This window comes from Pokkaliibacter plantistimulans (assembly GCF_003194385.1).
GTDB classification, from domain to species: Bacteria; Pseudomonadota; Gammaproteobacteria; order Pseudomonadales; family Balneatricaceae; genus Pokkaliibacter; species Pokkaliibacter plantistimulans.
Genome location: NZ_LAPT01000104.1, coordinates 1 through 46,735, shown reverse-complemented (window position 1 = coordinate 46,735; position 46,735 = coordinate 1). Strand labels below are relative to the sequence as shown.

At 58.0% G+C, this 46,735-nt stretch carries 41 protein-coding genes and 1 pseudogene; 16 read left to right on the top strand and 26 right to left on the bottom strand.

Annotation, left to right across the window (positions count from 1 at the left end):
• A pseudogene (locus WH50_RS19970) lies at nucleotides 1-210 on the bottom strand (hypothetical protein); the annotation flags it as partial.
• 321 nt (nucleotides 211-531) lie between these two features.
• On the opposite strand from WH50_RS19970, the gene WH50_RS19965 reads away from it, so the two are divergent.
• Together WH50_RS19965 and WH50_RS19960 are read left to right on the top strand one after the other, a co-directional pair.
• Nucleotides 532-1,569: a serine/threonine protein kinase gene (locus WH50_RS19965; protein ID WP_110189032.1), complete on the top strand. Its 1,038-nt coding sequence runs from the start codon at nucleotides 532-534 to the stop codon at nucleotides 1,567-1,569.
• Nucleotides 1,566-2,114, top strand: coding sequence for a GNAT family N-acetyltransferase (locus WH50_RS19960; RefSeq protein WP_165838495.1), 549 nt, complete (start codon nucleotides 1,566-1,568; stop codon nucleotides 2,112-2,114). The genes WH50_RS19965 and WH50_RS19960 overlap by 4 nt, the downstream gene beginning before the upstream one ends.
• A gap of 128 nt (nucleotides 2,115-2,242) precedes the next feature.
• On the opposite strand, the gene WH50_RS19955 is transcribed toward WH50_RS19960, so the two are convergent.
• Nucleotides 2,243-2,674, bottom strand: a complete 432-nt coding sequence (locus WH50_RS19955) for a potassium channel family protein (protein WP_243410189.1) — start codon at nucleotides 2,672-2,674, stop codon at nucleotides 2,243-2,245.
• 311 nt (nucleotides 2,675-2,985) lie between these two features.
• Here WH50_RS19955 and WH50_RS19945 point away from each other — a divergent pair, with 311 nt between their 5' ends.
• The 3 genes from WH50_RS19945 to WH50_RS19935 all read left to right on the top strand — a co-directional run bounded on the left by WH50_RS19945 (nucleotide 2,986) and on the right by WH50_RS19935 (nucleotide 5,706).
• Entirely contained in the window at nucleotides 2,986-3,759 is a 774-nt protein-coding gene (locus WH50_RS19945) for a ferredoxin--NADP reductase (RefSeq protein WP_104156110.1), read from the top strand.
• 280 nt (nucleotides 3,760-4,039) lie between these two features.
• Nucleotides 4,040-5,002 (top strand): YihY/virulence factor BrkB family protein, encoded by a 963-nt coding sequence (locus WH50_RS19940; RefSeq protein WP_110189029.1) that lies wholly within the window; start codon nucleotides 4,040-4,042, stop codon nucleotides 5,000-5,002.
• Between the two features lie 38 nt (nucleotides 5,003-5,040).
• Nucleotides 5,041-5,706: a glutathione S-transferase family protein gene (locus WH50_RS19935; RefSeq protein WP_110189028.1), complete on the top strand. Its 666-nt coding sequence runs from the start codon at nucleotides 5,041-5,043 to the stop codon at nucleotides 5,704-5,706.
• 11 nt (nucleotides 5,707-5,717) lie between these two features.
• Here the strand turns inward: WH50_RS19935 and WH50_RS19930 are convergent, their stop codons facing one another.
• Entirely contained in the window at nucleotides 5,718-6,611 is an 894-nt protein-coding gene (locus tag WH50_RS19930) for a LysR family transcriptional regulator (RefSeq protein ID WP_165838494.1), read from the bottom strand.
• A 144-nt stretch (nucleotides 6,612-6,755) separates the two neighbouring features.
• On the opposite strand from WH50_RS19930, the gene WH50_RS19925 reads away from it, so the two are divergent.
• Complete coding sequence (locus WH50_RS19925) at nucleotides 6,756-8,021, top strand: D-amino acid dehydrogenase (RefSeq protein WP_110189036.1); 1,266 nt, start codon at nucleotides 6,756-6,758, stop codon at nucleotides 8,019-8,021.
• Nucleotides 8,022-8,047: 26 nt separating this feature from the next.
• On the opposite strand, the gene WH50_RS19920 is transcribed toward WH50_RS19925, so the two are convergent.
• The 6 genes from WH50_RS19920 to exbB form a co-directional block, all read right to left on the bottom strand.
• A complete protein-coding gene (locus WH50_RS19920) occupies nucleotides 8,048-8,968 on the bottom strand; it encodes a DMT family transporter (RefSeq protein ID WP_110189026.1) in 921 nt (306 codons plus the stop codon).
• An 89-nt stretch (nucleotides 8,969-9,057) separates the two neighbouring features.
• Nucleotides 9,058-9,897: an AraC family transcriptional regulator gene (locus WH50_RS19915; RefSeq protein WP_165838493.1), complete on the bottom strand. Its 840-nt coding sequence runs from the start codon at nucleotides 9,895-9,897 to the stop codon at nucleotides 9,058-9,060.
• Nucleotides 9,898-10,252: 355 nt separating this feature from the next.
• The gene (gene leuA, locus WH50_RS19910) at nucleotides 10,253-11,911 is read right to left on the bottom strand and encodes a 2-isopropylmalate synthase (RefSeq protein WP_110189024.1); all 1,659 of its coding nucleotides are present in this window, start codon (nucleotides 11,909-11,911) and stop codon (nucleotides 10,253-10,255) included.
• Between the two features lie 501 nt (nucleotides 11,912-12,412).
• Complete coding sequence (locus WH50_RS19905) at nucleotides 12,413-13,270, bottom strand: energy transducer TonB (protein ID WP_104152048.1); 858 nt, start codon at nucleotides 13,268-13,270, stop codon at nucleotides 12,413-12,415.
• Entirely contained in the window at nucleotides 13,267-13,695 is a 429-nt protein-coding gene (gene exbD / locus WH50_RS19900; RefSeq protein WP_104152047.1) for a TonB system transport protein ExbD, read from the bottom strand. The genes WH50_RS19905 and exbD overlap by 4 nt, the downstream gene beginning before the upstream one ends.
• 2 nt (nucleotides 13,696-13,697) lie before the next feature.
• The gene (exbB, locus tag WH50_RS19895) at nucleotides 13,698-14,717 is read right to left on the bottom strand and encodes a tonB-system energizer ExbB (protein WP_207780406.1); all 1,020 of its coding nucleotides are present in this window, start codon (nucleotides 14,715-14,717) and stop codon (nucleotides 13,698-13,700) included.
• Between the two features lie 256 nt (nucleotides 14,718-14,973).
• Between exbB and WH50_RS19890 the strand changes: the two genes are divergently transcribed.
• Both WH50_RS19890 and WH50_RS19885 read left to right on the top strand, forming a co-directional pair.
• A complete protein-coding gene (locus tag WH50_RS19890; RefSeq protein WP_104152046.1) occupies nucleotides 14,974-15,447 on the top strand; it encodes an Lrp/AsnC family transcriptional regulator in 474 nt (157 codons plus the stop codon).
• Nucleotides 15,448-15,452: 5 nt separating this feature from the next.
• On the top strand, nucleotides 15,453-16,007 hold the full coding sequence (locus WH50_RS19885) for a GNAT family N-acetyltransferase (RefSeq protein ID WP_110189023.1): 555 nt from the start codon (nucleotides 15,453-15,455) through the stop codon (nucleotides 16,005-16,007).
• A 15-nt stretch (nucleotides 16,008-16,022) separates the two neighbouring features.
• Here WH50_RS19885 and WH50_RS19880 read toward each other — a convergent pair whose 3' ends face one another.
• Nucleotides 16,023-17,231, bottom strand: a complete 1,209-nt coding sequence (locus tag WH50_RS19880; RefSeq protein ID WP_104152044.1) for an MFS transporter — start codon at nucleotides 17,229-17,231, stop codon at nucleotides 16,023-16,025.
• Nucleotides 17,232-17,415: 184 nt separating this feature from the next.
• Between WH50_RS19880 and WH50_RS19875 the strand changes: the two genes are divergently transcribed.
• On the top strand, nucleotides 17,416-18,291 hold the full coding sequence (locus tag WH50_RS19875) for a LysR family transcriptional regulator (RefSeq protein ID WP_104152043.1): 876 nt from the start codon (nucleotides 17,416-17,418) through the stop codon (nucleotides 18,289-18,291).
• Between the two features lie 129 nt (nucleotides 18,292-18,420).
• On the opposite strand, the gene trhO is transcribed toward WH50_RS19875, so the two are convergent.
• The gene (gene trhO / locus WH50_RS19870; protein ID WP_110189022.1) at nucleotides 18,421-19,419 is read right to left on the bottom strand and encodes an oxygen-dependent tRNA uridine(34) hydroxylase TrhO; all 999 of its coding nucleotides are present in this window, start codon (nucleotides 19,417-19,419) and stop codon (nucleotides 18,421-18,423) included.
• A 509-nt stretch (nucleotides 19,420-19,928) separates the two neighbouring features.
• Here trhO and WH50_RS19865 point away from each other — a divergent pair.
• Nucleotides 19,929-20,408, top strand: coding sequence for a GNAT family N-acetyltransferase (locus tag WH50_RS19865; protein WP_110189021.1), 480 nt, complete (start codon nucleotides 19,929-19,931; stop codon nucleotides 20,406-20,408).
• A gap of 52 nt (nucleotides 20,409-20,460) precedes the next feature.
• Here the strand turns inward: WH50_RS19865 and WH50_RS19860 are convergent, their stop codons facing one another.
• The 14 genes from WH50_RS19860 to WH50_RS19795 form a co-directional block, all read right to left on the bottom strand.
• On the bottom strand, nucleotides 20,461-21,216 hold the full coding sequence (locus tag WH50_RS19860; protein ID WP_110189020.1) for a polysaccharide deacetylase family protein: 756 nt from the start codon (nucleotides 21,214-21,216) through the stop codon (nucleotides 20,461-20,463).
• Nucleotides 21,209-22,354, bottom strand: coding sequence for a glycosyltransferase family protein (locus WH50_RS19855; RefSeq protein WP_110189019.1), 1,146 nt, complete (start codon nucleotides 22,352-22,354; stop codon nucleotides 21,209-21,211). The genes WH50_RS19860 and WH50_RS19855 overlap by 8 nt, the downstream gene beginning before the upstream one ends.
• 67 nt (nucleotides 22,355-22,421) lie before the next feature.
• A complete protein-coding gene (locus WH50_RS19850) occupies nucleotides 22,422-23,609 on the bottom strand; it encodes a glycosyltransferase family protein (protein WP_207780405.1) in 1,188 nt (395 codons plus the stop codon).
• A 185-nt stretch (nucleotides 23,610-23,794) separates the two neighbouring features.
• A complete protein-coding gene (locus WH50_RS19845; RefSeq protein WP_110189018.1) occupies nucleotides 23,795-25,045 on the bottom strand; it encodes an adenylate/guanylate cyclase domain-containing protein in 1,251 nt (416 codons plus the stop codon).
• 268 nt (nucleotides 25,046-25,313) lie between these two features.
• Nucleotides 25,314-25,973 (bottom strand): HD domain-containing protein, encoded by a 660-nt coding sequence (locus WH50_RS19840; RefSeq protein ID WP_110189017.1) that lies wholly within the window; start codon nucleotides 25,971-25,973, stop codon nucleotides 25,314-25,316.
• Between the two features lie 7 nt (nucleotides 25,974-25,980).
• Nucleotides 25,981-26,442 carry a cyclic nucleotide-binding domain-containing protein gene (locus WH50_RS19835; RefSeq protein ID WP_110189016.1) on the bottom strand — a complete coding sequence of 154 codons (462 nt, stop codon included), beginning with the start codon at nucleotides 26,440-26,442 and terminating at the stop codon, nucleotides 25,981-25,983.
• Between the two features lie 537 nt (nucleotides 26,443-26,979).
• Entirely contained in the window at nucleotides 26,980-30,135 is a 3,156-nt protein-coding gene (locus WH50_RS19830; protein ID WP_110189015.1) for an EAL domain-containing protein, read from the bottom strand.
• A 48-nt stretch (nucleotides 30,136-30,183) separates the two neighbouring features.
• Nucleotides 30,184-31,230, bottom strand: coding sequence for a chemotaxis-specific protein-glutamate methyltransferase CheB (gene cheB / locus WH50_RS19825; protein WP_243410188.1), 1,047 nt, complete (start codon nucleotides 31,228-31,230; stop codon nucleotides 30,184-30,186).
• 6 nt (nucleotides 31,231-31,236) lie between these two features.
• Nucleotides 31,237-33,702: a hybrid sensor histidine kinase/response regulator gene (locus tag WH50_RS19820; protein ID WP_110189014.1), complete on the bottom strand. Its 2,466-nt coding sequence runs from the start codon at nucleotides 33,700-33,702 to the stop codon at nucleotides 31,237-31,239.
• A 10-nt stretch (nucleotides 33,703-33,712) separates the two neighbouring features.
• On the bottom strand, nucleotides 33,713-35,590 hold the full coding sequence (locus WH50_RS19815; protein WP_207780404.1) for a HAMP domain-containing methyl-accepting chemotaxis protein: 1,878 nt from the start codon (nucleotides 35,588-35,590) through the stop codon (nucleotides 33,713-33,715).
• Between the two features lie 41 nt (nucleotides 35,591-35,631).
• The gene (locus tag WH50_RS19810) at nucleotides 35,632-37,386 is read right to left on the bottom strand and encodes a methyl-accepting chemotaxis protein (protein WP_165838492.1); all 1,755 of its coding nucleotides are present in this window, start codon (nucleotides 37,384-37,386) and stop codon (nucleotides 35,632-35,634) included.
• Nucleotides 37,387-37,396: 10 nt separating this feature from the next.
• Nucleotides 37,397-37,984, bottom strand: coding sequence for a chemotaxis protein CheW (locus tag WH50_RS19805; protein WP_110189011.1), 588 nt, complete (start codon nucleotides 37,982-37,984; stop codon nucleotides 37,397-37,399).
• Nucleotides 37,981-39,552: a CheR family methyltransferase gene (locus tag WH50_RS19800; protein WP_110189010.1), complete on the bottom strand. Its 1,572-nt coding sequence runs from the start codon at nucleotides 39,550-39,552 to the stop codon at nucleotides 37,981-37,983. Before WH50_RS19800 ends, WH50_RS19805 begins: the two co-directional genes overlap by 4 nt.
• Nucleotides 39,533-40,006: a chemotaxis protein CheW gene (locus tag WH50_RS19795; protein WP_110189009.1), complete on the bottom strand. Its 474-nt coding sequence runs from the start codon at nucleotides 40,004-40,006 to the stop codon at nucleotides 39,533-39,535. The genes WH50_RS19800 and WH50_RS19795 overlap by 20 nt, the downstream gene beginning before the upstream one ends.
• A 721-nt stretch (nucleotides 40,007-40,727) precedes the next feature.
• On the opposite strand from WH50_RS19795, the gene WH50_RS19790 reads away from it, so the two are divergent.
• From WH50_RS19790 to WH50_RS19765, 6 genes are all read left to right on the top strand, one after another.
• Nucleotides 40,728-41,813 carry a response regulator gene (locus tag WH50_RS19790; RefSeq protein WP_133251381.1) on the top strand — a complete coding sequence of 362 codons (1,086 nt, stop codon included), beginning with the start codon at nucleotides 40,728-40,730 and terminating at the stop codon, nucleotides 41,811-41,813.
• A 26-nt stretch (nucleotides 41,814-41,839) separates the two neighbouring features.
• A complete protein-coding gene (locus WH50_RS19785; protein ID WP_110189007.1) occupies nucleotides 41,840-42,508 on the top strand; it encodes a sensor histidine kinase in 669 nt (222 codons plus the stop codon).
• Nucleotides 42,509-42,677: 169 nt separating this feature from the next.
• Nucleotides 42,678-43,259, top strand: a complete 582-nt coding sequence (locus tag WH50_RS19780; RefSeq protein ID WP_110189006.1) for an ABC transporter ATP-binding protein — start codon at nucleotides 42,678-42,680, stop codon at nucleotides 43,257-43,259.
• The gene (locus tag WH50_RS19775; RefSeq protein ID WP_110189005.1) at nucleotides 43,256-44,053 is read left to right on the top strand and encodes an ABC transporter permease; all 798 of its coding nucleotides are present in this window, start codon (nucleotides 43,256-43,258) and stop codon (nucleotides 44,051-44,053) included. The genes WH50_RS19780 and WH50_RS19775 overlap by 4 nt, the downstream gene beginning before the upstream one ends.
• Before the next feature lie 64 nt (nucleotides 44,054-44,117).
• Complete coding sequence (gene tviB / locus WH50_RS19770) at nucleotides 44,118-45,395, top strand: Vi polysaccharide biosynthesis UDP-N-acetylglucosamine C-6 dehydrogenase TviB (protein WP_110189004.1); 1,278 nt, start codon at nucleotides 44,118-44,120, stop codon at nucleotides 45,393-45,395.
• A gap of 117 nt (nucleotides 45,396-45,512) precedes the next feature.
• Nucleotides 45,513-45,875, top strand: a complete 363-nt coding sequence (locus WH50_RS19765) for a hypothetical protein (protein WP_133251380.1) — start codon at nucleotides 45,513-45,515, stop codon at nucleotides 45,873-45,875.
• A gap of 64 nt (nucleotides 45,876-45,939) precedes the next feature.
• Here the strand turns inward: WH50_RS19765 and gstA are convergent, their stop codons facing one another.
• A complete protein-coding gene (gene gstA / locus WH50_RS19760; RefSeq protein WP_110189002.1) occupies nucleotides 45,940-46,554 on the bottom strand; it encodes a glutathione transferase GstA in 615 nt (204 codons plus the stop codon).
• Between the last annotated feature and the right edge of the window lie 181 nt (nucleotides 46,555-46,735).

The following is a 46,735-nucleotide window of genomic DNA, read 5'->3' as shown; positions in this document are numbered from 1 at the left end:
AGCGATGCCCTGCAGGCTGTCGATCACCCGCTGCCCCTGTTCACCATCCACTTCTGCCAGTTTGTGCCAGCCCGCCTGATAGCGCGGGTCGTTATATGCTGGATTGCTGTTCGCTGGACTGCTGTTCGCTGGATCGATGTTTGCTGGATCGATGTTTGCTGGATCGATGTTTGCTGAGTTGTTGCTGGGCTGGGTCGGTATCTTGTTCATTGCTCGTTCCTGTCGATAGCGGCAGGCAGCACCTCTGCTCTGCCAGTATTCGCAGCCTAAGACTTAGAGTTAACTCGAGGTCAAGCGCTGAAAAGAGGCTCAGTTACGTTTCGGCATGGGACGCCTTTGGACTTCACTCCGCCCTGCACCTACAATCATCGGCCTGACTAACATGACATTGGCTTTAACAGGCCGGAGCACACGTCATCAGCGCAGCGCAGGCAGCGTATTCTCAGCTCAAGACCCTCTGGGCAGAGATGCTGTCTGCCATGCGAACCTGACCGTTTGCTCCACCTGTTAGCGCTGTAGGCCGGATTACCTATGACCTCCACTGCCCATCCCTATGAAGCCCTGACGCCGGAACTGGTGTTGGACGCGGTTGAAAGCACCGGCCTGCTCAGCGATGCCCGCCTGTTTACCCTCAACTCCTACGAGAACCGTGTCTATCAGGTTGGCATCGAAGAACATCAGCCTCTGATTGCCAAGTTCTATCGCCCGGCCCGCTGGGACGATGCCGCCATCCTTGAGGAACACACCTTCTGTCAGGCACTGCAGGAGCAGGATCTGTCAGTGGTCGCGCCAGCTACCCGGGCGGAACTGGAACAGCGCTACAGCGCGCTGCCTCAGCCGGGCGACGCCGGTCAGACACTGTTTGAGCATCAGGGCTTTCGCTTCTCACTGTTTCGCCGTCAGGGCGGACAGGCGCCGGAGCTGGACAACCCTGATCATCTGTTCCAGCTGGGGATGACCATCGGCCGTATTCATGCTGTGGGTGCCGCCCAGCCCTATGTGGCACGGCCAGCACTGAGCGTGCAGCGCTTTGGCCACGACAGCCGCAGCTTCCTGCTGCAAAGCCCGCTGCTGCCGCGTCACCTGCGTGACCGCTATGACGCTATTTCGGCGCAGCTGCTGGAATTAATCGAGCAGCGTTTTGTCCAAATCGGAAAGGTGGAATGGATTCGGGTACACGGCGACTGCCACCCCGGCAACGTGCTCTGGCGTGATGAACGCCCGCACTTCGTTGACTTTGACGACAGCGTGATGGCCCCGGCGGTACAGGATATCTGGATGCTGCTCAGTGGTGATCACCAGCAGCAATCCCTGCAGCTGATCGAGCTGCTGGAAGGTTATGAGACCTTCCACGATTTCGACCGACGCCAGCTGCATCTGATCGATGCCCTGCGCAGCCTGAGGCTGATGCACTACAGTGCCTGGCTGGCGCGTCGCTGGGATGACCCCGCCTTCCCCATGCACTTCCCCTGGCTGGCACGGGAAGACTACTGGCAGGATCACCTCAACACCCTGCATCTGCAGATTCTGGAGATGCAAAATTCCCGCAATGAATGGTTATTACAATGACAAATCTCGTATATCGACAAGCGCATTCAGAAGACGCGGAAGCCATTGCCAAACTGCATACCCTGAGCTGGCAAACCAGCCTGCGCGGTATTCTGCCCGATGCCTTTCTTGATCAGCAGGTGCCCAATATCCACAAGAGTCGCTGGCTGGAGGTGCTGGCTGGCCGCCCGGCCGATTATCAGGGCAAGGATGATTTTCTCTGTCTCGCCGAAGAGCACGGTGAGCTGATCGGTTTTGTCTACTGTCGCAAGCCGGAAGAGCCCAGCTGGGGCACCCTGCTGGACAACATGCATGTGCAGCCGGAGCTGAAAGGCCGCGGTCTGGGCCGCCAGCTGGCACAGCGTGGTGCACGCTGGAGTCTGGAAGAAGCGGGCAGCAAGAGCATGCACCTGTGGGTATTTGAAGCCAACAAGACCGCCGTGAATGCCTATCTGCGCTGGGGCGGTGAGCGGGTTGAGCGTGAGCTGGAGGAAGTCGCCGGCAATATTCACGCCTGGGTCTATCGTTTCTACTGGGAAGACGTCACCCATAACCTGCTGGCATAACACCAGCCCAACGCCTTACCCCTGACCTGCCGCAGCATGCTGGCAGGTCAGCTGCTGAGCTGTTTCCCGCTGCTTCCCGCTTTTTCTGTTTACCCTGCTCTCTTGCTGCTTTTCTGCTCTTCTTTCATTCACAGCCGCGTTTTCCAGTAGCGCTCCATTTCCAGAAACAGAAAAGACGCGCTCCAGGTCACCAGCAACAAGCCGGTCAGTGACTCGATACCGGTCAGGTAACGCAGATGTCCGGCAGGCTCGATATCACCAAATCCCACGGTGCTGAACACAGTGAAGGAAAAGTAGGCGCAGTCCATCAGTGAACCATCAAAGCTGCCAGTCAGCTGCCCCCAGCCGTCGGTGTGATGCATAAAGAAGTAGGCGATGGCGAAAATCCACACTTCCACCGCATGGGCCACCAGCGCACCCATCACCCCCAGCACGATGCGAGATCGGTGCAACATTCGCATTTTTGGTAACAGCGTGGTCAGTCGATAGAGGAATTCGTAGTGCACGCCGACCGCCAGCGAGACCACCACAGAATTGACCAGAAACACCTCAAACATCATAGATGTACTCTCAAACCCGGCTAATCATTTGATTTATAAGAGCAAGCCTAGACGGCGTTGCGTTTGTCTGCGAGATCGTCAGCACAATGGATGCTCTTGTTTTTATAACCGCTGGCGCTATGAACTGCTGGAATCAGTTCAGCTGATCAACTTTAGAAAAACTATCTATTTTCCATATAAAGGGCCCAGGCATAGAGTGAAGCCCATCTTCTTTGAGCGCGCCTCTTCGCATCAGGAACGACGTCACACTGCAGCAGTCTGCGATGACGTTCTCACCGGGACCCGCGCTCCGACACTTCTCTGAGGTCGCCATGTCAAACCTGAATGTAGAACGCGTGCTCAGCGTCCACCACTGGACCGACAATCTTTTCAGCTTCAAGACCACACGTGACAGCGGTTTTCGCTTCAAGAACGGCCATTTCACCATGATCGGTCTGGAAGTCGAAGGTAAGCCTCTGCTGCGAGCCTACAGTATTGCCAGTGCCAACTATGAGGAAGAGCTGGAGTTCTTCAGCATCAAGGTACCCGATGGCCCGCTGACCTCACGACTGCAGAACATTCAGGTCGGTGATGAAGTCTTTATCGGTCGTAAAACCACCGGCACCCTGATCAACGATCACCTGCTGCCCGGCCGCAATCTGTATCTGCTCAGCACCGGCACCGGTCTGGCGCCGTTCATGAGCATCATCAAGGACCCGGAAGTGTACGACGCCTATGACAAGGTGATCCTCACTCACGGCTGCCGGACCGTGGCCGAACTGGCCTATACCCGATACATCACCGAAGAGCTGCCCGGCAATGAATTCTTCGGCGACATGGTGCGGGAAAAACTGATCTATTACCCCACCGTCACCCGTGAACCGTTCCGCAATCAGGGTCGCCTGACCGACCTGCTGACCTCCGGCAAGCTCACGGCCGATATTGGCCTGCCCGATATCAACCCCGAGCATGACCGCTTTATGCTGTGTGGCAGCCCGAGCATGCTGAAAGAATTCTGCACCATTCTTGATGAGCGCGGCTTTGTCGAGTCACGCCACGGCGATCAGGGCCACTACGTGATCGAGCGCGCCTTCGTCGAGCGCTGAGTTTTCCTCTTTACCCTTCCCTTCGGTCTGGGGCGGCTGACGCCCGGCCCCAGATGTTTTTCTCTCCTGTATACCCGCCTGTCTCCGCACGGCAACGCCCTGCCGGATTTGCCTTCCCCCCCATCCGGACATATAGACTAGAGCCTGGCTGCAATCTTCTGACGACAGATATTCACCCGTTCAGGCCAGCATAGTGCGCCTGTGATCTGCCGCAGATAACCGCGTTACCTCTATTCACTGCACGGCCCTGCCCTGCAGCATTGTTATCCAAGGAACGATTATGTCTGCGGGACGCTCCCTGCCCAGCCTCTGGCACTTGCTGAAAATGACCGCCACGGCCTGGCTGGATGACCGCGCCATGCGACTGGCCGCGGCACTGGCGTATTACTCCATTTTCTCGCTGGCACCGCTGATCATCATTGCCATCTCCGTGGCCGGCTTTATCTTCGGCGAAGCCGCCGCCCGCGGCGCCATCAGTGAACAGCTGACTGAGACCCTCGGCCCGATGGGCGCCTCAGCGGTGGAAAACATGATCAACAGCGCCCGCTCCACCGCTTCCAGCGGGCTGATGGCCGTTGTCGGTATCGGCCTGCTGATCTTCAGTGCCACCGGCATTTTCGGTCAGCTGAAAGATGCCATGAACACCATCTGGGGCATCATGCCCAAACCGGACCGGGGGGTGCGCGGCATGGTGATTGACCGGCTGCTGGCGCTGATCATGGTGTTCTGTATCGGCCTGCTGCTGATGGCTTCTCTGGTGATTACTGTCTGCCTGAGCGCCTTGTCCGGCTGGCTCGGCGATGTGATGCCACTGCCCGGCGCCTTCTGGCAGGCGCTCAACCTGCTGGTCAGCTTTGCCGTTACTACGCTGCTGTTTGCCATGATTTTCAAGATTCTGCCCGATGCCGACATTCGCTGGCTGGACGTCTGGACTGGCGCCGCCATCACCTCGCTGCTCTTCACTCTGGGAAAATGGGGGCTGTCGCTCTATCTGGGGCGGGAAAGTGCGGTCTCCACCTACGGTGCCGCCGGTGCCTTTGTGCTGATTCTGCTGTGGGTACATTACTCGGCCTGCATCCTGTTTTTCGGGGCCGAGTTCACTCAAGTCTATGCCCATGCGCGGGGCCATGAGATACATCCAAATCGCTTTGCCATCCGTATTGATGAACTCACGGCCTACAAGCAGCGACTCAAGGAACAGAAGCAGCACAAGGCCGAACGACAGGCACTACAGAACAGCTGAGCACCGGTCGGTTTCCATCACCCTGACAAGGATCCCTTATGATCATCGTTCATCATCTGGAAAACTCCCGCTCCCTGCGCATTCTGTGGCTACTGGAGGAGCTGGGGCTGGATTACGACATTCGCCTCTACCGCCGTGATCCCCAGACCATGGCCGCTCCCGACAGTCTCAAGGCCATACACCCGCTGGGCAAGGCGCCGATTATCAGTGACGGTGAACTGGTGATCGCCGAGTCCGGTGCCATTATCGAATATCTGCTGGATCGCTATGACGATGGACGTCTGCGCCCCGGTTCGGGGCAGCCGCTGCTGGACTACCGCTACTGGCTGCATTTTGCCGAAGGCTCGCTGATGCCGCTGCTGGTGATGAAGCTGATCTTTACCCGCATGCCTGAAAACCCCATGCCCTTCTTTGTTCGCCCGGTCGCCCGGGGTATGAGCAGCAAGGTGCAGGAGATCTTCCTGACGCCGCGTTTGCTGCCACAGCTGGCACTGATCAACGACACGCTGGCACAACGCCCGTGGTTTACCGGCGAGCAACTGAGCGGGGCGGATATCCAGATGAGCTTTCCCCTGCAGGCTGCCAGCAGCCGGGCAGACCTCAGTGACTACCCCCATATCGGCCGTTTTCTCAGCCGGGTCAGTGAGCAGCCCGCCTATCAGCGAGCACTGGCTCGCGGCGGCAAACTGACCCCTCTGGGTTGATGACGGCCCTGTTAAAGTGTGCTGGCCAGCGCGGGTTTCACCACCCGCGTCAGGCATTCCAGCAACAGCTGCATACCGGGCTGATCCGCTTCTTCTGCACGGCTCATGGCATAGAGGGTAATGCTGATTCTCGGCTCCAGTGCACGACTTGGTAGCGGCGAGCCCATCAGCGTGAAGGGATCAACGATAGCCAGCCCCTGCCCGGCTTCCACCAGCGCACAGGCCAACTGATAGTTCTGCACCCGGGTCTGAATCTGCGGTGGCGGTTGCAGCTGCTGCAGATGGCTGTTGAGCAGACCGCTCATCGGATCATGGCTGTCAAAGCCAATCAGCTTCTGTCCGGCCAGTGATGCCAGACTGCAGGGCTGCTGCAGCTCCTGTTCTGTCCATTGCCCCGGACTGGCAATAACCCGCAATGTCCCCTGCAGCAGGGGCTTCATCAGCAGATTGGGATGCGCCACCGGGTGAAAGGTAATACCGATGTCGGCTTCCTGCAGCACCAGCTTCTGCACGATTTCCCGGCTGTGCTGGGTAGCAATGCTGAGCGGCTGGCGGCTGCGCTGATGCCAGAGCGGCACCACCTGCGGCAGCAGATACTGCGCCAGCGTGGGAATCACCAGCAGCCGCAACGGCCGCTCCAGAGGCTGGCGCAGATTCTGAGCCAGCTGCTGGACCCGGCGCAGCGCCTCGAAGACCTGCGCCACCTCCGGCTCCAGTGTCTTCGCTTCTTCTGTTGCCACCAGCTTGCCCTTCACCCGCTGAAACAGCGCAAAGCCCAGTTGCAGCTCAGCATGCTGCAGCGCCTTGGTCACCGCAGGCTGGGAGATATGCAGCAACTGGGCAGCACCGCTGACCGAGCCGGTTTGCATGATGGCCTGAAAAATCTCGATATGGCGCAAACGCATCGACGGCAAGCCTCCACAACAACGATGGCGGGCAGTATAGCCCATAACTCTGGGTTATAAGCTGCGTGGCAGTATTCATTGGGCAGCCTGCCGTCGGCTGGCCAGAATGGCTGCATTCTCAGCAACGAAACCCACTCACCCATCATGTCTTCACATTGCCTGATCATCGGTGCTGGCGTTATCGGCCTGACCACCGCTTATGCCCTGCTGCAGCGCGGCCACCGCGTCACTCTGGTTGAAGCCTGCCGCGAGGTCGGCATGGGCACCAGCTACGCCAACGGTGGCCAGCTCAGCTACCGTTATGTAGCACCACTGGCCGATGTCGGCGTACCGCTGCAAGCACTGGGCTGGATGCTGAACCGCGATGCCCCGCTGACGTTTCGCCCCCGGCTCGATCTGCAGCAGTGGCGCTGGTGTGCCACCTTCCTTGCCGCCTGCCGGCGCTCGGTCAATCAGCGCAATGGCCAGCGGCTGCTACAACTGGCCTTGCTCAGTCAGCAGCAGTTGCATGCCTGGCAGGCGCAGTCTCCTCTGGCGGATTTCAGCTGGCGCAGTAACGGCAAGCTGGTGGTCTACCGGCAGCCGCAGGCCCTCTCCCGGGCCGCCGCCAGTCGGGTCGCAGCCGACAGTCAGCAGGTGCTGAACCGGCAGCAACTGCTGGCGCTGGAGCCCAGTCTGGCAGGCATGGCAGAGCAGCTGAGCGGGGCGATCTTTACGCCGGGCGATGAGGTCGGTGACTGCCATCTGTTCTGTCAGGCTCTACTTGGCTACCTGCAGCAACAGAACCGCTTCCGGCTGGTGGAGCAATGCCCGGTCAGCGCCCTGACGCAGCAGGCCGGGCAGATTCAGGCGATTGAGACGGACCTCGGCCCGTTGCAGGCGGATCACTATATTCTGACTGCCGGGATGGGCAGTTATGAACTGGCCAAAGCACTCGGCTTACACCTGCCGCTTTACCCGCTGAAAGGCTACAGCCTGACGCTGCCACTGGCTGAAGAGGCAGTCGCACCGCACATCAGCGTGACTGACTACGAACGGAAAATGGTCTATGCCCGTCTGCCCGCGACCGACGCCCTGCCGCAACGCCTGCGCGTCGCGGCCATGGTGGATATCGGTGTACAGGACACCCTGATCACCCCACGGCGCATCCAGAGCCTGCGCCAGCAGGCCACTGCCAGCTTCCCGGCGGCGGGAGACTTTACTCAGGCCCACAGCTGGGCAGGCTTACGCCCGGCAACACCGACCGGTCTGCCCGTCATCGGCGCTACCCGCTGGCGCAACCTGTGGCTGAATCTCGGTCACGGTGCTTTGGGTTTTACCCTGGCCTGCGGCAGTGCCACCCTGCTGGCTGAACAGCTCAGCGGACAACCCACCAGCATATCGCTGAATGGTCTGACGCTCGGGCTCTGACGCCACGGCTGACAGCCCATCCGGCTTTACTCATAGCGCGCCTGAACAGGCTCGCCTGAGCGCTGGCACCATGACAGCAGCGGCCCCGTCAGGATCGCCATCAGTACACAGCCCATGCCCAGCCACTGCCAGAGCAGGATCGGCTCGTCCAGCCACAGCGCCGCCAGCAGCACCGTGGTCAGCGGTGCAACGGCAGTAAAGGGCGCGGCGGCACTGCCGCGAATACGAGCGCTGCCGGCATACCACAGGCAGAACCCCATCACTGTCGGCACCACGGCATAGTACAGCACTGCCCACCAGGCCTGCGCCATGGGCGCCAGCGTCCAGGGTCGCTCGGCCAGTGCCGGTATCGCCGTCAGCAGCAATCCCAATGCGCTCATCAGGGTCGATAATGCCAGCGGGGGAATGGGTTGCTGCAGACGTTGATTGAGCAGGATGAACAGGGCCTCTGCGACTATGGCCGCCAGTATCAGCCCATCCCCGTAAAGACTGCCCGCCTGCACGGAGCCCTGTTGGGCAGGCACCAGCAACAGCATGACCCCCAGTGAGCTCAGAGCCACCGCCAGCCAGGTGCTGCGCCCCGGCTTCTCCCGCAGCAATACCATGGCGACCAGCCCGGTAACAGCCGGAAGGGTGCCGCTGATCACGCCGGCATTGGCGGCCGACGTGTGCGCCATGCCGCTGATCAGCAGCACTGTGTAGGCCACACTGCCCGCCCCTGCCTGACAGATCAGCACCCAGGCATCATGGCAACGGGGGCGTGGCCAGGGCGTGGCGGTCAGCTTCATCAGCAGCAGAAAGATCGGCAAGGCCATGGCAAATCGTGCCGCCGTTGCGGTAAAGGGCGGTAACCCGGCGGCAATCAGACGACTGGCAATCACCGTACTCCCGACCATCATCATGGCCAGCGTCAGATAGCTGTACCCACTCAATTGCGACCTGTTCATGGTGTTCTCCTCCGGTTCGGTATGGAGGCACTGTAGAGAGCGGGAAGATGGGGGTCTTGAATGAAATTGCAGGGTGGAGAGGAGCGAACTCAGGGCTGGCTGCCGATCTGCCCATACAGCCCAGGTGTAATCCCGTACTGGCGCCGAAACAGCCGGGTCATATGGCTCTGGTCGGCGAAGCCCGCCTGCAGCGCCGCGTCCACTGGCTTGTGCCCCTGCAGCAGCAGACGGCGGGCCAGATGCAGACGTTGCTGCAGCAGATAGGCATGGGGCGACAGCCCCAGCGCCTTGTTGAAACTGCGGATCAGATTAAAGCGGCTGACGCCCACCATCGCGGCCAGCTCCTGTAATGAAGGCGCCTGCAGTGGCTCATCGGCCAGCCGCTGGCGTGCCCGCTCCACGGTCGCAGATACCGGCTGCACCGGGCGCGCCTGACTGTGATGCGAGAGCAGATAGACCAGTGTCGTCACGGCGCATTCTTCCGCTGCCAGTCGAGCCGCTTCATCCACTTGTGTCTGCTGGCCCTGCCGGACACAGGTGACACGCCGGAACAGCCGGACAAAGTGCTGCCGCAGCTGCTGATCCTGTGCGACAGGTCGCACCAGACTGATTTCGGCAGAAAACGGCAGCTCCAGCTCACTGGCCAGCTCATGCAGTAACGACGGCTCAAAATACAGCATGCTCCACTGACGCCCTTCCTCGCCCAGTGGCACACCATCATGCACTTCTCCCGGATTCACCATAATCAGTTCACCGGGGCCTGCCTCTACCCGGCCAAAGCCACTGGCGGAGCGCTGGGCACCGCGATGAATCAGCCCGACGCCGTACTGGTCATGACTATGGCGGGGATAGTGACGGTTGCTGTCGACGACCATCGCCTGTGTCCCTGCCAGCAGGGACGGGTGCATGCTGATCTGATGTTTATTCACGTCGCTCTCCATAAGCGGGCCAGCCGGGTGCGCTGAGCAGCCATCCGGATACGTTCACGTTGCAGCCAGAACTGTACAGTGCAACCAGCATGCCACACCCTGTCTGTCATAGGGCCTCGGCAGCCTGCTGGCAAGTGCCCGGAAAGCAACAAGCGGGAGAGCCAAGGCCGTCCCGCTTGTTGTGGTCTTCACAGGCCGGGGCCTGTTTTTACATCAGCTGTATGTTCAGCTTTATCTGGAGGTCATTGGTACACAGCCTTGCCGATCTGCACCACGCCTCCTTGTTGGCATATTGACTGGCGTCTCACCTGCCACAGGCAGGGTGAAGTGTGCCTTGTGCCGAAGCGTTCCTGCCTCAGGCGATTTTACGCAGTGCAGGCACCTGCGCAGCGGCGTTGATGACCGCCTGCAGGGATGCATTTACCACGTCACGACCGATGGCTACACCGCACATACGCTGACCTTCCACTGCCAGCAGGATGTAGGCAGCAGCGCGAGACTCAGTGCCCTCGGTCAAGGCATGCTCGGAGTAATCCAGCACGTCGATACGGATACCGGTTTCGCGCTCCCAGGCATTGGCCAGCGCGGTGATGGCGCCTTCGCCTTCACCGGCAATGTGTACGGCGCCGTTCGGCGTCTGCAGTTCAACACGCAGACTTTCCTGCTGGTCCTGATCCAGCTGGAAGCGCTTGACCTGATAGCCATGGGCAGGCTGCAGGTAATGGCGCTCGAACAGGCTGCGAATCTGATCCGGGCTGATCTCACTGGAGCTCGCTTCGGCTTCGGCCTGAACGCGGCGGCTGAAATCGATCTGCAACCAGCGTGGCAACTGCAAACCAAGATCACGCTCAAGGAGGTAGGTCACGCCGCCTTTACCTGACTGGCTATTAATACGGATCACCGCCTCATAGCTGCGGCCGAGGTCAGCAGGATCGATGGGCAGATAAGCCACATCCCAGTAGTGATCAGGTTTCTCGGCCGCCAGCGACTTGCGGATCGCATCCTGATGGCTGCCGGAGAAGGCTGTGTACACCAGTTCACCCGCATAGGGATGACGCGGATGAAGGGCAATCTGGGTGCAGGCACTGACGGTCGATACGATGGCGTCCATGTCAGACAGATCCAGTTCAGGATCAATGCCCTGGCTGTACAGATTCATCGCCATGGTGACGATATCCATGTTGCCGGTACGCTCACCGTTGCCGAGCAGAGTGCCCTCGATACGATCAGCCCCCGCCAGTACGGCCAGCTCTGCCGCTGCAACACCGCAGCCACGGTCGTTATGGGTGTGAATGGAAATGCTGACATCCTTGCGGCCACGCAGGTTACGGCAGAACCATTCGACCTGATCGGCGAACACGTTAGGCGTACTCACTTCGACGGTCGCAGGCAGGTTGATGATCATCGGACGGCCGGTTTCGCGCCACTCATCAATCACCGCATCACAGACTTCCACCGCAAAATCGACTTCGGTGCTGCTGAAGCTTTCCGGTGAATACTGGAAGCTCCACTCGGTGTGCGGATAACGTTTTGAATACTCACGCACCCAGCGTGCGCCCTGCACCGCAATGGCTTTGACGCCATCCTTGTCAGTGTTGAACACGTACTGACGCTGAGTCGGGTTCACCGAGTTATAGACGTGCACGATGGCCTGTCTGGAACCTTCCAGCGCCTGATAGGTGCGGGCGATCAGGTCTTCGCGAGCCTGAACCAGCACCTGAATGGTCACGTCTTCGGGAATCAGGTTGTTGTCGATCAGTTCACGGACAAAGTCGAAGTCAGGCTGAGAGGCCGCCGGAAATCCCACTTCCACATGTTTGAAACCGATGCGCATCATCAGGTCCCACATCTGCAGCTTTTGTGCAACGGTCATGGGCTCAACCAGCGCCTGGTTACCATCGCGTAGGTCAACCGCACACCATAGCGGTGCCTTGGTCATGACCTGATTAGGCCACTGACGATCAGGCATGTTGATGGTAGGTGCGGGGCGGTATTTGCGATGGTCGTAACTCATGATGAATGTCCTGGTGTTGTCCGTTAGTTGAAGTGGCGCCCCGCTGCTCGGTACTCGACTCGTCGACAGACGACGCGCTGACTTCGGAAAGAATGGGTAGCTCTTCCAGTTACTGACGGTTCGGTGATAACCAATCCTTCAGCCAACTTGCAGTCTCCCGGGTGGAGAGAAAGGGTCGGATGGTGCCTTGTGAGCCCCTGACCAGTCCTGAGCTTCAGTGTTCCGCCGGGGCGGGTTGCTCTGAAGACGGATGTCAGTATACGGATTTTCCAGCAGCAGAAGATTGCTAAAATTGCTGTCTTTTTCTCCACCTGAGCAACCTTTACTATAAAAATTCCTTTTTAAAGGCAGATTATGACCACTCTTTGAAAAATACATATTGCGTATAGCTTTCTACCCTGCCTGCTGAGGTTAAATCTGCCTCCATCCTTATGGCGAAAACAACAACACCCTCGCTGACGGATCAGACGAGGGTGTTGTGGGCTGGCCGTAGGCCAGAATCTAGCGGCGCAGGTTGTAATCGATCGGCACCACCAGCTCATTGGGGATACTGTCAGGCGGTGCCGGTAGCGGACTGGCCTGCTGGATCAGCTCCAGCGCGGCATCATCCAGCAATTCAAAACCGGACGAGGTCTTCAGTGAAGCACTCAGCACCTTGCCAGAACGGTCCATGACAAAACGGACATAGACCACACCTTCCTGACGCCTTACCCGGGCCGCACGAGGATAACGCTTGTGCTTAGCCAGATGAGCCATCAGGTCTCCCTGCCAGCTACGCTGTGCCTGCACCCGTCGCTGCTGCTCACCCGGGTCCACCGCCTTCGGCGCCTTTGGCGTGGCCGGGGGTGCATCCTGTACCGCAGGCGGAGCCGCTTTGGGCTGCTCTTTCTTCGGTGGCTGTTCCTTCGGCTTTTCTACCTTCTTCTCGACTTTCTTCTCTACCTTTTTTTCCACCTTCTTCGGTTTGGGCGGTGGTGGCGGAGGAATGACCACTTCCGGCTTCACCTCCGGTGGTGGAGGGGGCGGTGGCTCAGGCAAGGGTTCAGGCTCGGGCGGTGGTGGCTCCGGTTCGGGCTCCGGCTCAACGACAGGTTCCGGGACCGGCTCAGGCTTGACCACTTCTGGCATCGGCGCCAGCTCGATCATGATGGCTTCCGGTGCCGCCGGTGGATTGGCAGGCAGCGGGGCCGCTTTGACCAGTGGCAGCAACAGTGCCAGATGCACTCCCGCCACCAGCGTCAGGCCCAGCCCCCAGGCACTGGCACGGCGCAGACTCAGCGGCGGCTGGGTTTCAGGCATGGGATTGTGCACCGCAGAAGCTCTGGCTGCTGCGGGGGAAGGGTTCAGCGGTTCTGTCATTGGGCGCTTCCGACCGTCTCCAGACCCACCAGGCCAATTTTCAGATAACCCGCAGTTCGCAGCTGATCCATGACCTTCATCAGCTCACCGTAAGGCACGCCTTTATCGGCACGCAGAAACAGGCGCTGCTGATAATCCTTCGCGGTCACCTTATCCAGCACGGCACCCAGCCCCTGCTCCGGCACCTTCTCTTCACCGACGCTGACACTCAGATCCGCCTGAATGGAGATATAGACGGGTTTATCAGGATGAGGCTGGGGTTGTGCCGACGAGGCAGGCAGATCCACCGGGACACTGACGGTGGCCAGCGGTGCTGCCACCATGAAGATGATCAGCAGCACCAGAATGACGTCGATAAAGGGCGTAACGTTGATCTCGTGGTTCTCACCCAGATCATCATCACCATGATGCAGTCCACCTGCCATGATCAGCTCCCTACTTTACGCAGGGGAGTCACCTGTGGCTGGCGATCCAGATCGCGACTGACGATACGCGCCACTTCTGCGGTGGTATCGGCCATGATGGCGCGGTAGCCACCGATACTACGGGCAAAGTGGTTGTAGATGACGACCGCCGGAATGGCTGCCACCAGACCAATCGCAGTAGCCAGCAAGGCTTCGGCGATACCCGGCGCCACCACAGCCAGATTGGTAGTTTGTGATTTGGAGATACCGATAAAGCTGTTCATGATGCCCCAGACGGTGCCGAACAAACCGACAAAGGGAGAAGTCGAACCGATGGTGGCCAGCACGCCGGTACCGACATTGATGCGGCGTGCAGCGGCGGCTTCGATGCGATGCAGGCGGGATTCGACACGCTCTTTCACCCCACCTTTATCAAAGGCTTCGTGCTTGGCTGACAGCACCAGCTCATACTCGGCCGCCTGCACCATGGAGGCTGACAGGCAGGTGTCATGCTCAACGGCTTTCAGAGCCTCACGCAGCGTGCCGACCTCACCCAGATTGCGCAGGGTGCGGCGAGCGCGTTTCTTCGCTGCAGCAATCTCGATGCTTTTCACCAGTGCGATGGTCCAGGTCACGATGGAAGCAAAGGCCAGACCCAGCATCACTGACTTGACCACCCAGTCAGCGGCCATGAACATGCCCATGGGGGTCAGGTCGTGCGGCAGCATGGACGCCACAGCATGGCTGTCGGCAGCCGCTTCGGGCAGTGACTCACTGGTCTGGGAGAGGTCTTCTGACGCAGAGACTGATCCCTGCATTGGGGTGTCCGCCGCGGAAACAGCATCGCTGGCAGGAGCAGAAATAGTAGTAGAACTGGGAGAGGATGCAGATTCGCTGCTGGCAGGTGCGCTGGTCGATGTAACAGGAGCGGTAAGCGTATCCGATTCAGCGTGGCTCAACGGAGCCAGCACCATGCCAGCACTCAGCCCGATGATCATGGCCCAGTGTTTGGCCATGCCTTTGTTCTGCTCGATATTTTTCATGTGAAATCCCGACGGCGGCAGGGCTGCTGGACGGCTAACCGACGCATGGTCAGTGGCTAATCGAGCTTGCCCATTCGATCCAATAGATTTCACTAATGCTAAAGCTTCTCATTATCCATCACAAGATCAATCTAATGATTGATTCAGAGGGTGTCTTGGATTGCAACCAGGCCCTGACAATGCCTAAAGCACAAAATTGCTTTACCATAGCCAAACGCGCATTAATCTGTCGGCCAGACCGCAGGGAGACCAGAAAATGACATTCAATCGTTATGATCGGCGCATTATGGAAGTACTGCAAAAAGACGGTCGCATGAGTAATCAGGAGCTGGCCGACAGCATTCAGCTGTCTCCTTCGCCCTGTCTGCGACGGGTCAAACGTCTGGAAGAGGAAGGCATCATCGAGGGCTACAGCGCCTTGCTCAATGCCAAAAAGCTCGGTTTGACCCTGATGGCCTTTATCGGTATCAGTATGGATCGTCATACTCCGGAGCGTTTCCAGCGTTTTGAAGAGCTGATTGCCAGTTATCCGGAGGTGCTGGAATGCCACCTGATCACCGGCCAGTCAGCCGACTACCTGCTGAAAGTCATCGTCAAGGATATGGAAGCCTTCCAGCAGTTCTTGCTGAATCGGGTGACCACGATTGAAGGTGTGACCGGGGTGCATTCCAGCTTTGTGATGAAAACCCCTATCAGCAGCACCGCCCTGCCCCTCAACCACCTGACCTGATCACCATGCGATTTGAACTGCTGAGCGAGCGCCACGCGCAAGCACTGCTGGCCTTTGAAGAGAGCAATCAGGCCTGGTTTGAGCGCACCATCGAAGCCCGTGAGCCGGCGTTCTACTCGCTGCAGGGGGTACATGAGCATATTGATGAATACGTGCAGCGTTACCATGAAGGCATGATCTATCCGCTGCTGATAATCAATGAACAGGGCGAGCTGATGGGCAGAGCCAACCTGCGTCGCTCGCTCAATGATCCACGCTACGGTTTCGTCGGCTATCGAGTCGGTGAAGCATACTGCGGTCAGGGCGTAGCCTCAGCGGCACTGAAGCAGCTGATCCGGGCAGGCTACGAGCAGATGCGGCTGGACCATCTGCGCGCCTTTGCCTCAGTCAGCAATATCGCTTCACAGCGTGTTCTGGAAAAGCAGTCCTTTCTGCGCTGCCGCTACGTTCCCCAGCATGCCGTCACTCGTCAGGGGCAGCTGGATGCCTGGGAGTTCGTGCACTTTGCCAGCCTCTGGCGCCGACACTGGCACCGGTGGTTTACCCTCACGCCCGACTGACCTGCTACACGCCCTTCAGCAAGCCACTGCGTTTGTCACCTCACCCGCAACCCGGGTTTTACGGTGCAGATAAAGCGCTGCGCTCAGCGTGCCCACCAGTACCACCAGAGAGCCGATGATCACTCCCGTCCAGCCGCGCCATTCCCAGAAGGGATGCAGATAGATACCGCCGGTACTGGCGCCGGTGTAATAGAACACCAGATACAACGAGCTGGCACTGGCCTTGGCATGCTGGGCGTTACGGCTGACCCAGCTGCTGTTGGTGGAATGGGCAAAGAAGAAGCCGAAGCTGTTGATAAAGAAACCGAGAATAATGGTCCACAGACTTGGCAGCAGGGTGCAAAGGCTACCCAGCATCAGCACCACGATGCCAAATGCCATGCACAGCGGTTGCGGGAAACGTCTGGCAGCACGCCCGGCCAGTGCCGAGCCAAGGGTGCCGGTCAGATAGGTCAGGAACAGCATGCCCAGAAAGCGCGGTGACAATGAGTACGGCTCATCGCCCAGCACAAAGGTGATATAGCTGTACTGATTGATAAAAACAAAGAAGTTGAATCCACCGATCAGATAGGCCGTCAGCAGGATGGGATTACGCAGGTGATCAAGCATATTGCCGAGCATGGTGCGCAGATGGAACGGCCGCGCCTGAAAGTTGCTGGAGCGTGGCAGCAGGAAGGCAAAGCTGAGCCACACCACCAGACTGACACCTGCAATCACCAGGAAGGTATTGGCCCAGCCCAGACTTTCACCGGCAAAACCACCAATCAGACGACCACCTATGCCGCCCAGGGTATTGGCACCGATATACAGACCGACAGCGGTCATCAGTGCTTCCTTGTCGAATTCGTCTCCCATATAGGCCACCGCAATCGCGGGCAGCCCGCCGAGGAAAAAGCCCTGTACTGCACGCAGCCCCAGCAGCATTTCGTAGCTGTTAGTCTGTGACAGCGCCAGCGTCGTCACTATGACCCCTGCCATGGTGATCAGCATGATGCCACGACGGCCCAGCACATCTGACAGGGGGCCATATACCAGCAGTGATAGCCCCAGCGTCAGGGTGGACACGGTAAAACTGTAGCTGGCGGAAAGGGGAGACACCTGAAAGTCAGCCGCCAGCATGGGCAACAGTGGCTGGGTGACATAAAGGTTGGAGAAGATCATAAAGGAACCCAGGCACAGAGCCAGGGTGGCACGCCAGTAAGCGCGACTGCCTGCTTGAATCATGATGGCGGTCCTGCGGTAGTGAAGCAGCCCGAAGACAGGGCCTGCGGCACACTATATCGACCCCCTTTTCATAATAAAAATATATGCAAATTATGATTAGGATAATAAAGTTTTATATTCTGTACGGATGCGACAGTCTGCCCGATGCAGACCAGACATCTCCCTGCACTGACGGGCCCGTACCATGGAACTCAAACCTCTGCGCTACTTCTATGAGGTCGCACGCCTCGGCAGCTTTACCCGCGCGGCAGAGCTGCTCAATCTCGCCCAGCCGGCAGTCAGCATGGCGATTCGCAAGCTGGAAAATGAACTGGAGCTGACCCTGTTCCATCGTCACGAACGCTCCATTGCCCTGACTGACGAGGGTAAATGCCTGTTCGCTCAGGCGGAAAAAATCCTGCAGGTGGTGGCCGATGCCGAGCTGGAAATGCAGGAGCTGAAGGGACTGAGTCGCGGCGAAGTGCGGGTGGGTATCCCCAGCATGCTGGGTTCGTTCCACTTCCCTCCGATACTGATGGCATTTCGCCATCGTTATCCCAATCTGACGTTCTCGGTACAGGAAGGCGGCACCTGGCAGCTGCAGCAGATGCTGGAAAAGGGCGAACTGGATCTGGCCGTCATCGAGTCTGAAACCATTTCCGACATTCTGGAAGCCAGGACGATCCTGCGCGAGGAAATGCGCGCCACGGTCAGCCGCGAACACCTCTTTGCCGAGCGCAGCTCAATCACACTGCAGGAGTTCTTCACCGAAGAGCTGGTGATGTTCAAGCCTGGCTACTTTCACCGCAAGGTACTGGACAGGCTGGCCAAGGAAGTCGGCTGTACGCCGAACATCAGTTTTGAAACCAATCTGGTGCCGCTGATCCGCTCTATCGTCAAACAGGGTTTCGGCATTTCCACCCTGCTGAATATGGCAGTGGCGGACGACCCTGATCTGGTCACGGTTTCCTTTGCGCCGCCGATCTTTCTTGATCTGTGCATCGCCTGGCGCAAGGACGGCTATCTGTCGCGGGCCAATCGGGCGTTTGTGGAGTTCCTGCTGGAATCGAGCAGGATGTGAGCCACGACAGCAACAAGAAAGGACAGAAACAAGAGAGGACAGAAACAAGAAAGGGCACATCACGTGCCCTTTCTGCTCTGGATCATCGGTGCTTACTTCAGATCCTGCATACGTCCTTCAGCTTGATGCTTACGCAGGCTGCCCCTGCTCGCTCAGCGCCTTCTGATGCTCACGCCATGCCTGCTTTTCACGGCGGCGCTCTTCGATGGTGTGTTTCACATCACCCCCCAGATGGGTTTCGCCACGCTTGGCGGCCAGTTGCATCTGCTTTTCGCGCTCTTCGAAACGGGTCAGCTGCTGCTCGCTCAGTTGATCGTGGCACTGGTGGCAACTGACACCAGCCTTGTATTCAGGGCGTAGCTTGTCAGCTTCGGTGATCGGACGACGGCAGGCATTGCACTGATCGTACTGGCCTTTTTCCAGCTTGTGATTGACCGCTACACGGTTATCGAACACAAAGCATTCGCCTTCCCACAGGGTGTCAGCTTCAGGAACTTCCTCCAGATATTTGAGGATGCCACCTTCGAGGTGATAGACCTCCTCAAAGCCCTGTTCCTTGAGGTACGCGGTGGATTTTTCACAACGAATACCACCGGTGCAGAACATCGCCACTTTCTTGTGCTTGCCCGGATCGAGGTTCTGCTTCACGTATTCAGGGAACTCGCGGAAGGTTTCGGTCATCGGGTTGATGGCACCTTTGAACGTACCGATCTGCACTTCGTAGTCGTTACGCGTGTCGACCAGCAGTACGTCCGGGTCAGAAATCAGGGCATTCCAGTCCTGAGGTTTGACGTAGGTTCCCACCACTTTGTTAGGGTCAATACCCTCAACCCCCATAGTGACGATTTCACGCTTGAGTTTGACCTTGGTGCGGTAGAACGGCAGCACCTCGGTAAAGGACTCTTTATAGGACAATGCAGCCAGACGAGGGTCGGACTTCAGCCAGGCCAGCAACGCATCAATACCTGCGCGGGAGCCGGCCACGGTACCGTTGATACCTTCTTTCGCCAGCAACAGGGTACCGCGGACTTCGTTGCTCTCCATCACATCCAGCAATGGCTGACGGATGGCTTCAAAATCATCCAGAGCGACGAACTTATACAGCGCACAAACAACAAACTGTGACATCGAACTTCTCCATGCGGTCTGGAACGTAAAACCAGAGCACGACAGCGGGTTAGCAGGCACTCACAATCTCGCAAAGCCGAGCCGGTCTTAACCTATGACCGACGCCAGGCAAAACGTGAGCACCTGTTCAGAAAGGCGCGCATTCTACCTGCTTCTCTGCCTCAGTCCAAGGCTAGCACTACAACGATTGGTTATTTTACGACCAGATGTAACTTGCCCGCGACCTGCACCTGCGCTACCTGAAAAATGGCGTGATCCCTCGCTACAAAGCCCGTTCGTACCGCTTCCCCGCTGCGTTTTTTGCTCTATGCTAAGTGAATCTGGCGTTTCGTAACGAACCACAGATTTTGCCGTCATCAGTGGCCAGCCAGCGCTCCTTGTCTGAGCCTGTGTCAGCCCAGTAATGATCTTTTCAGGCAGACCTCAGCAACCCCAGCGGACCCGTACGGGAAGTGCGTACCGTCCTGACACTGAGTAAACCTTTAGCCTTGTTATATAGGAAGTGAGAAATGATACGCGCCTATCTAGCATCGGATCGGACGGCCATAGAAGCGCTATGGGAAGATACCGCCAACGAGATCAGTGCTTTTTACCACCCCGCCTGGCGTAGCTACGAACGCTTACAACAACTGGATCAGGTGCTGGAACAGGGAGAAACCTGGGTGTACCTGCATCAGATGCAGGTGGTGGGATTTATCAGTCTGGTCGATACCGAAATTGTCTGCCTTTGCGTCCAGCCCGAGCTGCGCGGCAAAGGCATCGGCTGTACCCTGCTGAATCATGTGCGCCAGTTCTTCCCGCACCTGCAGGCAGTCATCTATGAATCCAATCGACAGGGCCGCCACTTCTATGATCGCTACGGCTTTGTTACCCAGCGCCGCTTTACTCAGAATCAGGACGGTCAAGCGCTGCTGTTGATGCAGTATCACCCCCACACCACGTTTGACACGGGCTTCCCATCCTTCGAGTTACCGATGCAGCTGCACTGAGCACTTCAGCCAGACAGGCATGCTGACAGTGGCGGGCTGGCGCTTTTTCACGCTAGCCCGCTGGTAACAGGTCCGCAATCCAGCCTACGCCAGCATCGTTCAGCACCTTCAACAGCTGGCGAGTAAAGCGCCAGGCCGCGGCATCCATGACCAGATGATGAGTCATGATGCCGGTTGGCTCAGCCGCATCCACCAGCCCCAGACGTCGCTGTTGCAGATGGGTGATCAGCGCCGTGAGCGTGTCCGCTTCTCCGGCGAAGTGAGCAGACGGCTTCCACTTCAGCACATCCACATGGACATTCACCTGCGTCAGGCCATCCACCTCTGCCGCATCGCGCGGACCCAGAGTAGACAGACCTCGCAACCCGACCTGATCATGCAGATAGGGTCGCAACGCCGGGGTATAGCGATTCCATGGCGGCACCAGCACAGGCTGAAAACGCCCGGCAAAGTGCTGCTCCAGCAGCTCCCGCCCCTGACGCAACGCATCAATCATGACGGCAAGGGGCCGATGCGCGCCCAGCTCATGCTTACGCTCGGTTGGCGGTGCATGATTGGTATGATCAAACCCATGCTGCACTATGCCCACCAGGCCATGTCCTTGCACGGCTGTCGCCAGTGACGGCTGCACTTTCGCCGGCACGGCGGCCAGCAACACAGGCACCTGCAGCTCATCACTGATCTGCAACAGATGCTGAAGCTCAGGCACATCCGCTTCGGCATCGTCATCCCGCCACCACAGCGTTGGCCGACGATGTTGCCTGGCCCACAGCCGCAGCTCCTGCTCCAGGCTTTGCCAGTCAGCCATGGCGTTGCTCCAGCAATGTGCGAATAATGTCACCACTGCGCCGGGCACCAGCCAGTTGCAGCGACAGCTCGGGAGAAGACTGATGAAGGTTAGTCACCGTCTGGTCAATCACCCTGGCCAGATACTCGGGCTGCAATTGCTGCTCCCGCACCATGGCGCAGATGCCCAGGGCCTCCAGCTTGGCGGTACGGGTAATCTGTTCGGTCTCGCCCTTGCCTTCAAACGGCACGATGACACTGGGAACACCTGTCAGCAGAATATCCATCAGGGTGTTGTACCCCCCCTGCGAGATGGACAGTGCTGCATTAGCCAGCAGGCCACGGAAGTCGCTGCGAATAGGTTCGAGGATCACGCCATCCGCCGCCAGCAGCTGTAATGTGGCTATCTGATCAGCCGGCAGATTGGGGCCAATCAGAACGCGCCAGCGATGTTCACGCAGCACGGTCAGTGGCCGGGCCAGCAAGGCCGCCTGCATGATACCCAAACCAACGGCGCCGCCACCGGCAGAGACGATGACTTCATGCTGCCCTTCAGCTGCCGGAGTTACGCTGGTATCCGTCACATAGCCGGTGTAATGCAATGGAATGTTCAGCTGGTCACACAGACTGAAGCTTTCCGTCAGTGGCACAAAGTCCTGCTGACCATGCACCAGCACACCATCAAAATAGCGCTCCAGCAGCTTCAGTGCTTTTTGCTCTTTCTCCACCGGACGACGCTGCAGAATGTCCCGCGCCGATGACAGGATCAACGGGCGCGGTGACATGTTATGTGCCTGCTGCAGCAAGGGATCAAGTTCAAAGCGCAGCTGGCCACGCCCGAAAGGGTAGCTCTCGATCAGCAACGCATCGGGCTGAATCTGCTCCAGCGCCTGCAGCAGCAAGGCCCGACGGTGAGCCTTGAAGTCGTCATCCAGGGCCTTGCCCTGCTCGTCCACCAGACCACTGAACTGCGCATCTGCAGCGCGAATCGCCGGCAGGCTGATAACGTTGGCCTGACCAAAATCGATACCTGCTACCGCTTCACCACCCTGCACCACCCAGACGTCCAGCCCGGCTTGCTGCATGCCCAGACTCAGCTGTGCGGCACGCTTGATATGGCCAATGCCCAGCAGATGCTGGACGTAAAACATTACCCGCATGGTCTTTCCTAAGCTGTGGGTCCGTTGCCCTGAACGTGGGACAAGATTCTCAAAATACGAACTGGTGTCAGTCAATGCGCTCGCTGAGCAAGCCTTTAACCCGGCACTGCACCTGCTCCAGGCCGCTCAGCATATTGGCAGGCATGTGTTGTGATGGCGCACTCTGCTGTGGCAGGGCACGCAGAGCGGCCAGCATACGCTCGGTGGTATGGGGCTCACGCGGGTCCAGCATACTGAGCAGGCCCAGTTCACTGGCATTGCGGGCTCGTATCAGCTGCTCCTGACGCGGCTCTGTACGCGGAATAAGCAAGGCAGGCTTATCAAAGGAAAGTATTTCACAGAAGGTGTTATAACCGCCCATCGCCACAATGCCGGCAGCTTCGCTCAGCAGGCTTTCCAGATTGGCATCGAAGGTAATCATATGCACGCCGCGCAGCGGTTCAGCACGGTCCATAAACTGCTGCTGTTCCTGGCTGTTCATGAAGGGGCCAAGCACAAACATCACATCCCATGGCAAATCGGGGTCGGCTTCGTAAGCACGCAACACCCAGTCCACCATTTCCGCCCCGTCACCACCGCCACCGGGGGTCACCAGCAGGTAAGGGCGTTCAACCTTTTCCAGATAGCGGGAACGGGTGTGCACTGGCAGCTGACGCTGCAGATAGCCGGTATAGAACATTTTTTCCGGCACACTGGCCGGTAGCGGCAAGCCCTGCAGGGGGTTACCCATGGACTCATCGCCGTACACCCAGATTTCGTCATAGAGCTCAGCCAGCGCAGGAAACGCCTGTTTGTGTTCCCATTCCTTAGTCAGCTTGACGGGCTCATCCATCACATCACGGATACCCAGCACATTGACGCACTCGGTATCGCGCAGCATCCGCAGGGTGGACTCCACCTCGCCCTGCAGGCCCAGCGGTTCTTTATCGACGATAAACAGATCAGGCTCAAAGGCCTTGGCGGTGTTGAGAATGATGGACTCACGCAGCGCCAGTGTCTGATCAAGGCGAATATGCAAACCCAGCGAAGTGTAGTCACCGTTGTGCAGCTTGATCACGCCGGGGATACGGACAAAATCTACCCGCGCCTTGAAGTCAAAACGCCCAATGATAGGTGAGCCGGTGAGGATCAGTACCGATACCCCTTTGTAGCGTTCCACCAGCGCATGAGCCAGGGCGCGGCAACGACGCAGATGCCCCAGACCAAAGCTGTCATGGCTATAGATCAACACGCGGGTATTGTCCAATCGGTACATCGTCTTTTCCCTAGAAGTGGGTTCTAGCGGCATACAACCATCTCACTACCTGAACCGCCCAATCTGTGCGAGTTGACGCCATCTGGGGGTATTTTCCTCGGCTCGGCGCGAACGACAGAGCCTAGCACGAATTCCTTTACACTTCCGCTATATAGCGCAACATCTGTTACCGCTTTACAGGCCGTCTAGGTTGCCGAATGCGGCAAGTTCGGCTCAGCAGGTAATGGCGCAAACAGCGTGACCGGTTCATCCACACCCCGCAGCGTATGACTGCCCATCTGCCGCAACGGTCGCTCCAGCAAACCCGCCATTTCGGCAGAGATCAGCACCGGCTGCTGCAGAAGCTTGGTCATATCTTCAATACGCGCAGTACGGTTGACGGCAGGGCCCATCACCGTGAAATCCAGCCGGTTTGGCGCCCCGACATTGCCGTATTGCACGCTGCCCACATGTAATCCCAGACCAAACAACAGCGGCGGCATCCGTTCTTCTGCACGTTGCTGATTGATACCATCCATACGTTGCAGCGTAGCCTGAGCCGCCGCGAGCGCCTGATCAGCCGCCTGTGCCAGACTGACCTGTTCACTGACCGGGAATACGATCAGCATGGCATCACCAATAAAACGCAGAATCTCGCCTCCCCGCACCGTCACCTCGACCGCCACGGTTTCGAAATAGGTGTTGAGAGAATCGAGCAAGGTCTGTGCCGACAAGTGCTCACTAAGACTGGTAAAACTGCGCAGATCACTGAACCACAGCGCCGCCTCGATCAGCTCCATATCACCACGCTTGATCTGGCCATTCATCACCCGTTTGGCGATGCGCGGGCCGATATAGGTACTCAGTAGTGAGTCGCATAATTGCTGGCGGGCAATGATCTCCCAGTAGGGCGCCAGCAGGTCTTTTACCAGTGCCAGTTTGGCCAGATCATGATCATCAAAACCGTCTGCAGCATCGGTAGCAAATAACAGTGACTGCACCCTGCCATTGCTGAACACAACGGGAAATCCGACATAGTCTGTGCAACCGGCTTCTTTCAGCTCACGCAGAGAAGAATGCAGCCCGTCATCAGCAAGGGTGAACAACGGATAGCGCACCGACTCCCGGCCCTGATGCAGCTTTTCCATCGGGCTGCCAATGTAGGCGGAGGTATTGGTCACGCCGTGCAGCGCACTCTCCTCCTCAACTACTCCCTGATCACGCCACCAGGTGTAGGAGCAGCCCACCACTTCAGGATGCAGCACATTGATGCCTGCCCGAACACGCTTAAGCGGCGCCCCCACCTCAGTCAAACGCGAGCACAGACCACTGACCAGCTCTACCGGCTGCCCCAGCTCAGCAGCCGACTGCAACAACCAGCTGACCACGGGACGCAGCGGCCAGCCAGGCAGCTGATCCATACCACCGGTGAGAAGGGCAATTTGTTCAGGCTTCATAAGCAATATCCCGGATAGACAGCATGCCTTGTGAGCATGGGATAGCAGGGTAAACAGTGGCCGCTGCAAATGGAGACGCCGCAGGGGAATTTCAACAACGCCGCCACGCTTAACTATAGATCAAGCATCACAACTCTGTATTGCGCGGATTTTGGCCCAATGGCAGAAAAAATTCTCAATTAATTCAGGGGGATACAACAATGAGATGGATTCAGGAGGGGATTCTGTCAGCCCGGCAGCCGTTGCTGCGCAGGCTACAGAAGCGCCATCAGGCGCTTTGGCACTGCTTATTCAGAGAGCAGTCATAACCGCGCTCCACCATCAACTCCAGCATACGCTTTACATTCTCACGGGCCTGTTGCTCGTGTTCATGGAAAAACACCGGGGTATAGAAGAACGCAGGACGAGCCAGCAAACTTTCCCAGAAACAGATTTGCCTGGCGAAAAATTCAGGGTCTGTCAGAAACGCTTTTTCCTTACGGCACCGCACGGAATCCTTGATAAAAGGATGCCAGGGCAGGGCAAAGCTGGACAGATCAACATCCATGATCAGCGCCTGATCCGGATTGGTCGGCGGCTGGCGATGGGTGGTGGCCAGAATCAGATCGTAGATATAGCGGCGCAGGGTCTGATCCGCGCCTAAACTGCACTGCAGGAACAGTTCAGCACTGCGCTGCTCGTTATCGCAGGCCTGAAACTCATAAATGGCATCATGGAACCAGATAGCCAGCTCAATGGCATCCGCATTGATGGCATGGCTGCGATAGCGGTCAAGCCACAGCAGGCAATGCTGCACATGGCAACCGTTGTGATAATGCCGACCCGGAGCGGCGTACAGCTCTTCCAGCGTCGTAAAAGCCTGCTCCGCGTCCTTGGCGGCTGTTACCAGCGTCCGTTGCCACAAGGCGAGAAAGCGTTCTTTGTTCATGGTTAGCCTATGAATGCAGTTCCAGTTGGCTGTAGAGCGCTTCGTTGGCGTGATGCGCTTCAACCAGTTTGTCACTCAACTGCCGCAGTACGTCCAACGCCACATCAGGGTTGGAGGTGATCAGCTGCAGAAATATGGAGCCTTCCATGCACAACGCAGCCACGTGACCACTCGCTCGAACGGTGGCACTGCGCCTGCTTTTGGAAATCACTGCCATCTCCCCGACCAGGGAGTTCACCCCACGGACAACCGATGTAAAATCGCCCGCCCTGGTGGTGGCCATGATTTCCACCTCTCCTTCAATAATCAGATAGACCGAGTCCGCCGGATCATTAATGCTGAACAGCACTTCACCATCTTCGTAATGCATCAGGCGGCTGGTGAACGCCAATAGTTTCAACTTGGACGTATCCAGCCTGGCCAGCATCGGGATCTTGCGTAGCAGATCTACTTCTTGATGGATATCCAAAACGCCCCCTGAAACCTCGTGCAAACTTCGCACAACTACATCTTGCTTCTTACAGAACACAGGTCATAAAACAAGTGACGCCACTACAGAGTGTCACTCGCACTATGCGAGGTCAAGCCGTGTTCAACATACAACTAAATGATTGGAAACAGTCTGTGAAAAATCGTCGTGTTACTTAATTTCCCACACCAGCGATGGATCCAACCTCGCCCCACACCGTCTTCACGTGGCATATAAGAAGACACACCTTCCCCTTCTTGGTGCAGCTATGGCGGTTCTGCCCTTTATGTGCTCATGCCTGCCAATCCGATTGGTTCAAAGTCTGCCAGAGTGATACGACATGCCAACTATCACTTAGTTGCATGTCATACGGTGAAATAGTCAAGACACAAACTTCACCCATGCAGTTTTGATACCAGCTTACCCCGCTCTCATGACAGTTTTTTGATCATCAGTTGGAGCAACTATTCAAATATGCTGAACGATTCAGCCTGACCTGAAAGCGAACAATGTGCTCTACCCGCTTATTTTCTACCGCTATCGCAGCTTGGGGTTCCAGTTATGATCCTGCTGCAGGAAAGTGGTGCAGGCGTCCACCGGCAAGGGTGGGGAGAAAAAGTAACCCTGAATCAGGTCACAGCCCGCCAGTGTCAGATAGTTGTACTGGGCCATAGTCTCAACCCCTTCCGCCACAATCTGGATCCCCAGTGTCTTGCCCAAGCCGATCACCGCCTGAACGATGGCAGCTCCTTCACGATCCCCCACCACGTTGTCCACAAAGCTCTTGTCGATTTTCAACTGCTGGAAGGGGAAACGCTTGAGGTAGCTCAGCGAGGAATACCCGGTGCCAAAGTCATCCATCGACAGCCCCACCCCCAACTGCCGTAATTGTTGCATCGTCATCAGGGCATCTTCGGCATTCTGCATCACCAGACTTTCGGTCACCTCCACCTTCAGCAACTCAGGCTCCAGCTCACTTTGCTGCAGCACCTCACGGATCAGCTCAATACAGCGACCGTTCTTGAACTGCCGGGCTGACAGATTGACCGATACCGTCATGCGCGGCAGATTGGCCTCCTGCCAGGCTTTGGCCTGGGCGCAGGCAGTGCGTACCACCCAATCGTCCAGCTCCAGTATCAGCCCAGTCTCTTCCGCCAGTGGGATAAACTCAGCGGGCGACACCATACGGTCCCCCCGGCGCCAGCGTACCAGAGCCTCCACACCTACCGTGGTATGGCTATGCGGGCTCCACTGCGGCTGGTAATACAGCACCAGTTCATTGCGCTCCAACCCAAGACGCAGATCATGCTCCAGCGCCAGACGGCGCCTTACCGCTTCGTCCATTTCCTGCTTGTAGCTGCAAATCTGATTACGCCCCTGCTCCTTGGCCCGATACATGGCATTATCAGCCTTCTTCAGCAGGGTTACCGGATCGTCCCCATCCTGGGGCGACAGGCAGAAGCCAATACTGGAAGTCACCAGTACTTCAGTCTCCTCCAGCACTTTGGGGGAAGCGACGGCATCCAGCATACGCCGCAGCGTGATACTGATGCTGTCAACATCCACCATATCATTGAGCAGCACCACAAACTCGTCGCCGCCCAGGCGCGCCAGGGTATCCCCCTCACGCACACAACCATCCAGTGACTGTGCCACCTGCCGCAACAACTGATCGCCAACGACATGACCAAGACTGTCATTAACGTACTTGAAGTTATCCAGATCAATAAAAGCCAGCGCAAAGCCAGAACGGTGACGACTATTGAAGTTGATCGACTGCTGAATACGGTCCATCAGCAGGTTACGGTTGGGCAGACCGGTCAGGTCATCGTAATTGGCCTGATATTCCAGCTGCTCCTGATAACGCTTGGCCTCGGTGACATCATTGAGCACCCCGACAAAATGCCGGATGCGGCCCTGATCATCTCGCACCGGTGCCACCCGCAGCTCGTTCCAGAACAGCGATCCGTCCTTGCGGTAATTGCGCAGCAAGGCGGCGCCTTCACTGCCATTACGCAGCGCCCGGCGAATGCTTTCCAGCCCCATCTGCTCGCGGTCATTGCCCTGCAACAGGCGACAGTTACACCCCATTACCTCATCAGTGGCATAGCCGGTGATCCGCTCGAAGGCTGGATTGACATAAACAATAGGATTATCAGCCTGACTGGCATCCGTGATGATGATGGCGTTGACGCTGGCTTCGATCGCATGATTGCGCAAGCGCAATTCCACCTCGGCCTGGCGTTGCACACTGATATCCTGCAGCACGCTGATGGCACCGTGGCGCTCTTCGCCCTCCAGGGCGAAAGGGACGGCGGAGACCAGCAGGGTCTGTTGCTCACCTTCACGGGTGATTTCCGCCACCTGATTGAGAAATGCCTCACCGCTGCTCAGACTGTGCTGCAGCGGCCAGTTGCAGCCCTGAATGGTTTCACCGCTGGCTTCCCAGTGTCCTTTACAGGTCTGTGCGTCCTGTTGGGTGACATCCCAGATACGCCGCGCTTCCGGATTGTGCAGGATGATCTGTCCATCCACATCGGCTACCAGCACCCCCACCGGCAGCGCTTCCAGAATATGTCGCAACAATGCTTCATTCTTGGCCAGAGCGATCTGCGCACTTTCACGTCGATGCATTTCCTGCTGCAAAGCCGCGGTGCGTTGCCCTACTAGCAGCTCAAGGCTGTCAAACAACCGGGCACGCCCCAGTGCCACTGAAAACTGATGCCCCAGTGCCCGCAGCGCCGAGCGTTGCTGTTCATCCCAGGCGGCGCCTTCTTCCTGGGTAATATTCAGCAGCCCGGCCACCTCATTGCCGAAGAACAGCGGAATGGTGACGTGGTACTGCTGGGGCAATATCTCCTGTAGTACAGGGCAGTCCGCCACTTCAATCAGGTCACAAAAATGATCCGTGTCGTAGGCATGGCGACAGGGGCATTGCAGCCCACAATGCAGGATGCGGTTGGCTGTCAGCCCTTCGCCGACCAGCCCCGCCAGATGCCACTGCTCGCCACTGGTCAGCATCAGCCAGGCACAGGCAACGCCGTTAAAACTGAGCAGCTGGGCCAGTCCGCGCTGAATGATGTCCTTTTCGCTGCTGGCCGCACTGAGGTCTGAGGTAAAGCGAAACAGGCTGTTGATCAGGGAGTTGCTCTGGCTCAGTTCCTCATGCTTGCTCTTCAGTTCGGTGTTAAGACGAATACCTTCCTCATAGGTGGAAATCAGCAAATCCAGCATCTGCTGACGGGCCGCGGTAATGAAGTGACGCTCCCCTTCCAGCACCACCTCAATACCAATCTGCACCCGCTCATGTTCACGGTGCTCACGATTGACGATCAGATAACGGATACGGCTGATCAGGTAGCGTTCGTCATAAGGCTTGGTGATGAAGTTGTCAGCACCGCAGGTCAGGCCTTTGACTACATCACGCGGGTCCGTCAGGGACGTCACCAGTATCACTGGAATGGCAGCCGTTGCCGGGCGTGATTTCAGCGTCTGGCACAGCTCATAACCATCCATTCTGGGCATGATGACATCGCTGATGATGATATCAGGCAGGCTGTGCTCGACGTATTCCAGCGCCTCAACGCCATTATTTGCCACCGCCACGGTGCAGCGATATGTCTCCAATAGCGCCTGCAGTTGCAGCGCCTGAGTCAGGCTGTCTTCGACGATAAGAATGAGTTTGCCGTCCACGCACTGATCTCCCTCTACAGACTGTGAAAGCCCATCTGTTCTGCTTCACTAAGCCCTGGCGAGCTTCATTACCAGCTCCGCCATTTGCTCAGGCGTGAGCACCTGACCGGCCGCCCCTCGTTTCACCGCTTCACCCGGCATGCCATTGACCACCACCGTGTCGGGGTGCTGGGCCAGCGTCAGGGCGCCATGCTGGCGTAACTGCAACATTTCCTCGACGCCATCCTGCCCCATCCCGGAAAACAGAATGGCGATACACTGCCCATTGAGATAACGCAGCGCACCACTGAACAGTTGCGCCACCGAAGGTCGCAGCATGGTGCGCGCGTCACTGTCAGACAACAGCACCCGCCCCTGATCATCCACCTGCATATGACACAAATCCGGCGCCAGATAGGCATGCCCCGGTTGCACCGTTTCACCAAACTCCGCCACTCGTACTGGTATGGCTGAAGACAGGTTCAGCCACTCACACAGACTGGGCAGAAAGCCGGGAGAAATATGCTGCACAATCAACACCGGCCAGGGCAGCTGCGGCTGCAAATGGGAGAGAAAGGTCTTCAGGGCCGCCGGGCCGCCGGTAGAGGCACCAATCAGTACCATGCGTGGGGGCAGGGTGGTATTGGTGGCAGGCACCTGCACCCCGGCAAAAGCCTGGGTATCGGCCTGCCGCGGACCACGACGACGTACCAGCTTGACCTCGGCGGCAATCTTCAGGGTGCGCACCAGCTCTGCCACATCCTGCTGAAAATGGGGATGGCCCGGCCCCTGCGGTTTCTGCAGTACAGTAATGGCACCCGCCTCCAGCACCTGCATGGCGGTGACGCTGTCACCGATATTGCTGCTGGCCGTTACTACCACGATGGGTATCGGGTGGGTTTCCATGATCCGCCGCGCCGCGCTGTAACCATCCATCACCGGCATATGCACGTCCATGGTGATGACATCAGGCCGAACGCGGCTGACAAATTCCACCGCCTCCAGACCGTTAACCGCTTCACCAATCACTTCAAACCCGGCCTCTTCAAGGACGTGGCGCAACAACTGGCGGATCACCAGCGAGTCTTCCACTACTAACACGCGCAAGTTGTTCATCGCACCTCACACCAATTGGCGGACCACGTCGAGCAGATTACCCTGATCAAAACCACTTTTGACGATATAGGCATTGGCCCCCACCTCCAGACCGCGTTCGCGGTCCTCACTGCGACTGAGTGCCGTCACCAGAATCACCGGTAAATTTTCCAGCCGCCGGTCTGCCCGCAGTCGGGCAGTCAGCTCAAAACCGTCCATGCGCGGCATCTCCACATCCGACACCAGCAGGTCGACCGACTCCTGACGCAGACGTTCCCAGGCATCCATCCCGTCATTGGCGGTGATCACCTGATAGCCGGCACTTTCCAGAATCATCTTCAGCAGACTGCGTGAGGTAATCGAGTCTTCGGCCACCAGCACCCGCGGCAGAGCAGCCTGCTCCTGCTCACCGAGAGGCATGTCAGTCGCCCCACTCAGGCAGGCCGTCTTATACAGATCCTGCGGATGCAGGATGGGCACAATGCGACCATCGCCCAGCTGGGTGGCCGCCAGCACATTGGGCACCCGTTGTAACTGGGCCCCGAGGGGCTTAATCACCACTTCTTCATCCCCCACCACCTCATCGACCAGCAAACCAAACGACTCACTGCCCACATTCAGCAGCACAATCTGCCAGTGGCTGGGGCGCTCTCTGGGGGCGCTCGTCAGATTCAGCAGCGTTGCTAACGGCCACACGGGCAGTAGCTGTTCGCCGACACGTACCGACAACCGACGCTCGATGGTTTTCAGCGCTTCCTGACTAATACGCAGCACCCGCTGGACCACGCCTGCTGGCAGCGCCAGACAGTGCCCGGCCACCTGCACCAGCACCACCCGATAGGTAGCCAGACTGACCGGCAGAAGGAAGGTAAAACGACACCCCCGCCCGGGCACACTGAGCAGACTGACATGGCCACCCAGCCGCTCTACCTTCTCCCGCACAATCGCCAGCCCCAGTCCACGCCCGGACAGGTCAGTAATCATGGCGGATGTCGACAGCCCTGAATGAAAGGCCAGCTGACAGGCGGCTTCATCACTCATCGCTGCGAGTGCTTCTTCATCGACAAGGCGCTGGGCCAGCGCCTTGCGCTTCAGCATCTCGATATTCATGCCCCCGCCGTCATCTTCCACCTGCAGTTCAAAGCGCCCGGCGCTGTCCTGCACAAAACGCACACTGAGATTGCCCTGACTCGCTTTACCCTGCTTCTGGCGCTCTGCTGCGGCCTCGATGCCGTGATCGACGGCATTGCGCAGAAGATGCAGCAAAGGCGTACGGATGCCATCCAGAACGCGCTTGTCCACCTTCAGCTCGGCACCGCTGATCTGCAGCCTGACGGCCTTGCCGGTGGTCTCCGCCAGCTCCTGCACCATTCCCGCCATGCCTTCGGTCACTGAACTGCAGGGTAAAATCAGAATGGCCTGCAGCTCCTGCTGCATCAGCTCCGTCACACCGGCGACGTTACGCGCCAGCTGCTGCATGGCCTGATTCATATGCCCCAGCTGATATTCCCAGCTGGCCAGCCCGGCTCGCAGCGCTTCGATCAGCTCCTGCAAACGCTGCGGCTCCGTGGCGCTGGCCTGCCGTGGCGGCGTATGACCACCACTCTGCCATTGCCGCAGCATGGCCTGTGCATCCTGACCATGACGGCGCCACTGCTCCAGCTGTTGCAGCAGTCCCTGACAGTCCTGCACCAGCTGACGACTGTCGAGCTTGGCCTGCTGCAGGGTATCGGCCACGGCCATCAACCCATCAAAACGGCTGACATCCACCCGCAATACCTGACGCTGCTCGTCTTCCGCCGTCACTGGCGGTGCTGCGGGTGGCTGCAATAACCCCTGCAGTCGCATCTGCCATTGCTGCAGGCTGTTCTGCTCCAGCAATCCCGTTGTACCCGGCTGAGGCTGGGCAAGGGACTCGCCCTGCGCACTGATCTCCGGTGCTTTCCCAGGTGCGGTAGCCGCATCCTCCGACACAGGAGATATCACCGTTTGCGGTACTTCAGGGTCTGTCGTTGCTGGCGGCTGTGAGGAGGCGGTCTCCTCCTTTAGATCAGTCATCACCGACGTTATTGCTGTTGCTGTCTCACTGCCTGGCGCTGCCGCAGGCGCCAGCTGACCGCTTTCCAGTTGACGGCACAGTCCGCTCAGCTGTGCCGGGCGCGGTGCTTCAATGTCGGCCAGCAGCTGCCGCAGCATGGCATTAGCCTGACGACATAACTGCAGATGAGCCGCAGAAGGGCTGACATTACGTCGTCGCAGACTGGCGAACAGGCTTTCCCAGCTATGACACAACTCTTCGATCAATGGCAGACTGACAGCCCGGGCCGCGCCCTTGAGACTGTGAATCTCACGGAATATCTGCTCTACCTCAGCCTGCGTAGCGCTCTGCTCAGCCTGCGCCAGCACATCACCGAGAATGTTCAGACGCTCCGCCGCCTCGCTGCGGAAAGCGGCCAGTAGTTTCAGTCGCAGAGCTTGTTGCGCCGGATTCATACCTTCACCCTCAGACCTTGAACGAGGCCATCTGGCTCATCAGTTTACGCCCCAGCTCATGCAGATTGAGGGCTGCCTGTTCAGCCTGACGGGTGCCAGCCACATTGTCCTCACTGGCCTTACGAATGTTGGTCATGGCAATCACCACCTGATCCATGCCCTGTACCTGCTGCTGGCTGGCCGCAGCAATCTGTAGTGAAGCAGCGGACGAGCCCTGTAAGCTTTCCAGCAGCTGCTGAATAGCGCCTCCGGACAAGCTGGCTTGCTGATACCCCTTATCTACCGCCTTGCTGCTTTGCTCTGCTGTCATCACCGCCCTATTGACCGCTTTCTGAGTCTCACCCAGCAGTGCCCGTGCCTGACTGGTCGCCTGTTTGGACTGCTCCGCCAGCAGCTTGACCTCTTGCGCGACCACGCTGAAACCACGCCCTACCTCGCCCGCCTTGGCCGCTTCGATGGAGGCATTAACGCCCAGCAGATTGGACTGTTCCGCCAGCCCATTGACCGTGGTGACCACCTCGCCAATAGCCTGACTACGCTCACTCAGCTGCACGATGCTGTCCGCCACGTCCTGCATCTGCTCACGAATCTGCTGCATCCGCTCCAGCGTCACTTCCACCGCCTGCTTGCCCTGCTGCCCCACCTGTGCGGCCTGCTGCGCCGCCGCCGTCATCGTTCGCGCCCGCTCCGATGCCTGGCCGGCTGTCTGCTTTACTTCCTCTACGGTGGTACTGATTTCATTAACGGAAACAGACGTCTCCTGCGCACTGGCAGCCACCTGTGCCGTCATCGACAGAATTTCCTGACTGGCATCGGCCAGCACATCAATACCGCTACGTAGCTGCTGCACTAGTTCACGCAGATTACCAACCATGGCCGCAAATGCGGTTCCCAAAACATCCCGCTCCGAGCGTGGGGCAATCACTACGGTCAGATCACCGCCGGCAATCTGCGCAGCCGAACCGGACAAGGCGGCTAAATAGCGGGTCATACCGGCAAACGCACTGCCCAGCAGATCACGCTCTGAAACCGGCTTGGCAGCCAGCTCCAATTCGCCGCCAGCAATCCGCTCGGCCTGCGAGGCCAATGCGCTCAGATAGCTGCCCATCTGATAAAAAGCCCGACTCAGTTGCCCTACCTCATCACGGCGTTGACTGACCGCTGTGCTCTGCAGCAATTCGCCCTGGGCGATACGTTGTGCCCATTGAGTCAAGGCCGCCAGCGGCAGTGCCAACTGACGGTTGAGCCAGATTACCAGCGCAATGATCAGCAACGCTGCCAGCACCGCAGTGCCCAGTAGCAGCGATTCCTGCCGCTGCAGGGTGTCGCTGCTCTGCTGCTGCAACAACGCCACATTCTGCTCGATCAGCTGACTGGCCTGATCAGCCAGTGATCTCAGTTGCTCCACCCGCTGCGCCTGTTCCTCCACCGCCAGTGTCTGCGCCTGCTCCAGCGCCTGGCTGTCGCCACTGCGAATGGCCTGCAACTGACGCTCACGAACAGCCTGATACTGATGGCGCACGTCCACCATCCGATTCAGCACGGCCAGCATCTGCGGCCTGGCAACATTGTTGGTAATCAGCTGCTGCATGGCACTTTCATCATCCTGACCGCGCTGATACATGCGTTGCTGAATTTTCTCGTCGTTGCTGATGCCGTTACTCATCAGCAGTTGCAGAATGTCCGCACGGTTGCTGTTGAGGTTGATACGAATGTTCTTCAGCGACAGTAGCTGGGCGACATAGGTGTCGTACAACCGCTGCTGGGCAGACTGCAGCTGCTGCAGGCTGCGAGCTGACGACCAGGACACCGCCAGTAACAGCAGAAACACGACGCCAAAGGACAGCAGCAACTTACTTCTGGTGGTCAGATGCTCCAATCGCTCCACAGTATTCTCCTTTGCTGAGCTAATTCGCGGTGCGGTCTGCATCAAATCTGGAACTGCGCAACCCGTCCCTTCATCTTCTGTCCGAGCTGATGCAGATTGCGGGCAGCGGCTTCCGTCTGCTTGGTGCCTTCCACATTCTCCTGACTGGCCTGCTTGATGCTTTCCATGGCCACCACCATCTGGTCCATGCCGACCATCTGCTGCTGGCTGGATGCGGCAATCTGCAGGGCGGCGCCGGATGACTCTTCAATGCTGTAGGCCAGCGTGTTGATGGCAACCGCGCTGGACTGTGCCTGACGATGACCACTGTCCACCGCCTTGCTGCTCTGCTCGGCCTGCAGTACCGCCTGGTTCAGCGCCTTCTGTACATCGTTGAGAATGGTGCGAACCTGCCCGGTCGCCTGCTTGGACTGCACCGCCAGATTTTTCACCTCCTGTGCAACCACGGAGAAGCCACGGCCCTGTTCCCCTGACCGGGTGGCCTCAATGGAAGCATTCACCCCCAGCAGGTTGGATTGTTCGGCCAGCTCATTCACGGTCGCTACCACTTCACCGATGGCCTGTGCCTGTTCACTCAGGCGCACAATACTTTGCGCTACGGAGTGCATCTGCTCGCGAATCTGGGTCATTCCTTCCATCGTTGCGTCGATGGCTGCCTTACCATCCTTCGAGACCTGCAGCGTACGCTGGGCACTGTCACTGACGTGGCGCGCCTTCTCGGTGGCAGTGTTGGCAGTCTGTCTGACCTCTTCAACGGTGGTGGTGATCTCGGTGATGGCAATAGCGGTCTGCTGGGCACCACTGGCAACCTGAGCGGTGGAGGCCAGAATTTCCTGACTGGCTGTAGCCAGTACACCGATCCCTTCCTGCAGCTCCTGCAGCAGCTCGCGCAAATTGGCCACCATACGGGCAAAGGCATTGCCCAGCACATCGCGCTCGGATTGCGGCACCACTTCCAGTGTCAGGTCGCCGCGGGCAATGCGCTCAGACGACTGTGCCAGGCTGCGCAGATATCCGCTCATCTGCTGAAAGGCGTCCGACAACCGCCCTACCTCGTCATCACGGCGTTCAAATTGCACATCGGTGACCAGCTCGCCGCTGGCGATCTGCCGTGCCCAACCAGTCAGATGCTCCAGTGGTCGGGCAATGGAGCGTGAAGTCACGGCGATCACCAGGGCAATGATCAGCAGTACCAGTACAAAGAAAGCGAGAATTTCAGCACGCAGCTCATCCAGCTGCTGAGCGGCCAGCTGCAGTTGCTGCTGCACCTGTTGCTGTTTGATCTGGGTAATCTGATCCCCCAGTTCACGAATACGGCTGATACGCTGGGCCTGTATGCCGATGCTCTGCTCGCGGACTGCGTCAAACTTGCCCTGATTCAGCAATGGCAACTCTTCCTGCAGAATATTGGCCGCATAATCGCCCCACACCTGATACAGGCTCTGCACCAACCCGGCGATATCGTTACTGTCGGCACTGTCCTGCATCAGTTTCTGCAAGGCCGCGACCTGATCTTCCAGCTGCTGTTTGATCAATTCGTCACTGGCACCACCACTCTGCCCGGCGCGAACGATACGTCCCAGCAGCAAAGCCCTGATGCTGTTAGCCTGCAGCTGCACATCTTTCATTTGCATCAGCACCTGCACCTGCTCGTCAATGAGCTGCTGCTGCCCCTGTTGCAGACGCTGAAACTGCTGATAGTTGAACAGTTGAGACAGACAAAAAAGCACTGCCAGCAGCAGAAAAGACACCAGCAATTTGTTGCGAATACGGAGATTGCGGTAGGCCGTCATCATTGTCTGTTCCTTAAACCTGTTGATTGACCACCAGACGCGGGTCACCCAGCAGCACCTCGGCATCCAGAATCGCCCAGTGCTCGGCAGTCACCCCAAGCAAATACCCTTCCCGGCTGTCATGACGATGTCTGAGCGGGGGAAGAATCTGTTCCAGCGGCAGCTCCTGCGTACCACAGAGGGTGTCGCACAGCAGACCAAACTCCATGCGTCCGTCACTGAGCAGAATCACGCTGTTGCGCTCCGACAGACTGCGTAGCGGCAGCTCAAAGAACTGGCGCAAATCCAGCACCGATACCAGCCGCCCGCGCACAGCCACCACCCCGAGGATGTAGCCGGGCGTGCAGGGCACAGGGGTAAGCTGCCGCAGAGGTACTACCTCAACAACCCGGTAGGGGGACAGGGCATAACGCTCACCACTCAACTCGAACACCAGCAACGCCACCCTGGCGACCTGCTCTTCGTCCTGCAATGGTGCAGCCAGCTGTCTGGCCCGTTGCGCCAGCACGGCATCCGGATCCGCTGTCTCTTGCATCCGGCTCAGCTGATCCAGACGCTGACGCAGTACCAGCCAGTGTTCCTCACCTGTCGTTGTGCTCATGAAGCCTCCCTGTTATCCGAATGATGCCCCAGCAGTTGCTGCAGATCCCGCACACTCAGGCCATCACTCCCCCACAGCACCTGATCAGCAGGCAAACGTGCCAGCAGCCGCCGACATTGCAGCAGATGTCGCTGCGACAGCTCCGTCTGCTGCTGACGGCGCGCCAGCTGGGCGCAGTGGTAATGCACCATCGGTTGCAGCGGTGACAGATACAGCACCTTGCGTAGCTGCTGCTGTAACGCAGGCCAGCGCTCCTGTTGCAGCAGGATCATGACCAGCAGCCAGTGTGCCTCCACATCCGTCGGCTGCTGGTGCAACTGCTGGTGTAACAAGCGTTCAGCCTGGGCATAGTCGCCCTGATCGGCCAGTGTCCTGGCACGGGTCAGCTCTATCGCCTCGCCCTGATCCGCATCAGGCTGGTCCGGTGGAGGCTGAACAAGGTCTGCATTGCTCGCTACGCTCTGCGTTGGCAGATTGACGGAGGCCAAAGTGCTCGCTGACTGCTCAGCCGCCAGTAGCGGATGCAGTGAGGCAGCGGGGCTATAGACCGGCATAAGCGGCGCAGCAATCGGCATAGCAACCGGCTCAGACGCTGGTATATCACCTGCGGGCAGCACTGGCGGCATCGCATTCTGTTCACGACAACGGGCTTGCTGGTAGACGCACTGCGCCCCCGGCCACAGGCTGACGTCCAGACCAAATACCTGACTGGGGGTGTTCTCCACGGCAGCCAGCACGACCGCCCCATCGGCAGACAGGCAGCGATGCAGACGCCGCAGCGCCGCCTGACCCAGTGTCGGCACAAAGTACATCAGCACATGGCGGCACAGGATCAGGTCAACATCCCTGATCGTCTCTGCGGGTGACGGCACCATGGCAGGCGACTCAGCATCACCACAGGGTGGCGTCACTGACAACACTTCGTCGGCCAGATTCAACGGCTGAAAGCTGACCCGCTGGCGCAGGTAGGGCTTGATTTGCCATTGCTGGCCGTCGCACGGATCAAAGTAGTGCTGTCGCCATTGCGGCTCTGCGCTACGAAATGACCATGTGCTGTAACAGCCACGACGCGCTTTGGCCAGCGCATCCGGGTTGATGTCTGTCGCGAGAATCTGCACCTGCCAGTCGGCAAAGTCCGGCAGCAGCTGATCCAGCAGAATGGCCAGGGTGTAGGCTTCTTCGCCACTGGCACAGCCTGCACTCCATACCTTCAGATGCCGCTGCCCCGTAAGACGACGCTCGGCAATCAGCGGCCTCAGGAAGTGCTCCGTAAGGTGTTGCAGGAAGGGTCGATCACGCAGGAAGTAGGTCTCGCCAACGGTCAGGCTGGCACAGAGCGCCCGCTGTTGTGCAGGGGTCAGCTGATTGGCCATCAGACTGCGCGCCAGCATCAGCGGCTCAGTATCACCCAGACGCGCCGCCGCCTGATGCAGATGACGCAGCAGATCACTCCGCCGTTCGCTGCCAAACTGCAACCCCCAGCGCAGGGCAATGGCCTCCTGGCAACCGCTCAACAGCGTATCGTTCAGCAGAGGCTCTGCCGCAGCGTTAGATGGCTGCGAGCGCATCACGTGCCTCCCGCTGCTCCTGCAGGCTCAACAATCTGGCTAGGTCCTGAATAAACATCAGACCGTCGTGCAGGATAACTACCCCCTTTACCAGTGCAGGTAACGCCGGAAAATCGTGGGTCTCCGCCAGTTTGGGCTGGCTCAGCAGATGCACATCGTCAATGTCATCGACCGGCAACAGCAGATCCAGCTCATTGCTCCGTACCCAGATCAGCTTGTCACTGACAGACAAAGCTCGCGCTGGCAAGCCCAGACGCTCGCGTAAACGCACCACGCCGATAGCCTGGCCATGCACATTGACAACACCCTGCAAGATGCCCGGCCCATCAGGCAGGGGCGATACACTAACGGCAGGAAAAACGCGATAGACGTGCTGAAGCTCCAGAGCATAACGATGTTGGTCAACGAAAAAGCACAGCAGCTCCATGGTCAGCCCCTGATAGTGGTCGCCCATTCAAATAAAACCGAATAAATACGCCACCGTATCAATCACTATTAGCTAGAAGTTAAGTAATGCCCTCCGTTTTTTTCAAGCACACCGTTCAAAAATACTTCGTCGTGATTTAGTCACCTTTTTACGCCATCACAATGCCTTGATTTTATTAACTAATTTCAAATATAAAGTAACCGTCACGGATCTATGCTGTACAAAATAAAATAAAGTCATTAAAAACATATATTTAGAAAAACCAACGAAGAATAAGAAGCAGTAAACAGGCAGTATCAGGACCGAAACCACAACAGCTGATACCACCATGTTTCATACATCATCAGGACAGCTAATTAAAGAAACCAATTTCTCGCTATACATAACTCCTATTTCTCACACAAGAATTAGCATTTTCCACAATGGCATTTCCAACAAAGAGTAATGATCATTTCTTTTTATCGCGCAGATGCGTATAGCCATTAGCGGCACGGTTAAACCATACAGGCTGTGCAGAACGTTTCTGACCTGTCGTGCGGTAGCATTTATCGCACTTTTATCGTGCTTTCAGCCTGAGAAATCAGGCCTGGCGTGATTCTTTGCAACAGGTTTATTTCTGCTATTCTCCCTGAAGACAGTCCGAGCCAGGATGAGATCAACCCGCCTCCGTCAGGAGCGTGTTTACGTTCTGAGTTCGTAACCAGCATGGCCTCCGACGGAGGGTGGTCCAGGTAGGAATGAAGCAAGCGTGCCCTTGATTGACTACAGCAAAAAACGCTTTCTGGTCATCGACGATCTGGTAGAAGCCCGCTCCATGGTCCGCGACACATTGAAGGAAGCCGGGGCGAGCAAGATTGATGTCGCCATGTCCGCCAATGCGGCCATGGAGTACCTGCGCACCCGTCATTACGATCTGATTCTGTCGGACTACAACCTGGGTCGCGGCAAGGATGGCCAGCAAATCCTTGAGGAAGCCCGCCACAATCGTCTTATTCCCCACACAGCCGCGTTTATCATGATCACCGCCGAAACCTCGCCGGAAATGGTCATGGGCGCGCTGGAATATCAGCCTGACGGCTATATCTCCAAGCCCTTCACCCGCGCAGAACTACGCCGTCGTATCGACCGCATGCTGCAGCAGAAGGAGCAGATGCGGGAGGTTAATGTCCTGCTCGACCGCCAGGACTGGGCCAGCGCCCTGCAACTGACTGAAGAGCTGCTGGACAGCAAGCCTCAGCTGGCAGGCAAGTTACTGCGCATCAAAGGCACGCTGATGCTGGAGCTGGAGTATTACGACGATGCCCGCCGTTTCTATGCCGCGCAGCTGAAAGACCGCCATATGCCCTGGGCCCTGTTTGGTCTGGCCCGTGCCTGTTTTTATATGCATGACTACGACAAGGCAGTGGAATACCTGCAGAAGCTGATGCTGGACAACCAGTACTTCGTCAAGGCCGACGACTGGATGGCCAAAACGCTGACGGTACAGGGTGACTATCGCGGTGCGGAGGACATCCTGCTGGCCGCCATCGCCAAATCCCCCAAAGCAGTATTACGGCAGATGGAGCTGGGCAAGGTGGCCGCACTGAACAAGGACTGGACTACCAGCGAACAGGGCTTCAAGCGCGCCATTGTGCTGGCCAACCATTCAGTCTATCGCTGTGCCGACAACTATCTGGGCTTTATCGAGGCCGTGCTGCAACAGCTGGAGGCCGGGCAGACGCTGCCCAAAGCCACCCTTAATCAGGTCGAGGAATCACTGAACACCCTCGACAACGACTTCAAGGGCATCGCCACAGACACCTTGCGCAGCCGCTATCAGGCCTGTCAGCCCTGACCGGCCATTGAAACGAGTGCCAAACCATGCCCGGAAAGATTGACATCGGCCTGTTGCTGGCCAGCACCGTACATGAAAGCAAGAATCGTCTGGTGCATCTGCTGCAAACGATTGAACAACTACAAGCCATCGAACAACTGCAATCCAGCCACCCTCAGGCGGCGTCAGAATTGCTGGCCATGGAGCAGGATGTACGCAAACTCAATCACGATCTGGTGCGCATGCTGCACCTCTACAATCTGAAAAGCAGCAGCTATCCCCTGCAGCTCGACAGCCATGGGCTGCACGATTTTATTGATGATCTGTTGCTGCACTTTACTGCCATTGCCCACAGCAAGCAGCTGCAACTGGCACTCCACATCGATGAACAGCTGGTGCTGTGGTTTGACGCCACCTTACTGGAACTGGCCATCAGCACGGTGCTGTTCAATGCTCTGGACCATGCTCGTAGCCAGATAGTGATCAGCAGCACAATGGCAGACGGCTATAACGTGATTCGCATCGAGGATGACGGTGCGGGCTTTGCCAGCCCTGCCGATCCTACTATGCCTGCGACACAATACAGCACCGGGCTGGGGCTGAAGTTTGCCGCCGCCGCGCTGGATCAGCACCAGCATCAACAGCGCCGTGGCCAGCTGCACCACTACAACCCTGCGCAGGGTGGGGCATGCGTTGAGCTGTGGTTACCCTGCTAGAAACGTGTAACAGGCAACCACAGACCTCTCAGCCAGAGCACTTTTCTATATCGCCGGTTGATACGCGGCAGCTCGCCACCCTGTTCTGCATCATCAGGCTTATCCCTGCCCTGCTTCCTGTGATCTAATCCCCGCTCATGCCCCTTCCGGCCTGGAGCCCGTGCCACCGATGACCGCCCCTCTGTTACGCATTGAAGATGTCGCTACGGCCAACAGCCCTGCTTTATCACTCAGCCTGCACGGTGGTGAGCTTATTGGTCTGGCGGGTCCATCCGGGATCGGCAAGAGCCAGCTGTTCAAGGCAGTGGCCGATCTGCTGCCGCATCGTGGTCACCTCTGGCTGGACGGTAAGGCACAGCAGGATATCGCTCCGGCCCACTGGCGCCAGCAGATAGGTTATCTGCCTGCACAGGTACACTGGTGGGGAAATCAGGTTGCCGAACACTTCAACCAGCAGCCACCGCTGGGCATTCTGGGGTTGCCGGACAGTATCTGGCACCAGCCCTTGCTGCAGCTGTCGACCGGTGAAAAGCAGCGTCTGGCCCTGCTGCGCCTGCTGCAGAATCAACCCCGCGTGCTGCTGCTCGACGAGCCGACCGCCAGTCTGGACGCGGTCAATGTCGAACGTGTGGAACGACACGTGCAGGATTACCTGCAACAACATCAGGCTGCCGCACTATGGATCAGCCATGACCCGCAGCAATTGCAGCGGCTGTGTCAGCACATCATTACCCTGAGAGTAGCGGCATGATTCATCTCAGCTATACCGATCTGGGGCTGTGCGCCCTGCTGGTCATCGCCTGCGGCGGCCTGCTGACCCTGCACCACCCGGCACTGACCCGACAGCTGTACGGCAGCGCTCTGCGTTGCGGGCTGCAACTGCTGCTGATGGGTGTCTGGCTCAGCTTTATTTTCACCCGTCAGCACTGGGGCTGGGTGGCGCTGATGAGCGTGATCATGCTGGGCGCAGCCACGCTGGAGGCTGGCCGCCGACAGGCGGTGCCATTGCAGGCTGCGTGGCGCTATGGCCTGGCACTAATGAGTATGGGTATCGCAGCACTGAGCATGACAATGCTGGTTGTGGTGGCACTGCTGCAAACGGATCCCTGGTACAGTCCGCGCTATTTCCTGCCACTTTTGGGTATGCTGCTGGGCAACTGCCTGACGGGAGTCAGTATGGGCATGGATCACTTCAACCGTCAGGTCTGGCAGCAGCAGGCGCAACTGGAATGGCGGCTGGCATTGGGCATGACGGCCGCGGAGGTGATTCAGCCGCTGTACCGGCAAAGTCTAGAGGCCGCACTACGCCCCACCTTCAACATGCTGGTCAGTGCCGGAGTGATCAGCCTGCCGGGGATGATGACCGGCCAGATACTGGCCGGTGCCGCCCCCATGGAGGCCGTCAAGTATCAGCTGATGATCATGCTGTTGCTGGCAGTCTGTACCAGTGTGGGTATCATGCTGGCGTTGTCGGCCTGTCGGCACCTGCTGTTCGATGAGCGCCAGCGCCTTGATCTGCACCGCCTGCAGCCTCCCGGCGGTTGATATTGGCAAGCCCGACAGATATTAATCGACAGCCCATTTTCCCGAGTTAGCTAAGGATGTCCGCATGTCTCCCAACCCTCCCCAGCGCATTGCCATCATCGGTCTAGGTTATGTTGGCCTGCCTCTGGCTGTGGCCTTCGGACGGCAGTTGCCGGTGGTGGGTTTTGATATTAATCCGCAGCGCATAGCGCAACTGCAACAGGGCATAGACCTGACACAGGAAGTCAGCGCAGAGGAACTGCAGCAAGCCAGCCAGTTGAGCTTCAGCTGCGATCTTGAGCAGCTGCGTGACTGCGATACCTACATCATCACGGTGCCGACCCCCGTCGATGAATACAAACAGCCCGACCTCACACCCCTGCGCAAAGCCAGTGCCAGCGTGGCGCAGGTACTGGCGCCGGGCAATCTGGTGATTTACGAATCCACCGTCTATCCGGGAGCAACGGAAGAAGTTTGCGTGCCCATTCTGGAACAGGGCTCAGGGCTGCGCTTCAATCAGGACTTCTACGCCGGCTACAGCCCGGAACGGATCAATCCCGGCGACAAACAGCGGCGGCTGGAAACCATCACCAAAGTCACCTCAGGTTCAACACCCGAAGCCGCGGCGCTGATTGATGGTATGTACCGGCGCGTTGTCTCTGCCGGTACCCATCTGGCGCCGTCCATCCGTGTCGCTGAAGCGGCCAAGGTGATTGAGAACACCCAGCGCGACCTGAACATAGCGCTGATCAACGAGCTGGCGATCATCTTTCACCGTCTGGGTATTGATACGCAGGAAGTGCTGGCCGCGGCCGGCACCAAGTGGAACTTCCTGCCCTTCACCCCCGGTCTGGTCGGCGGCCACTGCATCGGTGTTGACCCCTACTATCTGACCCATAAAGCCCAGGCTATCGGCTATCACCCCGAAGTGATTCTGGCCGGGCGACGCATTAATGATTCCATGGGCAGCTATGTTGCCATCCGCGTCATCAGGCAGATGCTGAAAAAGTCGATTCTGGTCAATCACTCACGCGCTCTGGTACTTGGCCTCACCTTCAAGGAAAACTGCCCTGACCTGCGCAACTCGCGGGTGATCGACGTGATCCATGAACTACAGGAGCTGGGAATCGAGGTGGATGTCCATGACCCCTGGGCCGACAGTGATGAAGCCTGTCAGGAATACGGCGTCAGACTGGTCAGCCAGCCACCATCAGCCCACTATGACGCGCTGATTCTGGCGGTTGGGCACCGTCAGTTTGCCGAGCTGGGAGCAGCAGGTATCAGGCAGTTTGGCAAGACCAACCATGTGTTCTTTGATGTGAAGGGCGTGTTTGCCAAAGAGGACAGTGACGGCCGTCTGTAAATGTTTGCGATGGCTATGCAGCAATACCGCACAGACCTTGCACGCAAGTGGGAAGCGCAGTATGTTTCCGTTCATTACCGACGGGCATGCTGCCTGACGTCCTTGAAGCCTGTGCCAATGAATAGAGCTAGCCCTTCCCCCCTGCTTGAACCGCTGGTGGTCGATGTGCAGTGTCACAGCGAAGACTGGTCACAACAGCGGCTGCTGCTAAGCACCGAGGAATTGCATACCTTTTTCCTGCTGCCTAAATCGCAGGAGACCATCTGGTTCGAACTGGAACCGTTATACGCCGAGATGTTCGAGCGCGATCTGGACTGCATCCGCGATGAGCACATGCCACTGGCACGCAAACCTGTTGCGCCGGTGCCCGAGCTGGTGGTTACCCTCTACCGTCTGGGGCCGGTCAAGGCATATCTGAGTGATGGAGAAATGGCGGCACTGTGGTCCGACTACAGCTTTCCCCATACCGAGCTTCACTGAGCATTCGCCTGTCTGTCAGCAGGACAGACTCTGTCAGAGCCTGTCCAATCACACTTCTGCTTCCTTAACCAAGCAGGCCTTCTGCTTTAAGGGCAGCCTGCACGCCAGGACGCTCGGCGATCCGGGCCAGATAGGCAGGTAGTGCCGGGTAATCAGCAATATCGATCCTGACGTACTTAGCCCAGTTCAGCACGGTGAACAGGTAAGCATCAGCAACACTGAACTCAGATCCGCAAAAATAGTCCTGCTGACTCAGCTTCTGGTTGGTCAGGGCCAGGTTCTGTTTCAGACGATCACGACACACCTGCTCACCCACACCTTCTTCACGCTTGCCAAACAACGCCGCAAACAGCGGTGTGAAGCCTTTGTGCAGCTCGGTCGAGATATAGTTCAGAGCTTCAATCATGTGGTAGCGGGCCAAAGTGCCAGCAGCAGGAATCAGCTTACCGGCCTGATCGGCCAGATACTGCACGATGGCCGGGCCTTCAGTCAGCAGCTCACCGTTGTCGAGCACCAGCGCCGGTACCTGGCCCTTGGGATTGATCTGCAGATAGTCTGCACCGCTGGCGGTGACTTTCTTCATCAGGTCAACCTGCTCGGCTTCGATATCGAGCCCCAGTTCATGGGCAACGATATGGGGGCTGAGAGAACAGGCGCCGGGTTTGTAGTAGAGCTTCATTCACTTTTCCTTTTGACCAGTGAGTCTGGAGAGCTATTGCAACACGCTCACCAGCATAGGAAATAGCGAAAAAAAAGATAGCCCGCAGCAAAGAAACGCTTTAGCAGGCTGTTGAAAAACGTTATCGAGGCAGCCGAGACAGGGAAATACCCATAGGGCACAAGAAACAGGCGAAAAAGCG

Bases quoted from the DNA above. Each gene is read 5' to 3' on its own strand.
- WH50_RS19965 (WP_110189032.1), top strand. From the start codon at position 532: ATGACCTCCACTGCCCATCCCTATGAAGCCCTGACGCCGGAACTGGTG.
- WH50_RS19960 (WP_165838495.1), top strand. From the start codon at position 1,566: ATGACAAATCTCGTATATCGACAAGCGCATTCAGAAGACGCGGAAGCC.
- WH50_RS19955 (WP_243410189.1), bottom strand. From the start codon at position 2,674: ATGATGTTTGAGGTGTTTCTGGTCAATTCTGTGGTGGTCTCGCTGGCG.
- WH50_RS19945 (WP_104156110.1), top strand. From the start codon at position 2,986: ATGTCAAACCTGAATGTAGAACGCGTGCTCAGCGTCCACCACTGGACC.
- WH50_RS19940 (WP_110189029.1), top strand. From the start codon at position 4,040: ATGTCTGCGGGACGCTCCCTGCCCAGCCTCTGGCACTTGCTGAAAATG.
- WH50_RS19935 (WP_110189028.1), top strand. From the start codon at position 5,041: ATGATCATCGTTCATCATCTGGAAAACTCCCGCTCCCTGCGCATTCTG.
- WH50_RS19930 (WP_165838494.1), bottom strand. From the start codon at position 6,611: ATGCGTTTGCGCCATATCGAGATTTTTCAGGCCATCATGCAAACCGGC.
- WH50_RS19925 (WP_110189036.1), top strand. From the start codon at position 6,756: ATGTCTTCACATTGCCTGATCATCGGTGCTGGCGTTATCGGCCTGACC.
- WH50_RS19920 (WP_110189026.1), bottom strand. From the start codon at position 8,968: ATGAACAGGTCGCAATTGAGTGGGTACAGCTATCTGACGCTGGCCATG.
- leuA (WP_110189024.1), bottom strand. From the start codon at position 11,911: ATGAGTTACGACCATCGCAAATACCGCCCCGCACCTACCATCAACATG.
- WH50_RS19905 (WP_104152048.1), bottom strand. From the start codon at position 13,270: ATGACAGAACCGCTGAACCCTTCCCCCGCAGCAGCCAGAGCTTCTGCG.
- exbD (WP_104152047.1), bottom strand. From the start codon at position 13,695: ATGGCAGGTGGACTGCATCATGGTGATGATGATCTGGGTGAGAACCAC.
- exbB (WP_207780406.1), bottom strand. From the start codon at position 14,717: ATGAAAAATATCGAGCAGAACAAAGGCATGGCCAAACACTGGGCCATG.
- WH50_RS19890 (WP_104152046.1), top strand. From the start codon at position 14,974: ATGACATTCAATCGTTATGATCGGCGCATTATGGAAGTACTGCAAAAA.
- WH50_RS19885 (WP_110189023.1), top strand. From the start codon at position 15,453: ATGCGATTTGAACTGCTGAGCGAGCGCCACGCGCAAGCACTGCTGGCC.
- WH50_RS19880 (WP_104152044.1), bottom strand. From the start codon at position 17,231: ATGATTCAAGCAGGCAGTCGCGCTTACTGGCGTGCCACCCTGGCTCTG.
- WH50_RS19875 (WP_104152043.1), top strand. From the start codon at position 17,416: ATGGAACTCAAACCTCTGCGCTACTTCTATGAGGTCGCACGCCTCGGC.
- trhO (WP_110189022.1), bottom strand. From the start codon at position 19,419: ATGTCACAGTTTGTTGTTTGTGCGCTGTATAAGTTCGTCGCTCTGGAT.
- WH50_RS19865 (WP_110189021.1), top strand. From the start codon at position 19,929: ATGATACGCGCCTATCTAGCATCGGATCGGACGGCCATAGAAGCGCTA.
- WH50_RS19860 (WP_110189020.1), bottom strand. From the start codon at position 21,216: ATGGCTGACTGGCAAAGCCTGGAGCAGGAGCTGCGGCTGTGGGCCAGG.
- WH50_RS19855 (WP_110189019.1), bottom strand. From the start codon at position 22,354: ATGCGGGTAATGTTTTACGTCCAGCATCTGCTGGGCATTGGCCATATC.
- WH50_RS19850 (WP_207780405.1), bottom strand. From the start codon at position 23,609: ATGTACCGATTGGACAATACCCGCGTGTTGATCTATAGCCATGACAGC.
- WH50_RS19845 (WP_110189018.1), bottom strand. From the start codon at position 25,045: ATGAAGCCTGAACAAATTGCCCTTCTCACCGGTGGTATGGATCAGCTG.
- WH50_RS19840 (WP_110189017.1), bottom strand. From the start codon at position 25,973: ATGAACAAAGAACGCTTTCTCGCCTTGTGGCAACGGACGCTGGTAACA.
- cheB (WP_243410188.1), bottom strand. From the start codon at position 31,230: ATGAACAACTTGCGCGTGTTAGTAGTGGAAGACTCGCTGGTGATCCGC.
- WH50_RS19820 (WP_110189014.1), bottom strand. From the start codon at position 33,702: ATGAATCCGGCGCAACAAGCTCTGCGACTGAAACTACTGGCCGCTTTC.
- WH50_RS19810 (WP_165838492.1), bottom strand. From the start codon at position 37,386: ATGATGACGGCCTACCGCAATCTCCGTATTCGCAACAAATTGCTGGTG.
- WH50_RS19805 (WP_110189011.1), bottom strand. From the start codon at position 37,984: ATGAGCACAACGACAGGTGAGGAACACTGGCTGGTACTGCGTCAGCGT.
- WH50_RS19800 (WP_110189010.1), bottom strand. From the start codon at position 39,552: ATGCGCTCGCAGCCATCTAACGCTGCGGCAGAGCCTCTGCTGAACGAT.
- WH50_RS19795 (WP_110189009.1), bottom strand. From the start codon at position 40,006: ATGGGCGACCACTATCAGGGGCTGACCATGGAGCTGCTGTGCTTTTTC.
- WH50_RS19785 (WP_110189007.1), top strand. From the start codon at position 41,840: ATGCCCGGAAAGATTGACATCGGCCTGTTGCTGGCCAGCACCGTACAT.
- WH50_RS19780 (WP_110189006.1), top strand. From the start codon at position 42,678: ATGACCGCCCCTCTGTTACGCATTGAAGATGTCGCTACGGCCAACAGC.
- WH50_RS19775 (WP_110189005.1), top strand. From the start codon at position 43,256: ATGATTCATCTCAGCTATACCGATCTGGGGCTGTGCGCCCTGCTGGTC.
- tviB (WP_110189004.1), top strand. From the start codon at position 44,118: ATGTCTCCCAACCCTCCCCAGCGCATTGCCATCATCGGTCTAGGTTAT.
- WH50_RS19765 (WP_133251380.1), top strand. From the start codon at position 45,513: ATGAATAGAGCTAGCCCTTCCCCCCTGCTTGAACCGCTGGTGGTCGAT.
- gstA (WP_110189002.1), bottom strand. From the start codon at position 46,554: ATGAAGCTCTACTACAAACCCGGCGCCTGTTCTCTCAGCCCCCATATC.